The organism is Actinomyces sp. W5033, assembly GCF_051303165.1.
In genome coordinates this window covers 13,168-67,863 of the sequence record NZ_JBPPGD010000005.1, presented here as the reverse complement: position 1 = coordinate 67,863, position 54,696 = coordinate 13,168, and the positions used below count along the sequence as shown (strand labels likewise).

Sequence of the window (54,696 nt, the reverse complement as noted above, 5' to 3'; positions counted from 1 at the left end):
GGGGCCAGGGCGTCCGCCACCGGTATCCGGGCGCGCACGCGGAAGCCGCCGCGGGGCTTGGTGCCCACCTCCAGGGTTCCGCCGACGGCGGCAACCCGCTCGCGCATGCCGACCAGCCCCGTACCGGTCCCGGGCACGGGGCTGTGACCACCGTAGCCGTCGTCGGAGACCTCGAGCTCGACCAGCTCGGGGCGCACCCGCAGGCGCACCGCCACGCTCGCGCCGGCTCCCGCGTGCTTGGCCGCGTTGGTCAGGCCCTCCTGCGCCACCCGGTAGAGGACCAGCCCGATGACGGGGCTGACCCGCACCGCCCCACCGATGTGCTCGAAGGTGGTCCGGGTACCGCTCAGGCGGGCCTGCTCCACCAGCTGGGGGATGTCGTCGACGGTGGGCGGCGCCTCCTCCTGGCCGTCGCTGCGCAGGGTGAGCACCAGGGTGCGAAGCTCGGCCACGGCCTGGCGGGCTGCGGACTCGATCTGCCGGAGCGGGACGGCGGCCTCCAGGGAGCCGTGCCGCTGAGGGTCGCGCTCCAGCAGGCGCCGGGCGGCCGCGGCCTGGACGGACATGGTGGTGACATGGTGGGCGACGACGTCGTGCAGCTCGCGGGAGATGCGCAGCCGCTCCTGCCCGACGGCGGCGTCCACGAGCTCGGCACGCAGCTCGCGGATGTCGGTGTAGGCCCGCTCCAGCTCGGCTCTGGCCACGGCCCGCGCCCACTCGCGGTCACCGAAGACCCAGGCCGCGGCAAAGAAGGCGGTGTTGATGAAGAGCTGGAAGACGAGCAGCGCCAGGAGCTGACGCACGGGCACGGCCTGAGCCGTCCCGAGGAGCCCGAGGTAGCGGTGGAGGACGACGGCCACGAGCCACGCCCCCATACCCAGGCAGATGAGGGCACGCACCTGCGTGGCGCGCCGACGCTGGGAGGACCAGGCGCCGATGGAGAAGAAGGAGAGGAACAGCAGCACCTGGGAGGTGGTGAGGTCGAACCCCGTGAGGGTGCCGAGAACCGCGTAGGCGACCGACTGTGTCACCCCGACGACGAGCGGGTGCCGGCGTCGCCAGGCCAAGGGCAGCGCGAGCAGCGCGCTGCCGAGCACCTGCCAGGCCGCGTCCTGCTGGAACTGGGAGACCCCGCCGGCGGAGGACAGCCAGGCCATGAAACCGCCGAGCGCCGCCAGCAGCGCCGCGGTGCGGGCATCGGCACGCCGGTAGCCGGAGGGAAGAGGGCGGTCCTTGAGCACAGGGGTCTGCGGCCCGGTCGCACGAGCGGCGCCCTGGCCACCCGTCGCCGGGCCGGTCATCCGCGCCCGGAGTAGTTGGGGGCCTCGACCGTCATCTGCACGTCGTGCGGGTGGGACTCCTTGAGCCCGGCCGCGGTGATGCGCACGAAGCGCCCGTTGGCCTTGAGATCGCTGATCGTGCGGGCGCCGACGTAGAACATCGACTGGTGCAGGCCACCGACGAGCTGGTAGACGACGTCGGCCAGGGAACCGGAGAAGGGGACCTGTCCCTCGATGCCCTCGGGAACGATCTTGGAGTCGCTGGACACGTCGGCCTGGAAGTAGCGGTCCTTGGAGTAGGAGCGGCGTCCGCGCGAGCTCATGGCGCCCAGGGAGCCCATGCCGCGGTAGCGCTTCCACTGCTTGCCGTTGACGAAGACGAGGTCCCCCGGGGACTCGGTGCAGCCAGCGAGCAGTGAGCCGAGCATGACGGTGTCCGCACCGGCGACCATGGCCTTGGCGATGTCACCGGAGTACTGCAGGCCGCCGTCGGCGATGAGGGGCACCCCGGCGGGGGTGCAGGCGCGAGCGGCCTCGTAGACGGCCGTGACCTGGGGAACGCCGACGCCGGCGACGACGCGGGTGGTGCAGATCGAGCCCGGGCCGACCCCGACCTTGACGGCGTCCACGCCGGCGTCGATAAGCGCCTGGGCGCCCTCACGGGTGGCAACGTTGCCGCCGATGACCTCGATGCCGGCGAAGCCGGAGTCGTTCTTGATCCGGGAGATCATGTCCAGGGCGAGGCGGGCGCCGCCGTTGGCGGTGTCAACGACGAGCACATCGACCCCAGCCTCGGCCAGGGCGCCGGCTCGCTCCCACGTGTCGCCCCAGTAGCCGACGGCGGCGCCGACGACGAGGCGGCCCTCGGCGTCCTTGGTGGCGTTGGGGTACTGCTCGGTCTTGACGAAGTCCTTGACCGTGATGAGGCCGGTGAGACGGCCCTCGGCATCGACGAGGGGCAGCTTCTCGATGCGGTGCTCGGCGAGCAGGGCCTTGGCGTCCTCGCGGGAGATGCCGGTGGGTCCCGTGATGAGGCGCTCGCGCGGGGTCATGCAGTCGCGCACACGCAGCTCGGTCCAGGCCGAGGGGGGCACGAAGCGCAGGTCGCGGTTGGTGATGATGCCCAGGAGGTTGCCCGCCTCATCGACCACCGGCAGGCCGGAGACCTTGTAGTGGCCGCACAGCTCGTCGAGCTGGGCGATGGTGGCCTCCGGGGTGATGGTCACGGGGTCGGAGACCATGCCGGACTCTGAGCGCTTGACCCGGCGCACCTGCTGCGCCTGGTCCTCGATGGACAGGTTGCGGTGCAGGATGCCGATGCCGCCCTGCCGGGCCATGGCGATGGCCATACCGGACTCGGTGACGGTGTCCATGGCCGCGGACAGCAGCGGCGTGGACAGGCTGATCTTCTTGGTCAGGCGGGAGGTCGTGTCAACCTCGGAGGGGATGACGTCGGTGAGCCTCGGCAGGAGGAGGACGTCGTCGTAAGTCAGGCCGGTGGGTGCGAAGAGGTCAGAGTTGGTGATCGAGTCGCTCACCCTCCGCATGGTAGGTCGGCGCCGTCGGCGGATGCACCCCGCGGCTGCGTCATCATCCTCACGCGTCCTGATGCCAGCAGGTCCTGCGCCGGGCAGGCACCGGGACGGCGGACGCGTCTGGGCGGGCAGCGCGAACCGCTATGTGTCAGTCGTTGCCACACGGGCGCATGGGGCCATGCTGGTCCCCCAAGCGGGGAAATGGCTCCATTTCAACGTTTTTCTTTGGACTTCCGGCACACTCCGGGCATAATGCGTGGTGGGCCGCGATGCGGGCATGGCCGCCCGACCTCCGCGTCACGTCATAAGAGCGGGGAGGAGTCACGGCATGCCAGAGCAGTCGCTCCGTCCCGGGGCCGCGGGCACGGGGTGGGAGTGGCGTTACGAGGGCGCGTGCACGGGCATGGACTCCTCCGTCTTCTTCCACCCCGAGGGCGAGCGAGGCAGCTCGCGCCGCCGTCGCGACGACGGCGCGAAGGCCGTGTGCGCCACCTGCCCGGTCATCATCCGCTGCCGTGAGCACGCGCTGGCGGCGCACGAGCCCTACGGGGTGTGGGGCGGGATGACGGAGGAGGAGCGACGGGCAGCGCTCAGCCGCGGTCCTCGCTCCTGAGCACCCGGACCTGCCCTGCGGCCCGTCGCCTCCAGCGCCTCGCGGCACCCCGCGACACACCACGGCAAGGAGTGCGCGAGCAAGAAAGCCACAGGGGGGGGGGGGGGCCCCCCCGTACCCCCACCACCCCCTGCCGCGTTCCGCCCAGCCGGTGGGGACTGGGCGGAACGGCTGTCTCACTTGGTGACGACGGCGAGGACGTCGCGGGCGGAGAGGATGAGGTAGTCCTCGCCGGCGTACTTGACCTCAGTGCCTCCGTACTTGGAGTAGATGACGAGGTCGCCCTCGGCGACATCGACCGGGATGCGCTTGCCGGAGTCGTCAACGCGGCCCGGGCCCACGGCCACGACCTTGCCCTCCTGCGGCTTCTCCTTGGCGGTGTCCGGGATGACCAGGCCGGAGGCGGTGGTCTGCTCGGCCTCGACCGTCTGGACGACGATGCGGTCCTCGAGCGGCTTGATGGAGATCGCCATGGCGTCCTCCCCTTCTCGCTTCTTCAGCGTCCTTCGCGCAGCGCGCGTCGTGTATGTGGTGTGCACGCCCTCAGTGAGGCGGGCCGCCGTCGCGGGGGCCGGCCCGTCAGCGCCGGGGGCGCGGGCCGCGGCACCGGGTCCCCGGCGCCGCGTCTGGCGTCGAATCTACGCGCGGCGTTAGCACTCAGTCAACGTGAGTGCCAGGTCCCGGTCCTGGGTTCGCCAACGGCGTCACGGCTCCAGCGCCCCCGGCACGGTGCTGCCGCGTCCAGGCAACAGCCTCCTCCACGCCGCCGCGTGTCCCGCCGGGCACCGGCTCACGCCCGCTGAGCACGTCCCAGCCGGCCTTGAGCGCTGCGGCACGCTCACGCAGCCACGAGCGCGCCCAGGCCGCCCGGTCCGCCCGCGCGCGCGTGTCCGCCACGCCCTCGGCGTCGATCCCAGCCGCGCGGCACAGGGCCACGGCCCGGGGCGTGTGGAAGTCCTGGGTGACGAGCAGCGCCCGCTCCACCCCAAAGACCTCGTGCGCACGCACACAGGTGTCGTGGGTGTCGTAGCCGTGGGGGTCGAGGACGACGGCCTCGGACGGCACCCCTGCGGCGACGAGGTAGCCGCGCATCGCCCCGGGCTCGTCATGGGAGTGACCGCCCCCGGCACCGGAGACGAGCAGGGCGTCCACACGGCCCGTGCGGTAGAGCTCGGCGGCGACGTCGAGCCGGTAGGACAGCCACGGCGAGGGCCTGCCCGACTCGTGCACCCGGGCGCCCAGCACGATGGCGACCGGCGCGGTGGCCTCGTCGGCCCGGCTGCCGGCGTCCTGAAGGTGCCCTGCGCTGGCGGCCCAGACCCATGCGTTGGCGCCCGCCGTCAGGAGCACGCACGCCGCCAGGAGGACGGCCGCAGCCCGCCCCGCCAGCGCCGCCTCGCACCGGCGCCCACGCCTCGCACCACAGGTGCCTGCGCCTCCTGTCACCGCACCGTCCCCCTCCTGCCGCGCAGGTGGCGGCCGCCCCAACCTATCGCCACCTCGCTCACGCCCAGGCCCTCGGGGCGCTGCGCCGTGCCCGGCCGTGGGAGGATCACGGGGTGAAGGACACGTCGCAGGCAGCCGCCCTCGCCCCGCTGCTCACCCCCGAGGGCTGGGCCCTGCTCAACAGCCTGCCCCCCTACGAGGAGTCTGAGGCCCTGCGGCTCGGGGAGGTGCTGCGTGCCGAAGGTCACGACCCCGCGCTCGTGGCGGCGGCCCTGACCCAGCAGCGTCTGCGCTCACGCGCGGCCTCCAAGTTCGGCGACTTCGCCCAGCAGATGCTCTTCACCCACGACGGCCTGGAGCAGGCCACGCGTCTGGCGGTCTGCGCCCACCACGCAGCCCGCTACGCCCGGGCCGGGGTGAGCCGGGTGGCGGACCTGGGCTGCGGGATCGGCGGGGACGCCCTCGCCCTGGCGGGCCTGGGCCTGGACGTGCTCGCCGTCGAGCGCGACGAGCCGACGGCGGCCCTGGCCACCGTCAACCTCATGCCCTTCGAGCGCGCCCAGGTCCGGTGCGCGGACGCCCTCACCATTGACCTGGAGGCCGAGGGCGTGGACGCGGTGTTCGCTGACCCGGCCCGGCGCGCCAACGGCCGGCGCCTGAGTGACCCCGAGCAGTGGTCACCACGGCTGAGCCAGGTGCTGGCCCTGCGTGAGCACGTCGAGGCCGTGGGCGTCAAGGTCGCACCCGGCATCGACCACGCGCTTCTGCCCGCGTCCAGCCACGTCCAGTGGGCGTCGGTCGCCGGCGAGGTCGTCGAGGCAGCCATCTGGTGCGGCCCGCTGGCCCCCGAGGGACCCGGGCGATCCGCCCTTCTCCTGTCCCCCACGCCCGACGGCGAGCTGCGACCCCACCGGCTGGTGGACCCGGCCTGCTCGGACCCCTCCGAGGAGCCCGAGCAGCTCGAGCCGGTGGACGGAGCCGACCACCTGGGCGAGTACCTCATGGAGCCCGACGGCGCGGTCATCCGGGCGGGCCTCGTCGCCGAGGTCGCCCGCCGCACAGGCTCACGCCCGGTGGGAGCCCGCATCGCCTACCTCACCGGAGACACGCCGCCCGAGCCCGCCCTCGCCCCCTTCCTCACCTGCTGGCGGGTGCGTGAGGTGCTTCCGCTGCACCTGCGCCACCTCAGGGCGCGGGTGCGTGAGCGGGGCATCGGCCGCCTGGAGATCCACAAGCGCGGGGTGGACGTGTCCCCCGACGCGCTGAGGGCCTCGCTGCGTCCGACCGGTGCCGCCGGTGAGACCTGGGTGCTCACTCGCATCGGCCAACGTGCCCGGGCCCGCGGCGCCGCGGGCGGCGCGAGCCCGTCCCGGGGCGCCGTGCTCGTCGTCGAGCCGGTCTCCCCTGGACGCTGAGCCCGCAGGACAGCCCCCGGGCCGGCAAGGGGCGGCCCCGCTGCCCTGTCAGTGGGCGATGATGACGTCCAGGGGCATGCCCGAGTCAGGGGCGAAGTCCATGGGACTGGGCGCCACGCCCGCGCGCACGGCGGCGCTGCCGAGGGCGGCGATCTGGGCGCCGTTGTCCGTGCAGTAGCGCAGCGGCGGCACCCGCAGGGTGATCCCCGCAGCCCGGCAACGCTCGGCAGCCAGCGAGCGCACCCGCGAGTTGGCGGAGAACCCGCCCCCGATGACGAGGGTGTCCACCTCCTGGTCCACACACGCCTGGACAGCCTTGGCGGTGAGGGAGTCGTTGACGGCCTCGGAGAAGCCGGCGCACACGTCCGCCCGCGGCACCTCGAGGCCCTGGTCCTCAAGGGACTCGACGTAGCGGGCCACAGCCGTCTTGAGGCCGGAGAAGGAGAAGTCGTAGCGGTGGCGCTCCTTGTCCTTGCCTGCGGCCAGGCCGCGCGGGAAACGGATCGCCGTGCGGTCACCCTCCTGGGACAGGCGGTCCACGTGCGGCCCGCCGGGGTAGGGCAGGCCGAGCAGCCGGCCGACCTTGTCAAAGGCCTCACCCGCGGCGTCGTCAAGGGTCCCGCCCAGCTCGACGACGTCGGTGGCGATGTCGCGCACGGCAAGGAGGTTGGAGTGGCCTCCGGAGACGATGAGGCCGACGAAGCGCTCGGGCAGGGGCCCGTCAACGAGCTCATCGACGGCAAGGTGCCCGATGACGTGGTTGACGCCGTACAGGGGCTTGCCGGTGGCGGCCGCCAGTGCCTTGGCGGCACTGATGCCAACCGTGAGTGATCCGATGAGGCCGGGCCCAGCACACACGGCGATGGCGTCCACCTCTGACAGGTCCACACCGGCGCGGTCAAGCGCAGCGTCCAGCGTGGGCAGGAAGGACTCCAGGTGGGCGCGCGAGGCGATCTCCGGGATGATGCCGCCAAAGCGGGCGTACTCGTCCATAGAGGTGGCGACGACGTCGCCAAGCAGCTCGCGCCCACGCACGAGGGCCACGCCCGTCTCGTCGCAGGTGGACTCGATTCCCAGGACCAGTGCTTCACTCACGGCCACCAGCCTAGCGGCCCGGGCACCGGGCCTGGACCGCCAGGGCCCTGGACCACCCGGGCCCTCACCACACCCGTCGCGTCCCGCGCCACGACGCCCCCACGCCCCCACGCCCGTGGGGGCGTGACGGTCAGCGGCTGCGGCTCAGTGGGCGCGGGCGTCAGCCCACAGGGCGTGGCCGAGGTCGCGGTTGAGTCGCGTGATGACCTCCAGCGGGACGGACTTCGGGCACACAGCGGCGCACTCACCAATGTTGGTGCAGGCACCGAAGCCCTCGGCGTCGTGCTGGTTGAGCATGCTCACGACACGGGGAAGACGCTCCGGCTGGCCCTGCGGCAGCAGGCCCAGGTGCGAGATCTTCGCGCCGGTGAAGAGCATGGCGGAGGCGTTCGGGCAGGCCGCGACGCAGGCTCCGCAGCCGATGCAGGCCGCGGCCTCGAAGGAGGCGTCGGCCTTCTCCTTCTTGACCGGCACGGCGTGCGCGTCCGGGGCCGCCCCGGTGTTGACCGAGATGTAGCCGCCGGCCTGGACGATGCGGTCCAGGGCGGAACGGTCCACGATGAGGTCCTTGAGGACCGGGAAGCCGGTCGAGCGCCAGGGCTCGATGGTGATGGTGTCGCCGTCCTTGAAGGAGGGGTCCTCAGCGAGGTGGCGCATGTGCAGCTGGCAGGTCGTCGAGCGGATCGGGCCGTGGGCCTGCCCGTTGATGACGACGCCGCACTGGCCGCAGATACCCTCACGGCAGTCCGAGTCGAAGGCGACCGGTTCCTCACCGGCCTGGAAGAGCTGCTCGTTGAGCAGGTCCAGGACCTCGAGGAACGACATGTGCTCCTCGATGCCTGACATCGAGTACTCCTCGAAGCGGCCCGCGGTGGTCTGGTTCTTCTGGCGCCAGATCTTGAGCTTGATGTTCACTTGTAACTCCGCTGCTTGAGCTCGATGTCGTTGTAGATGAGGGGCTCCTTGTGGAGCACCGGCGGCTGGTCCTCGCCGCCGAACTCCCAGGCCGCGACGTAGAGGAACTCGTCATCGTGGCGCAGGGCCTCGCCCTCGGGGGTCTGGGACTCGGCCCGGAAGTGTCCGCCGCAGGACTCGCGACGGTGCAGGGCGTCGATGCACATGAGCTCGGCAAGCTCGAAGAAGTCAAGCAGACGGCCCGCCTTCTCCAGCGCCTGGTTGAGCTCCATCGCCTCGCCCGTGACACGGGCGTCGCGCCAGAACTCGGCCTTGAGCTCGCGGATCTGCCTGATCGCCTCACGCAGGCCCGCGTCACGGCGCTCCATGCCGCAGTACTCCCACATGATGCGTCCCAGCGCCATGTGGAAGTCGTCCACGGAGCGGGTGCCCTTGAGCGCCATGAGCCGCTCGATGCGGTCCTTGACCGCGGCCTGCGCCTGGGCGATCTCGGGGGCGTTGGGGTCAACCTTGCCCTCGCGCAGCATGTCGGCGAGGTAGTCGTTGAGCGTGTTCGGCAGGACGAAGTAGCCGTCGGCCAGGCCCTGCATGAGGGCCGAGGCGCCCAGGCGGTTCGCGCCGTGGTCGGAGAAGTTCGCCTCGCCGGCCACGTACAGGCCCGGGACGTTGGACTCGAGGTCGTAGTCCACCCACAGGCCACCCATCGTGTAGTGGACCGCGGGGTAGATGCGCATCGGGACCTCGTAGGGGTCGTCGCCGGTGATGCGCTGGTACATCTCGAAGAGGTTGCCGTAGCGGGCGGAGACGGCGTCCTTGCCCAGGCGGCCGATGGCCTCGGAGAAGTCGAGGTAGACCCCGCGGCGCATCATGCGCTGGGTGCCGTCCGGAGCGGTCTCCTTGATGGCCGGGCCGACCCCACGTCCCTCGTCGCACATGTTCTTGGCCTGGCGGGAGGCGATGTCACGGGGGACGAGGTTGCCGAAGGCCGGGTAGATGCGCTCGAGGTAGTAGTCGCGGTCCTCCTCAGCGATCGTGCGCGGGTCCTTGTCGCAGTCCTCGGCCTTCTTGGGAACCCAGATGCGACCGTCGTTGCGCAGGGACTCACTCATAAGCGTGAGCTTGGACTGGAAGTCTCCCGACTGGGGGATGCAGGTCGGGTGGATCTGCGTGTAGCAGGGGTTGGCGAAGTAGGCACCCTTGCGGTAGGCGCGCCAGACGGCGGTCGCGTTGCAGCCCATCGCGTTGGTCGACAGGAAGAAGACGTTGCCGTAGCCGCCGGTGCACAGGACGACAGCGTCAGCCAGGTGGGTCTCAATCTCGCCGGTGACCATGTCGCGGGCGATGATGCCCTTGGCCTTGCCGTTGACGAGGATGAGCTCAACCATCTCGTGGCGGCGGTACTCCTTGACGGTCCCGGCCGCGACCTGGCGCTCAAGCGCCTGGTAGGCGCCGATGAGAAGCTGCTGGCCGGTCTGTCCACGGGCGTAGAAGGTGCGCGAGACCTGCACGCCGCCGAAGGAGCGGTTGTCGAGCATGCCGCCGTAGTCGCGGGCGAAGGGCACGCCCTGGGCCACGCACTGGTCGATAATGTTCGCGCTGACCTCGGCCAGGCGGTAGACGTTGTCCTCGCGGGCGCGGTAGTCGCCGCCCTTGACGGTGTCGTAGAACAGGCGGTAGACGGAGTCGCCGTCGTTGCGGTAGTTCTTCGCCGCGTTGATACCGCCCTGGGCCGCGATAGAGTGCGCACGGCGGGCGGAGTCCTGGTAGAAGAAGCACTTGACGTTGTAGCCCTGCTCGCCGAGCGAGGCGGCAGCGGCACCACCGGCCAGGCCGGAGCCGACGACGATGACGTCGAGCTTGCGGCGGTTGGCGGGGTTGACGAGCTTCGCGTTGAACTTGCGCTGCTCCCAGCGCTGCGCGATGGGGACGTCGTGAGGGGCCTTGGTGTCGGCGATCGCCTCGCCCTGGCGGTAGAGGCCCTCGATGAGCTCAGCAGTCATGGGTGTAGTCACTCAACTCTCGTGTCAGTGGGCAGCGACGCCACAGTGCTCGGCGAACTCGGAGGCGGCGGAGCCGATGGCCTGGCAGAACTGCGGGTAGTACTCGGCGTCGGTCATCGGCGCGTCGGTCCAGCCGAACAGGATGGCGGTGGGCACGCTCATGAAGCCGACGAGGAGCACGAGGGCCACCAGCGTCGCGATGATGCGGATGAAGGGGACGATCCTCGTGCGGGTCAGGCCGAGGGTCTGCAGCGCCGACCACACGCCGTGCCAGGCGTGCAGGGCCAGGGCGGCGATGGCGAGCAGGTAGATGAGGTACACCCACCACAGCTGGAAGCCGTAGTACATGTTCTGGAAGGCCCGGCCGTGGACGTACTCGCCGCCGGGGGTCAGCGACAGCGTCGTGAACTGCAGGATGTGCCAGATGATGAAGAACAGGAGGATGACGCCGCCCCAGCGCATGGTGCGCATGGCGTAGCGGGAGGCGTAGTACTCGGCGTTGGACTTCTTCACGGCGTACTTGTCGTTGCCGCGGGCCTTCTTGTTGCGGCGCCACAGGTAGAAGGCGGAGCAGGCGTGGGCCAGCAGAAGCGCCAGCAGGACGAGGCGCATGATCCACAGGAACCCGCCGTAGGGCAGCAGCGGCTGGAGCAGCTGACGCAGCCAGATGGCGTAGTGGTCGTAGGCGATCTCACCCTCGAAGTAGTGGGTGTTGCCGTACATGTGGAAGATGACGAACAGGAGGAAGACGATGCCGGACCACGCCATGAGTCGCTTCATGAAGACGGTGGTCGAGAAGGCAGTGCGCCTCTTGGGGGAAACAGTCTTTGGGGCCACGGCACCAGGGTAGCCACGGGCCGGGCCGCGTGGTCCCAGGTACGTGCACGCAGGTGCACGCCAGCGGGCAGGTGCCTGCCTGCGCGGCGTCATCGTGCGGAAAGAGCCCGGTCCTGCCGGCAGCTTGCGTCCCCGGCACGTGCGGCCCCCGGCGCCACTGACGGCGACATTTGGTGACACATTCGTCAGACAAATAACCGAGGCCTCCAGGTGCGGCAGGAGGAGCCTGTGCCGCTGCCGTTCCGGCGCCCGCCCGGTGAGCGGGCTTGCCGGACGCGCACTGCCCCGCGGCCCCGCCCGGTGAGCGGGCTTGCCGGACGCGCACTGCCCCGCGGCCCCGCCCGGTGAGCGGGCTTGCCGGGCGCGCACTGCCCCGCGGCCCCGCCCGGCTCAGTGCCGCCCGAGCGCCTCAGCGCCCACGGGCCCCGGGCCCCGCGGCGGGCCCAGGCGCAGGCGCATGACGAGGGCGTCCTCCTCGGGGCACGTGTAGTAGCGCCTCCTGACGCCCAGCACCTCGAAGCCGTGGCGCGTATAGAGGGCCTGGGCGCCGGTGTTGGAGGCACGCACCTCCAGCAGCACGTGCTCACAGCCCTGCCTGCGGGCCTGGGAGAGCAGGTGGTCGAGCAGGCGGGTGGCCACCCCTCGCCTGCGGGCCTGCGGGGCGGTGGCGATGGTGAGCAGGTCGGCGTCGCCACGGCCGTCGCCGTACCACAGGCCCGCGTAGCCCAGCAGGGCGCCGCGTCCGGCTGCCACCGACGTACCCGGCTGCTCCAGCTCCTCGACGACGGCGTAGGCGCGGTCCGCCCCCGGGCCACCGGCCGCCGCGAGCTCGTTGGCGAGCAGCGCGGCGCTCCAGGCCTCCGCGCCGAAGAGCCCGGCCTCCAGGCGGGCGACGTGCGGCAGGTCCGCCTCGGTCATGGGGCGCAGACGCAGCGCACCGCCCCCGGGCCCTGCGCCGGCCCCGTTCACAGGGCGCGCTTGCGGGCGGAGGGAACCTGGGCGTCGGCGTGACGCAGGTACAGCGGCTCGGTGCCCAGCGGAGCCAGCCCGGCGGCCAGCCTCGCGAGCGCGACACGCACCTGGGCGGCGGCGTCGCCGGAGACGGTGGCGAGGACGGGCCTGGCGGCCACGACCCGGGGGTACAGGACGGCCCCGGAGCCGGCGAGGGCGTCGGCGTCGTCGGTGGGAAGGTCCGCGGGGGCCATGACCTCGATGCTGCCCAGGCGCTCGACGTCGTCACTGCCCAGGGCGCGGTAGACGGCGGTGTAGACCTCCTGGCGGCGCGCGTCGGTGAGCACGCGCACCGTGGCCCCCTGTCCCAGCTCGTCGAGGGCGCGGCGGGCGACGGCGTCGAGGCTGGGCACGCCGTGGACGGGCACGCCGCGCACGCGGGCGACCGTGCGGGCAGTGACCAGGCCGGCGCGCAGCCCGGTGAAGGGGGCCGGTCCCGTCGCCACGACGACGGCGTCCAGGGGGCGGTCGGCGACCTGCGGCGTCTCGAGGGCGGCGGTGAGCATGGGGCCCAGGGACTCGGCGTGGCGGCGTGAGTCCGGTTGCGAGGCATGGGCCAGGACCTCCAGCGCCACCCGGCCGTCGTCGCCGGGGCAGGCGTCGCAGACGAGGAGCTCGGTGCCGAGGGAGGAGTCGATGGACAGGATGCGCACGGGGACAGCCTAGGTCACAGCCGTGACGGCCCGGCTCAGGACGCTGCGCCGCCCTCAACGGTGAGGTCCACACCCTGCCAGCGCTGTCCCACGGCGGTGACGGTGATGCTGCGGCGCCCGTCATCGACGTCGTGCAGGTCCGCGGGGCCCTGCTCGCCGCGGCCCGAGAGGGCCCCCTGAGGGCGGCTGACCCGGATCTCGAGACGGCTGTCGCTCAGCGCCTCGACCTTGTCCTCGCCCCACTCGACGAGGGTCACCGACTCCTCCAGGGAGGTGTCCAGGTCGAGCGCGTCCACCTCGTCCAGGCTGGCCAGCCGGTAGGCGTCAACGTGGACGAGGTCCGGCCCCTGTCCCAGGGCGGGGTGGACGCGGGCGATGATGAAGGTCGGTGAGGACACGCGCCCGCGCACGCCCAGGGCGGAGCCGATGCCCTGGGCGAGGGTCGTCTTGCCCGCGCCCAGGGGGCCGGAGAGCATGACGAGGTCCCCGGCGCGCAGGAGCGCGGCCAGGCGGGCGCCCAGTGCGCGGGTGGCGTCGGCGTCCGTCGTCTCGACGACGACTGTGCGCCCGCCGGCGTGGTCCTGGCTCATCGGTGCTCCTCCTGGCTGACGGTGACGCGGGGCACGTGGGGGCCCAGGCGCGTGACGATCTCGTAGCTGATGGTGCCGCACACGGCGGCCCACTCGTCGGCGGTGGGCACGCTCCCGGTAGCCTCCGGGGCCCCCCACAGCACGGCGGTGTCCCCCGCGCGGGCGGGACAGGGCAGGTCCTGGCCGTCGTCGTCCACGGCGGGGCCCAGGTCGATGATGAGCTGGTCCATACAGACCTTCCCGACGACGGTGGTGCGCAGTGTGCCGACGGCGACCGGCCCGGCGCTGGCGGCGTGGCGGGGCACGCCGTCGGAGTAGCCGAGGGGGACGAGGCCCAGCCACCTGTCCGTGGGGGCGCGCCAGGTGCCCCCGTAGGAGACCGGCGTGCCCGCGGGCACGCGCTTGGTCATGGTCACGGGCGCCTCCAGACGCATGACGGGGGTCAGGCCGAGCTCGGCGGAGGTGGCGACGGCGGGCTCCGGAGACAGCCCGTACAGCCCGATGCCCACGCGCACGAGGTCGAGACGGGCAGCCGGGTGCCACAGGAGGCCGCCGGTGGCGGCGAGGTGGCGCACCCGGGGGCGCAGCCCGGCCCGGGCCACCACGGCCTCAGCGCGGGCAAAGCGCTCCAGGTGCTCCTCGGTCGAGCCGCAGGTGGGCTCGTCGGCCCGCGACAGGTGGGACCACAGCCCGACGACGTCGAGCACCCCGCTGTCCTCGGCGCCGCGGGCGGCAGCCGCGAGCGCGGGCAGGTCCTCGGGGACGGCCCCGGCGCGCGACATGCCGGTGTCGGCCTTGAGGTGGACGCGGCCGGGCGCGCCACCAGCGCGCACGTGGGCCGCGCAGGCGGCGGCGAGGGCCTCGAGCTGGGCGGTGGTGGACACCGACAGGTCGAGGTCGGCCTCGAGGGCCTGGCGCAGCGGGGAGCCGGGTGCGGCGGCCTCCTGCGGGGTCAGGACGGGTGCGAGCCAGCACATGAGGCGGGGCGCCCGGGGTGTGGGGACGGCGTCGGGTCCGGGCTCGGGGCGGGCGACGCCCGCCTGGTCGAGCAGGCCGCGCAGGTGCAGGGCCTCGGCAAGCTGGGCGACGCCGAGCCAGGTGGCGCCGGCGGCCAGGCAGGTCAGGCTCACCGGCCCGATGCCGTGCCCGTAGGCGTCTGCCTTGACCACCGCCATCCAGGGCGTCCCGGCGGCCTCGGCCAGGACGCGCGCGTTGCGGGCGAGGGCGTCGAGGTCGATGACGGCGCGGGAGGTGGTGGCGGGCGGTCTCACGGTGAGGATTCTTCCACCAGTGACAGCAGGTGCTCGACGGCGGCGGGCACGGCCTCGGCGACGTCAAGGGCGGTGACGGGGTGGCCCGAGCGGTGGGCGCCGGTCCCCGGGGGCGCGCTGGCCTGCCCACCGGCGCCACTCGTGCGGCCGACGGCCCCACCGCCGCTGGCGAGGGCGCCGGCGAGAGCGTGCACGCGCACGGCCAGCGCGGCGCAGGCGGCGGTGTCCGCCCCGGTGAGCAGCCCCTGGCCGGTGCGGGCCGCTGTCCGCCCAGCCGGGTGACGGCCGGCACCGGCGGCTGAGGCCTCGGCGCGGGCCTGATCGGCGGCGAGCAGGCAGCCGAGCACACCGGCGAGGACGTCGCCGCTGCCGGCGGTGGCGAGCCAGCCCGGGCCGGAGTCGAGGTGGAAGCAGGCGCCGTCGGCAGTCGCGACGAGGGTCGGGGTGCCCTTGAGCAGCACGCAGGCGCCGGTGCGGTGGACGAGCTCGCGGGCGATCCGTGGCGCCGTGGCGGGGTCCTCGGCCTCCGGGCGAGCGGTGGGCCGTCCCAGGGCGGACAGGAGTGCGGCCGCCTCCCCGGCGTGCGGGGTGATCACCGCGCTGGGGGTGAGGGTGCGTGCCTGTGCGAGCAGGTCTGGCAGCAGGGGCAGGGCACCGGCGTCGATGACGGCGGGCACGGGCGGGGTGTCGGCGGAGCCGCCGGCGCGACGCATGACGGAGCCCAGGGCGCGGCGCAGCTGCGTTGCGCGGGGCTCGTCCTCGGGGTCGGTGCCGGGGCCGATGACGATGGCCTGGTGGCGGCCGGGGACGGGGACCGTCTCGGGGCGGTGGGCGAGGACGAGGTCCTCGACGCGGCGTGGGGCGGCCAGGCGCACCATCCCCGCCCCGGCCCTCCACGCGCCCGAGCTGGTCAGGACGGCGGCACCCGGGTAGGTCTCGCTGCCGGCCCAGAGCTCGACGACGCCGCGCGTGTACTTGTGGTCCCGCTCGCCGGGCACGCGCAGGCGCCTGGCGAGCACGGCGTCGGCCGGGCACAGCACGTCGTCGTGCAGGCCGGGGCTGGACGCTCCGGCGGGCGCCGGGCCACCGGGGCCGCCAGGGCGTCCGGGGCCAGCTGGGCATCCGGGGCCAGCAGGGCCGCCGGGGCCTCCGGGACCAGCTGGGACACGAGCACCGTCGGCGGGGCAGGGTGCCAGGGGCTCGGCCTCGGGGACCGGCAGGCCGAGGTCGATAACATCGACGCGCCCGCACAGAGCGGCCGCCGGCGCCCGCACGTGCGCGCCGCGCAGGCAGGTGAAGGTCACCGTGCGGTCGGCGGCGAGCACCGGCCCCTCGACGGATCCGTCGTCGACGCCGACGCCACTGGGCACATCGACGGCGAGAACCCGGACAGGGCGCTTGCCCGGTGCCCCGGCGGCGATGAGTGGGGCCACGAGCCCGGCGGCGCGCGGGCGCAACGGTCCGCTCGCTCCCAGGCCGGTGAGGCCGTCAACGACGAGCTCCGGATCGGCGGCGTCCTGCGGGCCCACGCGGACACCGGCTCGCCGGGCCTCGGCGAGTGCGGCGCCGTGCGGGTGGTCCGTGGCAAGCAGGGCGGTGACCTCGCAGCCCTGGTGCGCCAGGAGCGCGGCGGCGAGCAGGGCGTCGCCGCCATTGTGCCCGCCCCCGGCGAGCACGAGGACAGGCGCGCCCACCACCCTGCCGCGGCCCGCACGCAGCTCCTCGACGGCGGCCTGGGCCAGAGCCTGGGCGGCGGCGTGCATGTAGGCCTCGGTGGCACGGGTCAGCGGCGCCTCGGCGGCGGCGATGGCGGCGGCCGGGTAGGCGTAGGTCGTGTCGAGGGACATCATGGCCCTATCCTCACGCACCGGTGATGCGGGCACACGCGCGCTCGTGACCGGGGCGCCTGCCCCTGCGGCACACTGGTGCCATGATCATCGCCGTGGGCACGGACCTCGTGGACGTCGCCCGGCTCGAGGACCGCCTGCGGCGCTCTCCCGCCCTGGCCGAGCGCCTGCTGACCGCGCGCGAACGCACCCTGTGCGCCGGGCGCGTCGAGTCGCTGGCGGCCCGCGTCGCGGCGAAGGAGGCGGCGCTCAAGGCCCTTGGCTCGGCCCTGGGAGCGGCGGGCCGCGAGGTCCCGGGCGGGTGGAGGATGACCGACGTCGAGGTTGTCTCAGCCCCCAGCACGCCACCGCGTCTCGCGCTGTCGCAGGTCGCGGCGCGCACGGCCCGCACGTTGGGGATCACCCGCTGGCACCTGTCGCTCAGTCACGACGCCGGACTGGCCCTCGCCTTCGTCGTCGCTGAGGGCGCCTGAGGGCACCGGCCCGCCCTCACTCCACGGTGACGGACTTGGCGAGGTTGCGAGGCTGGTCGATGTCCAGGCCCTTGGCGCGTGCCAGCGCGGCCGCGAAGACCTGCAGGGGCACGACCGTCAGCAGCGGCCACATGAGCGTCGGGGTCTGGGGCACGCGGATGACGTCGTCGGCGAAGGACTCGACGGCCCGGTCCCCCTCCTCGGCGATGACGATCGTGCGGGCGCCGCGGGCCCGGACCTCCTGGATGTTGCTGATCACCTTGTCATGCAGGACGGGCCTGCGGGGGGTCGGGACGATGACGAAGACAGGCAGTCCCTCCTCGACCAGGGCGATGGGCCCGTGCTTGAGCTCGCCGGCGGCGAAGCCCTCGGCGTGCACGTAGGCCAGCTCCTTGAGCTTGAGCGCACCCTCCAGGGCCACCGGGTAGCCGACGTGCCGCCCCAGGAACAGGAAGGAGGTCCGGTCCGCCAGCTCGGCGCCCAGAGCCCGCAGGCGCTCCTCCTGGCCGTCGAGCAGGTCCTGGATCTTGCCGGGCATGAGGGCAAGGTTGGCGAGGTAGTCGGCGACCTCGTCGGGCCACTTGTTGCCGCGCAGCTGCGCCAGGTACAGGCCCAGCAGGTAGCAGGCGGTGATCTGGGCGAGGAAGGCCTTGGTGGAGGCCACCGCCACCTCAGGGCCCGCGTGGGTGTACAGGACGGCGTCGGCCTCACGGGCGATGGTCGAGCCGTAGGTGTTGACAATGGCCAGCACCTTCGAGCCCTGCTCACGGGCGTGGCGCACCGCCTGGATCGTGTCCATGGTCTCGCCGGACTGGGAGATGGCCACCGTGAGGGTCTTCTCGCTGACCACGGGGTCGCGGTAGCGGAACTCGTGGGCGAGCTCGATCTCAACCGGCACCCGGCACCAGTGCTCGATGGCGTACTTGGCCACGTGGCCGGCGTAGGAGGCGGTCCCGCAGGCCACGACGATGATCTTGTCCACACTGCGCAGCACCGCCGGGTCGATGCGCATCTCGTCGAGCTGGATCTCGCCGCGCTCGTCAACCCGGCCGCGCAGGGTGTCGGCGACGGCGGCCGGCTGCTCGTGGATCTCCTTGTCCATGAAGGTCTCGTAGCCGCCCTTGACCGCCGCGGAGGCGTCCCAGGTGACCTCCCAGGTGCGCGGCTCGACCCGGGTCCCGTCCGCGTCCCACACGGTGACCTGCCCGCCCCTGAGGAGGACGACCTGGTCGTCGTCCACCTCGGCGGCACGGCGGGTGAAGGAGACGAAGGCGGCGACGTCGGAGCCCAGGAAGGCCTCCCCCTCCCCCAGGCCGATGACCAGCGGGCTGGAACGGCGGGCGGCGACGATGGTGCCGGGCGCGAGCTCGGTGACGGCGAGGAGGGCGAAGGCCCCCTCCAGGCGGGCGGTGACGGCCCGCACCGACTCGACGAGCACGTCGGCGGGGTCGGCGTCGGGCCCGGCCTCGTCGAGGCGCCGGGCGTAGTCAAGGTCCAGGACGTGGGCGGCGACCTCGGTGTCGGTGGAGGACAGCAGGGTGCGGCCGGCGGCCTCGACCTCGGCACGCAGCGCACGGAAGTTCTCGATGATGCCGTTGTGGACCACGGCGAGGCGGCCAGCCCGGTGCGGGTGCGCGTTGGCCGTCGTCGGGCCGCCGTGGGTGGCCCAGCGGGTGTGGCCGATGCCGGCGGTGGCGGGGGCGGGGTCGGCGGCGTCGAGCGCCTCGCGCAGGTTCTCGAGCTTGCCGGCCGCCTTGACGACGGCCAGGCCCTCACCGGTGACCAGTGCCACGCCGGCGGAGTCATAGCCCCGGTACTCCAGGCGGCTCAGGCCGTCCATGAGGACGGTGAGGCTACGGTCGGAGGCTGTCAGGGGGCCGGTGTGGCCAACGATTCCGCACATGGACACCCAGCGAAGCACTGTCCGGCCCGCTGCGGCTAGGGGGTGGTCAGAATGTGGCCGTGTGACCTTGTGCGGCCGCGGTCCCCGGACGCACCGTCCGGCCCATCACGGTGCTGACAATGCGTCAGACTGTGCCCGTGAGCAGTGCCTCTCCCTATATCGAGCTCGACCGTGAGCAGTGGCGGGCCCTGGCGGCCTCGGCTCCCCTGCCGCTGACGCAGGCCGACGTCGAGAAGCTGCGCGGCCTGGGTGACCCCATCGACCTGCCCGAGGTCGACGTCGTCTACAGGCCACTGACCGCCCTGCTGGAGACCTACATCGCCTCGACCCGCGAGCGCGGCCGCCTCACCGCGGACTTCCTGGGTGTGGACGAGAGCCCGACTCCCTTCGTCGTGGCGGTGGCTGGGTCGGTCGCCGTCGGCAAGTCCACGACCGCCCGCCTCATCGCGCACCTGCTGGCCCGTTTCCCGCAGACGCCGCGGGTCTCGCTCGTGACCACGGACGGCTTCCTGCTGCCCAACGCGGTGCTTGAGCAGCGGGGACTGACGGCGCGCAAGGGCTTCCCCGAGTCCTACGACCGCCGGGCGCTGCTGGATTTCATCATGGCGGTCAAGTCCGGGGCGCCGCGGGTGGAGGCCCCGGTCTACTCCCACCAGGTCTACGACGTCGTGCCCGGGGAGAGGACGGTGGTGGAGCGCCCCGACGTCCTCGTGCTTGAGGGCCTCAACGTCCTGCAGCCGGCGCGCCGCGTCCACACGCGGGGCCGTGACACCCCTGTCCCCGGAGGGTCGGCCCTGGCGGTGAGCGACTTCATCGACTTCTCGATCTACGTCGACGCCGACCCCGAGGACATCCGCCGCTGGTACCTCGACCGTTTCCTCACGCTCAAGCGCACGGCCTTCCACGACCCGACGTCGTACTTCCGCCCCTTCGCGTCCGTCCCCGACGACGTGGCGGTGGCGGCGGCCAACGAGGTGTGGGAGTCGGTCAACCTCGCGAACCTGCGCGAGAACATTGCGCCGACGCGCCCGCGGGCCACGCTCGTGCTCCACAAGGGGCCGGACCACCACGTGCAGCGGGTGCTCCTGCGCAAGGCCTGAGCGGGCGCGGCTCGCAGCCGGGACACCTCGCAGCCGGGCCCGAACCCGGTCCGAGGTCAGTGCTTGAGGCCCGCAGGCCGTGGTCGGGGACAGCGCAGCACGCACCGGTGTCCACAGCACGGACATCAGCCACCAGTCAGCCACTGGCTCCGGAAGAGAACCGCAGGATTCCAGGGGTCACCGCAAGGCACGACCACTGCGCGGGCTGTGATGTCCGCTGCGTGGACACCACTGAGCCCCGCCACCCGCCCACCTCCTCGGTTTGCGCGCGAGCGTACGGTGATTCGCCGTACTTTCGAGCGCAAACCGAGGAGTTCGAGGGCGACGGCGGGGCCGGGCGACGGCGGGGCGGCTCAGGCGAGCGAGAGGTTGTCCTTGACGACCTCGGCGAGCCCGGAGGCGACGGCGTCCGCCTCGGCCTGGGTCGCGGCCTCGACCATGACACGCACCAGCGGCTCGGTGCCGGAGGGGCGCAGCAGCACACGGCCTGTCGTCCCCAGGCGCTCCTCCGCCTCGGCGACGGCCTTGTGCACGGCGTTGTTCGTGTGCGCGGCCGCCTTGTCCACCCCCTTGACGTTGATGAGGGTCTGCGGCAGGCGCTCCACAACGCTCGCCAGCTCGGCCAGGCTCTTGCCCGAGCGCTTGACACGCGCTGCCACGCGCAGGGAGGTGAGCACCCCGTCACCGGTGGTCGCGTGCAGCGTGTCGATGACGTGGCCGGACTGCTCACCGCCGAGGGTGTAGCCGCCCTGGAGCATCCTCTCCAGCACGTAACGGTCGCCGACGCCGGTCTGCACCGTGCGGATGCCGTGCTTGCGCATGGCCAGCAGCAGCCCGAGGTTGCTCATGACGGTGACGACGAGCGTGTCCGAGGCCAGGACGCCGTCGGCCTTCATGCCCACCGCGAGCAGGCCCATGATCTGGTCGCCGTCCACGAGCCGGCCCTCGGAGTCGACGGCGAGGCAGCGGTCGGCGTCGCCGTCGTAGGCGAAGCCCATGTCAGCCCCGACGCTGGTGACGTAGTTCTGCAGCTGCTCGGGGTGGGTGGAGCCGCAGGCCGCGTTGATGTTGAGCCCGTCCGGGGAGGCGTTGATGACGATGACCTCGGCCCCGGCGGCGCGAAGGGCGGCGGGGCCGACAGCCGAGGCGGCTCCGTTGGAGGCGTCGACGACGATCCTCAGGCCCGACAGGTCCGTGGCGGCGGAGTCCACGAGGTGGTTGATGTAGGTCTGGTCCGCCACCGTCTCACCCTTGATGACACGGCCGACGCCGGCGCCCACCGGCGGGGCGTCGGTGCGGCCGAGCAGAGCCTCGATCTGGTCCTCGACGGCGTCCTCGAGCTTGTAGCCGCCGCGGGCGAAGAACTTGATCCCGTTGTCCTGGAACGGGTTGTGGGAGGCGGAGATCATGACGCCGAGCTCGATGTCCTGCGTGGCGGTCAGGTGCGCGATGGCCGGGGTGGGCAGGACGCCCACCCGGGTGACGTCGATGCCCGAGGAGGCCAGGCCCGCGCTGATCGCGTGGTCGAGGAACTCGCCCGAGGCGCGGGTGTCGCGGCCGACGATGGCACGGAAGCGGCCGGTGCGCGAGCGGGAGGAGGCGGGTGCCCCGCGGGTGAGGACCTGTGCGGCGGCCTCACCGAGCTGAACGGCGAGGGCGGGGGTGAGCAGGTCGTTGGCGAGGCCTCGCACACCGTCCGTGCCGAAGAGTCGTGCCATGTCAGTCAGTCCTTCCGAATGGGGGTCGTGGGACGTGTGCCATCCTCCCACGCCGCCCCGGCCAGGCCCGGGACCTGCCACGGCGTCGCAGCGGACGGCGCGGGCGCCGGGTCAGCGCTTGGAGTACTGCGGGGCGCGGCGGGCCTTGTGCAGACCGGCCTTCTTGCGCTCGACGATGCGGGCGTCACGGGTGAGGAAGCCGGCCTTCTTCAGGGTCGGGCGGTTGGCCTCACGGTCGATCTCGTTGAGGGCGCGGGCGATGCCCAGGCGCAGGGCGCCGGCCTGGCCGGAGACGCCACCGCCGTGGATGCGGGCGACGACGTCGAAGCGGCCCTCGAGGTCGAGGACGGTGAAGGGGGCGCGCACGAGCTGCTGGTGCAGCTTGTTGGGGAAGTAGTCCTCGAGCGTGCGGCCGTTGAGCGTCCACTGGCCGGTGCCGGGGACGAGGCGGACGCGGGCGACAGCCTCCTTGCGGCGGCCCAGGCCAGCACCGGGGGCGGTGATGGACTGCCCGCGGCCCTCGGAGGCGCCAGCGGTCTCGGTGGTGTAGCTGGAGGGGGCGTTGTCCTCGTCCAGCGCGTCGATATCGACAGTGGTCTCAGCCACGATGTGTCCTTTGCTTGTCGCGGGGTGCCGGGCGCTGGAGCGCTTACTGGGCGACCTGGGTGATCTCGAAAGCCTGGGGGTTCTGCGAGGCGTGCGGGTGCTCGGCGCCTCGGTAGACCTTGAGCTTCTTCAGCTGCTGGCGGCCGAGGGTGGTGTGCGGCACCATGCCCTTGACGGCCTTCTCGACGGCGAGCTCCGGGCGCGTCGCGAGCAGCTCGCGGTACGAGACGGAGGTGAGGCCACCCGGGTGGCCGGAGTGACGGTGGGCGAACTTCTTGTCAGCCTTGCCGTTGGTGAGGGCGACCTTGTCGGCGTTGATGATGACGACGTAGTCGCCGCAGTCCGCGTGGGGCGCGAACTGGGGCTTGTGCTTCCCACGGAGCAGGGTCGCGGCCTGGGCCGCGAGGCGGCCGAGGACGACGTCGGTGGCGTCGATGACGTACCAGTTCTTCTCGACGTCGCCGGGCTTCGGTGTGTACGTGCGCACGGGCGTTGCCTTCGTTTCTCTTGGCGAGTGGGTCACCGGGCAGCGCGTTGAAGCTCTCGCGGCCCGACGAGACCACCATGGTCAGGTGAGGGGTCGGAGCACTGGCGATCCGGGGCGAGTGGGACGGCACCGCGGACGCGCACATGCGTGCTGCACGACGTTCGCCCACCATACCGGGGCCCCGGAAGGAGGGTCAAAAGAACTGGCGCCGCCGCGAGGGTGAGACCCGACACGCTGGGGCCGGCCTGCGCCACGACGGGCCCAGCGCCCGCCCTCGCCCCGCACCCGCGAGCGCCCGGCGAGGGCGGCTAGCAGCCGCAGTCCTCGGTGGGCGGGCGGCGCAGCACCCGCGAGCGCCGCGCCTGCTCGGCGAGGGCGTCGTCCTGCGGGTAGACGACCTCCTCCAGGGTGAGCCCGTGGGCGGGGGCCACCGGGGCGGCGCCGTCACGCGAGCGGCGCCTGAGCAGCGCGCCGGGCCAGTCCTCACCCCTGCTGCCACGCCCGACGGCGAGGCCCGCCCCGACCAGGGAGCGCACCATGGAGTGGCAGAAGGCGTCCGCCACCACGCTCAGCATCACGAGCCCGGCGTCGGGCCCGTCAAGCGGCCGGCGCCACTGCAGCCGGTGCAGGGTTCGCACCGTCGTGGCCCCCTGGCGCGGGCGGCAGTAGGACAGGAAGTCGTGCTCACCCAGGAGGGCTTGGGCGCTGCGGTCCATGGCCTCGACGTCCAGCTCCTCGGGCAGCCACAGCACCTGGCCCCGGCGGGTGGCGCTGCGCGGGGCGCCGCCGGGGCCGCCGTCGGCGACGCGGTAGACGTAGCGGCGGCTGAGGGCGGAGAAGCGGGCGTCGAAGCCCTCGGGCGCCACGCGCGCGCCGGTGACGACGAGGTCACTGGCTCCGCGTGGGACCGGCCCGGTGATCCCGGCGTCGGCGGCCAGGCGCGCCTGGCGGGCGAGGACCCCGGCGAGGCGGGTGAGCAGGGCGTCCTGCGGGCGGCGTCCCGAGCGACCGGGCACGGCCCGCCACGCGGCCATGGGCACGTCAAGGTGGACGCACTGGGCGGCGGCGTGGACGCCGGCGTCGGTGCGGCCGGCGACGGTCAGCCTCACGGGCACGCGCAGCACGGTCTCAAGGGCCTGGGTGAGCTCGCCCTCGACCGTGCGCAGGCCGGGCTGGGCGGCCCAGCCGCTGAAGCCGGCGCCGTCGTAGGCGAGGTCGAGCCTCAGGCGCACACAGTCAGCGGGCGCGTGAGCCGGCGTCGCATCGGTGAGCATGACGCTATTCGACCACGCCCGCCGGTAGCCTGCCGCCATGAGCAGTCCCACGACCCTGTCCGTCGACTGTGGCGGGGGCGGTATCAAGTCCTCCGTGCTGTCCCCCGAGGGCGCGATGATCTCCCGGGCCGTGCGGACCCCAACGCCCTACCCCCTGCCGCCGCAGGCACTGGTGGACACCATCGCCGATCTCGCCGCCCAGCTGCCACAGGCCGATCGTGTGACGGTCGGGATGCCCGGCATGATCCGCCACGGCATCGTCGTCGCCACCCCCCACTACATCACCCGCGACGGCCCCCGCTCGCGGGTGCTGCCCGAGCTGGTCGAGATGTGGCGGCGCTTCGACATGGGCACGGCCCTCACCCAGCGCCTGGGGCGCCCGGTCCTCGTCCTCAACGACGCCGAGGTCGCCGCGGCCGGCGTCGTCACCGGCCACGGCCACGAGATGACCATCACGCTCGGCACCGGGCTGGGCAACGCGGTCTTCGACAACGGCGTGCTCGCCCCCCACGTGGAGATCTCCCAGGGCCCGATCCGCTGGGGCCTGACCTACGACGACTACATCGGTGAGCACGAGCGCCTGCGCCTGGGCGACGCCCACTGGTCCCGCAGGGTGCGGCGCGTCGTTGACGCCCTGCGCCCCATGTACCTGTGGGACCGCCTCTACCTCGGGGGAGGCAACTCCCGGCGGATTCTCGCCTCGCAGCTCGCAGCCATGGGCGAGGACGTCGTGGTCGTGCCCAATGAGGCCGGGATGACGGGCGGGGCACGCTGCTGGGACCTGGCCCGCCCCTGAGACGCACCCTGAGCCCACCCTGGCTCCTCCCCTACCCCGGGAGGAGCCGGCCTCCTCTGTGCGGGGGATCCGACCGGGCTCAGGATGCTGTCATGATGCGCTCATGACACGTGCCCGCTCCTTCCGGACCAGCACCCTCGGGACGTCCCGGAGCCCTGTCCTGCTGCCCCGTGCCGTCATGACGGTCGGGCTGGTGGCGCTGGTGTCCACCGTCCTGTACCCGGTCCCCGGCCTGAGCGCGCTGAGCGCCTTCGCCCTGACATGGTTCGTCCCGCTGCCGGTGCTCGACTGGTTCACCGCCGTCGTCATCCTCATCCTCGGCTCGGCCCTGTCGCGCCACACCCGGGTCGCCTGGGTGTCCACCACCGTCCTGGCCGTGCTCAGCATCGTGGCCTTCGTCCTGGCCGCCGTCTCGCTGGCCGTCATCCCCGAGGTGGAGGTCTCTCGCCAGGAGCTGGCGGCGCTCGGCTTCAACATCCTCGTGCTGGTCGTGCTCATCGCCGTGCTCCTGCGCGACCGTGACGCCTACCGGGTGCGCATGCGGCCCGGCAACCTGCGCCGGGCGCTGACGGTCACCACTCTCGGCATCGGCGCCAGCACCGCGCTGACCGTCCTCGTCGTCGCACTCATCCACCCCTCGGTCCTCACCGCCCTGCTCCTGTCGGCTGACCTCAGCCCCCTCATCGACCTCGTCCGGCAGTTCTCCGACTGGCCCTTCAGTCTCCTCGGCCTGGGCTGGGCCCTGTCCTTCCTGGCGGGCGTGGCCACCCTGCTGCGCTCCCAGCGGCTGGCCGCGCGCATGAGCGTCGAGGAGGAGGAGCGCGTGCGCACGCTCCTGGCGGCCCACCCCCAGGACTCGCTCGGCTACTTCGCCACCCGCCGTGACAAGTCCGTCCTGCTCACCGAGCACGGCGCCGTCTCCTACCGCCCCAGCCTCGGCGTCGCCCTCGTCTCCGGCGACCCCCTGGGGGACCCGGCCACCTGGCCCGCCACTGTCTCCGCCTTCTGCCGTCACTGCGTGTCCTACGGGCTGACTCCCGCCGTCATCGGCGCCTCCGAGGCTGGCGCGCGCGCCTGGGTGCAGGCCGGGATGCACGCCCTGCGCGTGGGCGACGAGGCCGTCCTGCGCCCCTCGCGCTTCCGTCTCAACGACCTCACGGAGGTCCGTCAGGCCGTGCGCCACGCCTCCGGCGCCGGGTACACCGCGCGGGTGCGGCGCCACCGCTCCATCCCAGCCGAGGAGCTGGCCGGCCTCAGCTCCCTGGCAACCGCCTGGCTCAACGGCGAGGCGGAGCGCGGTTTCTCCATGGCGCTGGGCCGTGGCCTCGACGACCCCTCCGACGGCGAGTCCGTCCTCGTCGAGGCCCTGTTCCCCGAGGGCGACGAGCGGGGGCGGGTGGCTGCGCTGCTGTCCTTCGTGCCCTGGGGCGCCGACGGGCTGAGCCTGGACGTCATGCGCCGCCACCCCGAGGCAGACCACGGCGTCACCGAGCTCATGGTGAGCACCCTCATGGCCGAGGCCGTCTCCCTGTCCGTCGCGCGGGTCTCGCTCAACTTCGCCGTCTTCCGCGACGTCTTCGCCCAGGGCGAGCGGCTGGGGGCCGGTCCGATCCAGCGCGCGCGCCGCAAGGTGCTCCTGGCGGCCTCGCGCTGGTGGCAGCTGGAGTCCCTGTACCGCTCCAACTCCCGCTACGAGCCCGACTGGGTGCCGCGCATGATCTGCTACGCCGACGCCGGCGACCTCGCCCGCGTCTCGACGGCCATCGCCGTCGCCGAGGGCTTCCTACGCCCCCCAGGCCGCCTGTGCGGCGAGCAGTGGCCCCAGCAGCGCCTGAGCGACGCCGACAGCGCCCGCATGCTGGCCCTCACCCGTGCCGTTCCCGAGCCCGGCCCGGCCGTGCGCCTGCCCCACGAGATGCGCGAGCGCGCCGCCTGCCGCGAGCGGATGCTCTCCCAGGGGGTGGACCCCTACCCGGCGAGCACCGCCGTCACGGCCGGCTGCGCCCAGGCGCTCGACGGCGCGGGCGAGCGGACCGTCGCCGGGCGCGTCATGGGGCTGCGCGACCACGGCGGTGTGCTGTTTGCGGACCTGCGCGACTGGGGCGGGCAGGTGCAGGTGCTCCTGGAGCGCGACCAGGCCCCGCAGGCCCTGGCCCGGTTCCGGCGTCTCGTGCGCGTCGGGGACCAGGTGGCCGTCACCGGTGTGCCCGGCAGGTCACGCACCGGCACCGCCAGCCTCCTGGCCACGGGCTGGGTCATGACCTCCAAGTCCCTGCGCCCCCTGCCGGACAAGCACCGCGGCCTGACCGACCCGGAGGCGCTTGTGCGCCAGCGCCACCTGGCGCTCATCACGTCCGCGCGCCAGCGACGGCTGGTCGAGGCCCGCTCCCGGGCCGTGCAGGCCGTGCGCGGCCGGCTGCTCGGGCGCGGCTACCTCGAGGTGGAGACACCGATGCTCCAGCCGGTGCACGGCGGGGCGAACGCGCGCCCCTTCCGCACCCACATCAACGCCTACGACCTTGACCTGTACCTGCGGATCGCTCCCGAGCTCTACCTCAAGCGGCTCGTCGTGGGCGGCATGGACCGCGTCTTCGAGATCGGAAGGAGCTTTCGCAACGAGGGGGCGGACTCCACCCACAACCCTGAGTTCACGATGCTGGAGGCCTACCAGGCTTACGCCGACTACGAGGTGATGAAGACGGTGGTCCAGGACCTTGTGGTCTCGGCCGCGACGGAGGCGCTGGGGACCACCCTCGTGCGCGGCACCGTGGGCGGGGTCGAGCACGAGGTGGACCTGGCGCTGCCGTGGCGCACCGTGAGCGTGTGCGACGCCGTCTCCCACGGGCTGGGTGAGCAGGTGACGACCTCCACCCCCGTCGCCGTGCTGCGCTCCCACGCCGAGCGCCTGGGCCTGCGCCACGAGCCCTCTTGGGGGTGGGGCACCCTGGTCCAGGAGCTCTACGAGCACCTGGCGGAGTCCAGCACCGTGCAGCCGACCTTCTTCAGCGACTTCCCCTCCCAGACCTCGCCGCTGACCCGTCCTCACCGCCAGGACCCTGCCCTGGCCGAGCGCTGGGACCTCATCATCTTCGGCTCGGAGGTCGGCACCGCCTACTCCGAGCTCGTGGACCCGGTGATCCAGAGGCAGAGGCTGACGGCCCAGTCGCTGGCGGCCGCCAGCGGTGACTCTGAGGCGATGGAGCTCGACGAGGCCTTCCTCGAGGCCCTGGAGCACGGCATGGCGCCCGCAGGCGGGCTGGGGCTCGGCCTGGACCGTCTCGTCATGATGCTCACGGGCGCGTCGATCCGCGAGACCATCGCCTTCCCGCTCGTCAGGCCCTCACGATGAGGCGCCTGCTGGCCGCTGCCGTGCTGCTGTCCTACAACACGTGGGTGCTGGCCCCCCTGCTGTGGGCCGGCGGCCCGCTGCCCGGGTACCTGTCCGAGCTCGCGGCCGACGACCAGCCCTGGCAGTGGGTCTTCCGCGGGGGCGACCTGCTCGCCGGCCTCCTGCTGGCGGCCGTGGCCGCCCTGGGCAGGCGCGGGTGGCGGGACCTGCTCGGCCGCTGGTCCACGCTGCTGGCCCTCGCCCTGGCGGCCGCCGGGGTGGGCACGGTGGCCGACGCCCTGGGCAACATGCCCTGCTCCCCGAGCATGGACGTCACGTGCCAGGACACGGGGCTCGCCGCGGCGCTGCACACGCTTGCCTCGGGCGTGGTGGGGACCGGTTTCCTCGGTGCCCTCGTGCTGCTGGTGCTGGCGCTGCGGGAGATGGGGGCGCCGCGGCCACAGGTGGGCGGCGCGCTCGTGGCGGCGGTGGGGCTCGGCCTGCTGGACGTGCTCACCCTGGTGCTGGCGGCGCTGTCCCCCGGCAGCCAGTGGTGGCCGCAGGTGGGGCAGGTGCTGCTGTCCTCGATGGTGGGGGCTGTGCTCGCCCTCCGGCTTGACAGGGGTGACGACGCCGGTGCCCGCCTTCGAGCATGAGGCCGCTGCCGGCCGGCGCGGGGAGGGCTCGGGCGCCGTCGGCCGGCGCTGGCAGCACACCGGGCGGCAGCACACCGCGCAGCAGTACACCGCGCGGCAGGGCCACTGGGCGCGCCGCGCCGGCGTCACCGCCAGGCGCCTGCCGGCCCCCGGGGCGCCCCACCCGCCCGGGGCCCGGTTGGCCGGCGGGCACCCGCCCTCTGCCCAGGCCGGCCCGGACGCACCGGGGCCTGGCGCGAGCCGCGTGCCCACCCTTGTGCTCCTGGCGGGCGCAGGCCTGGGCTCGGCCTTCTGGGAGCCGGTCCTCACGCACCTGCCCGGGTGGCACGTCCTCATCGACCGGCAGGGGCGCCTGGGGACCCGCTGCTCCGGGCTGCCGTCACTCGACGTCCAGGCCGCCGTCCTCGCTCGCCTGCTGGAGGACCTGGGGGTGGCCGACGGCGCCCCAACCATTCTCGTGGCCCACTCGATGGCGGCCTTCGAGGCCGAGCTGCTCGCACGCCGTCGTCCCGACCTCGTTGACGGGATCGTCCTCGTAGACCCCTCCCTCGCGCTCCGGCCTGCGCTGGTGCCCCCGTTGGCGGTCGGCGCCGTCGGGGGCCGGGCACCCCTGGCCGGCCTCGCCCTCGGGGCGGTGCGCCGCCTTCTGGCTGTGCCGGCGGCGCACCGGGTGGTCGCCACGCTGGTAAGGGCCGGCATGCGACGCCAGGTCTCGCGTCCCCAGGCCCTGGACGCTCCCGCCTGGGCGGACACGTGGAGCGCCCGCGCACTCACCGGTGGCGCGGCGGAGTCCCTGGCCTACTCGGCCCAACAGGAGGACCTGCTGCGGGTGCGCTCACAGGACCGCCTCGCGGTGCAGGTGCCCACTGTCCTGCTCCAGGCACCCCCTTACGCCTCACGACGTCGCCTTGCGGCCGCCGAGCAGGCCTTCGGCCGGCTCGTGGTGCGCCGGGTGCCTCGCTCCGGGCACCTCATGGCCCAGGACGCGCCCCGGCAGGTGGCCCGGGCCGTGTGCGAGGTCCTCGACCTCGTCCTGCGCTGAGAGCGTGGTTCACTGACACGGCTGCGGGGGCCACCCCCCAACCGCGAACAGCCCCCCCAACCTTCCAAACAAACCCCTTCGTCCTGCGCTGAGGGCGGGGTCCACTGACACGTCGGCGGGTCCCGCCACCCGGTGGTGACAGGCCCCGCAGCCGTGCAGGCCAGACCTGTTCGAGGGCTCAGCCCTCGACCTTCTGGGCGGCGGCACCGCCGGCAGGGGCGAAGCCCGCGGCCTCAGCGTCCTCGGCGGAGGCGAACCACACCTCGGCGACGGTGGCGTCGTACCAGCGCGAGCCGGGGACGTGGTACTTCATCGAGTCCTCGTTGCCCTTGACCTGGTGGTCGGCGTCGGGGGCCTCGGTGGAGCCCTCCGCAAGGCGGACGGCGCCGGCGTACTCGACGGCGGCCTGCTCGGCCGGGGCCTGGGCGGCGCTGTCCACAGCCTTCTCGGCGGCGCGCTTGGCGGTGGCCACGGCGTCGGCCACGACCTCCTTCTTGGCGACCGGCTCGAGGACGAGGGAGATGACGGCCATGGGCGCGTTGTCACCCTTGCGAGGCGCGACCTTGACGATGCGGGTGTAACCGCCCTCGCGGCCCTCGAGCTTGGGGGCGATCTCCTCGAAGAGACGGTAGACGGCGAACTTGTCCGTCACCTTGCGCAGGACCGTGCGGCGGGCGTGCAGGTCGCCGCGCTTGCCCTTGGTGATGAGCTTCTCGGCGTAGGGGCGCAGGCGGCGGGCGCGGGCCTCCGTCGTCGTGATCGACTCGTGGATGAAGAGCTGCGTGGCGAGGTTGGCCAGCATGTGGCGCTCGTGCTGGGCGGAGCCGCCCAGGCGGGGACCCTTGGTGGGGCGAGGCATTGTTGTCTCCTAGGTGAATGGCGAGCGGGGAGGCGCGGCTCAGGCCTGCTCGTCGCTGAACGTGGGGTTGGTGTAGTCGTCGTCCGCGATGTAGTCGGCCGGGGAGCCCTTGAGGGACAGACCCAGCTCGGCCAGCTTCAGCTTGATCTCGGAGATCGACTTGGCACCGAAGTTGCGGATGTCGAGCAGGTCCGCCTCGCTGCGCGCGACGAGCTCGCCGACGGTGAGGATGCCCTCGCGCTTGAGCGCGTTGGACGAGCGGGCCTGCAGGTCGAGCTCGTCGATCATGAGGGCGAGGTCCTGCTGGAGGGCCTGGTCCATCGGCGAGGGGCCGACCTCGATGCCCTCGGCCTCGACGTTGAGCTCACGGGCCAGGCCGAAGAGCTCGACGAGCGTCTTGCCGGCGGAGGCGAGCGCGTCACGAGGGGTGATCGAGGCCTTGGTCTCGACGTCCACCACGAGGCGGTCGAAGTCCGTGCGCTGCTCGACACGGGTGGCCTCGACCGCGTAGGAGACCTTCTTGACCGGCGAGTAGATGGAGTCCACGGGGATGCGGGAGATCTCCGCGTTCGGGTCCTTGTTCTGCGCCGCGGAGACGTAGCCGCGCCCGCGCTCGACCGTCAGCTCGATCTCGAGCTTGCCCTTCTCGTTGAGGGTGGCGATGACGAGGTCGGGGTTGTGGATCTCCACGCCGGCGGGCGGGGTGACGTCACCGGCGGTGACGACGCCCGGGCCGGACTTGCGCAGGTACATGACGACCGGCTCGTCGTTCTCGCTCGAGAGCACGATCTCCTTGATATTGAGGATGATCTGGGCGACATCCTCCTTGATCCCGGCGATGGTGCGGAACTCGTGGGGGACCCCGTCGATGCGCACGCTGGTCACGGCGGCGCCCGGGATGGACGACAGCAGCGTGCGGCGCAGGGAGTTACCGAGGGTGTAGCCGAAGCCGGGCTCAAGAGGCTCCAGGACGAACCGCGAGCGGCGGTCCTCCTCGATGACCTCCTCGGAGAGGGTGGGTCGCTGTGCGATGAGCACGTGGTTTCCTTTCGTGGCGGCGCCCGCTATATGACGCCGATCCTGCGGGATGTGGACGGTGGTCTCCAGGAGCCGGCCCGTCCGTGCCCGCCTACCAGGGGCGGGTGTGAGGAGCCGACGGCGTCGCGGGCCCGGGGGCACGGACGCCGTCGGCCTCAGTCGTCTCAGACGTGGCGGCGCTTGGGCGGGCGGCAGCCGTTGTGGGCCTGGGGCGTGACGTCGGAGATGGAGCCGACCTCAAGGCCGGCGGCCTGGAGGGAGCGGATCGCGGTCTCGCGGCCCGGGCCGGGGCCCTTGACGAAGACGTCGATCTTCTTCATGCCGTGCTCCTGCGCGCGACGCGCGGCGGCCTCGGCGGCGAGCTGGGCGGCGTAGGGCGTTGACTTGCGCGAGCCCTTGAAGCCGACCTGGCCGGAGGAGGCCCAGGCGATGACGGCACCGTGCGGGTCCGTGAGGGACACGATGGTGTTGTTGAAGGTGGACTTGATGTAGGCGTGGCCGTGGGTGACGTTCTTGCGGTCCTTGCGACGCGTCTTGCGCACGGCGGTGCGGCTCTTGGGAGGCATGTTTCCTTCTTCGATCTAGGTCGTCGTTCCATGGCGGGCAGCCGTGCCCGCGCTCATGGACTGCTGCTTACTTGGCCTTCTTCTTACCGGCCACGGTGCGCTTGGGGCCCTTGCGGGTGCGCGCGTTGGTCTTGGTGCGCTGGCCGTGCACCGGCAGGTGACGGCGGTGGCGCAGGCCCTGGTAGCAGCCGATCTCGATCTTGCGGCGGATGTCAGCCTGGACCTCGCGGCGCAGGTCGCCCTCCACCTGGTAGCTCGCGTCGATGTGGTTGCGCAGCAGGACGAGCTCGTCCTCGGTGAGGTCCTTGACGCGGGTGTCGGGGTTGACGCCCGTCGCCGCGAGGGTCTCGTCCGCACGGGTGCGGCCGATCCCGAAGATGTACGTAAGGGCGACCTCAACCCGCTTCTCGCGAGGCAGGTCAACACCTGAAATACGTGCCACGGTGTGGTTCTCCTGTGTGCTCCCGGAGGTCGTCGCCCACCTCCCCCGCCGCGGTCGCGGCGGCCCCGGCCTCCAGGAACCGGGGGTTGCTCACCGTCGGCGAGCTGGGGTGGGTGCTTGTGGGTGGCCGCCCCGACGGCGGCCGTCAGCGCCTGGGCTCAGCCCTGGCGCTGCTTGTGCCGCGGGTTCTCGCAGATGACCATGACGCGGCCGTGGCGACGGATCACCTTGCAGCTGTCACAGATCTTCTTGACGCTCGGCTTGACCTTCATGATGTTCCTCCGTCATCCCCGTGCGGGGAGGACTGTCACTTGTACCGGTAGACGATGCGACCGCGCGTGAGGTCGTAGGGGCTCAGCTCCACGACCACGCGGTCCTCGGGGAGGATGCGGATGTAGTGCTGCCGCATCTTGCCGGAGATGTGCGCGAGCACGACGTGCCCGTTGCTCAGCTCCACCCGGAACATCGCGTTCGGAAGGGCCTCGACGACCGATCCCTCGACCTCGATGACGCCATCCTTCTTAGCCATGTTCCTCCGTCGGTGCTTGCTCGCTCAAGTTCCTCCGACGACGTCGCCGTCGGACGACGCGCCCTGTGCCCCTGCTCCCAGCAGGTGCCGTGTGCAGGACCGTAGGGCGCACCGGCCCTTAACAATACGGCAGGGCCACGGGGGCCACTACGCGAGATCCGGCACAGTGACGGTGTTTCCGGCCACAGGCCGGACCCGGCCGGCGTGCTCAGGCCCGGCCGGCGCGTCCGGCGCTGGAGCGTCGCGTCTCCTCCTGCTCGGCGACGAGCTGCCCCCACTGCGGGCCGGCCTGGCGCCACGGCACCTCGGGCAGGAGGACGAAGCAGGTCCCGGCGGCGCGCATACGCGCACCGTGGGCGGCGCAGCGGCCCAGGAAGTCCTCCATGGCCCGGGCGTGCTCCGCCTCGCCCACGGGCAGGCCCGGGCTCCAGCCCACCTCGGCCGTGCCGAGCAGGCGGGGCAGCAGCAGCATCTCGACGTCCTCCACGCCCCGGGCGGTCTCCGCCCACAGCGTCGCCTCGACGCCCTCGACGCAGGAGCGGCCCACGCCCTCGACGAGCGACGCCGGGTCCCAGTCGCGGGCGGCACGCAGGTCCAGCACCCCGGCCCAGTCCAGCCCCAGGGGGGCCTGCTCGTCCCAGGCCATGTCGAGGTAGGCGTGCGTGCACGGCGACATGATGAAGCGGGCCCCCTGCTCGGCTGCCCGGCGCTGGCCGGCGGCCGCCTCCTCTCCGCGCACGTCCCACAGCTGCAGCTGCATCGGCGTGGCGCCGCCCAGGGGGTCCTGGTCACCGCCCTGGGCGGACCACGCCTCGTTCCAGCCCACGGGCACGCGCCCGCGCTCGCGCACGACCTCGCAGGCCCAGCTCAGCAGCTCGGCGTAGGCGGAGCCCGGCCCCATGCCGTAGCGCTCGGCCATCGCCCAGGGCTCGTCGCCGCCCAGGTGCACGCGCCTGCCCTCGGGGTCGAGGTCCATCACCTGGGTGAGGACGTGGCGGATGAAGGCGCGCGTGGCCGGGGCGTGGGGGTCGAGGTAGGAGAAGCCGACGATGATGCTGCCGTCCGCCGGGGCGGTGGGCGCCTGGGGGACGCTCTCGTGGGAGCTGCCCGGGGTGCACAGGCCGGGCAGGGCGTGCAGGGCGGCGCCCACGTGGCCGGGCACGTCGATCTCGGGGATGAGCTCGACCCCCCGCGAGCGGCAGAAGGACACGATCCTGCGGTAGTCCTCCTGCGTGTACCAGCCCGGGCGCCCTGCCCGGCCGGACCAGGCGCTCTGGGTGACAGCCGTGCGCCCCGAGACCTGCGTGAGCAGGGTGTAGTCGTGGGGGTCGTGCGCGGCCCGGCCCTCGTTGGTGATCTCCAGGCGCCAGCCCTGGTCATCGACGAGGTGCAGGTGCAGGACGTTGATCTTCAGCAGGCTGACGGTCTCGACGACGCGCAGCAGCTCGTCCACGTCCAGGAAGCTGCGGGCGACGTCGATCATGACGCCGCGGTGCGCCCAGCACGGGGCGTCCTCGACCCGGGCGCCGGGCACCAGGGCGAGCTCCTCGGCGTCGGCGGGGCCCCACGCCGCCCCGCCTGGGTCCATGACGCGTGGCGGCAGCAGCTGCAGGAGCGTGCGCACGGCGTTGAGCAGGCCGACTCGGGTCTGGGCGCGCAGCACGACGCCCGTGGGCGCGCAGTCGAGCGTGTAGCCCTCCGGCCCGAGCCCCGCCTGAGCGTCGAGCAGGAGCACGAGCGCGCCGGCGGGTCCGCTGGGCTCGTGCGCCTGTGGCAGGGGCTCGACGCCGCCGCTCCAGCCCAGGCCGGTCCGCAGCCTCAGGGCCAGCATCCCGGCGGCCTCCTCGGCGCCCTCCTGGCACAGCAACGGCGTGCTCCGACGCAGCGTGAAGCCGGCGGGGCGCAGCTCGAGGCTGCGCGGGGCGGGCACGACCCTGACGGGTGGCACGAGGGGGGCGAGGGTGGTGTCCTCCATGGGGCGAAGCGTAGTGGCGCGCTGGAGGTGGCCGGCGCCGGGGCCAGCGCTGCTCAGCGCAGCGGCTTGGGCTCGATGCCGTAGGCGCTCAGGCCCTCGACACCGCCGTCGGGCGCGGTGAGGACCCACACGCCGCCGGGGACGACGGCCACCGTGTGCTCCCACTGCGCCGCCCTGGAGCCGTCCTCGGTGACAACCGTCCAGCCGTCGTCGAGCTCGCGCACCCTCGGCGAGCCGGCGGTGAGCATGGGCTCGATGGCCAGGACCATGCCCGCTCGCAGCCTGGGCCCCTTGCGCCTGACGGAGTAGTTGAGCACGTCGGGCGCCATGTGCATGGCCGTGCCGATGCCGTGGCCGACGTACTCCTCGAGGATGCCCAGGCGGTGTCCGTGCTCCTGGGCGGTGGCCTCCACGACCTCCTCGACGGCGTCACCGATGGCGTTGAGGCGGGTGCCGCGGCCGGTCGTGACGCCGGCTGCCGCGCGGGCGACGGCGGCGATCGCCGCCCACAGGGCGTTGCGGGTGGTGGTGTCCAGCACGCGGTCGCTGTCGGTGGCGTAGCGCCCGCCGACGACGGTGGTGAAGGCTGCGTCGCCGTGCCACTGGGTGCCGTCCTCGTCCAGGACGTAGGCGCCGCAGTCGAAGGTGATGAGGTCGCCCTCAGCGAGGACCCGCTCACCCGGGATCGCGTGGACCACCTCGTCGTTGACGCAGGTGCACACGGTGGCCGGGTAGCCGTAGTAGCCGAGGAAGTTCGAGTGAGCCCCGGCGCGGGAGATGACCTCGGCGCACACGGCGTCAAGCTCTGCGGTGGTGACGCCGGGTCGCACGGCCTCACGCAGGGCGGCGTGGACGTCGGCGACGACGAGCCCGGCGCGGCGCATGTGGCGCACCTGGTCCGGGGTCTTGATCTGGATCTGCTCGCGTCCGATCACGGTGGGGTCCTTCCAGCGGGTACGGCTGTCGCTGCCGGGCGTGAGGCGGACGGCGGGCCACCCGCAGGTGGGGGTGGCCCGCCGAGGTGGTGCCTCAGGCGCTCACGCCGGCCTTGGCGAGAGCGGTCATGATGCGGTCGGTGACCTCGTCGAGAGCGCCGATGCCGTCCACGCTCACGAGCAGCCCCTTGTCCGCGTAGATCGCGGCCAGCGGCTGGGTCTGCTCGGCGTAGACCTCGAGGCGGCGGCGGATGACCTCCTCGGTGTCGTCGGCACGGTTCTGCTCGGTGGCGCGCTTGAGCAGCCGGGCGACGACCACCTCGGAGTCGGCCGTGATCTCGAGGACGACGTCGAGGGCGAGGCCGTCGCTGGCGAGCATGTCCTCGAGCTCGTGGACCTGGGCCTCGGTGCGCGGGTAGCCGTCCAGGAGGAAGCCCTGGGCGGCGTCGTCCTGGCCGATGCGGTCCTTGACCATGGCGTTGGTGACTGAGTCGGGGACGTACTCGCCCTTGTCCATGTAGGACTTGGCGAGGGTGCCGAGCTCGGTGGCGCCGGCGACGTTGGCGCGGAAGATGTCACCGGTGGAGATGGCGGGAATGCCCAGGCGCTCGGCGATGCGGGCAGCCTGGGTGCCCTTGCCGGCCCCGGGGGGGCCGAGGAGGACCATACGTGCGCTCATGAGAGGAACCCTTCGTAGTGGCGCTGCTGGAGCTGGGAGTTGATCTCCTTGACCGTCTGGAGGCCGACCCCCACCATGATGAGGATCGTCGTGCCGCCGAACGGCAGGTTGTGGGACAGGCCGAGCCAGATGACCGCAGCGGTCGGAAGCAGGGCCAGGGCGAGCAGGTACACGGAGCCTGCGGTGGTCACCCGGTTGATGACGTGGGTGAGGTAGCGAACGGTGGGCTCCCCCGCCCGGATGCCGGGGATGAAGCCGCCGTACTTCCTCATGTTGTCGGCGATCTCCTCGGGGTTGAAGGTGATGGCCGTGTAGAAGAAGGCGAAGAAGAGGATGAGCAGGCCGTAGCCGACGAGGTAGACGGTGTCCGTCTGGGAGAAGTTGTCCATGACCCAGCGCACCCACCGCGACTGCTGGTTGCCGAACTGGGCGACGAGCTGGGGCATGGCCAGGATGGAGGAGGCGAAGATGACGGGGATGACGCCTGCGGTGTTGATCTTGATCGGGATGTAGGTGGTGGACCCGCCGTACTGGCGGCGCCCGACCATGCGCTTGGCGTACTGCACGGGGATGCGGCGCGAGGCCTGCTCGATGAAGACGACGGCGAGGGTGGCCAGGAGGATGACGGCCAGCACCGTGAGGAACTTGGCGACGCCGTTGTTCGTGCCGATGATCGACAAGAGGTTCTGCGGCATGCGGGCCACGATGGAGGTGAAGATGAGCAGGGACATGCCGTTGCCGATGCCGCGCTCGGTGATGAGCTCACCCAGCCACATGATCAGGCCCGTGCCCGCCGTCATCGTGAGAATCATGAGGGCGAGGTCGAGGGGCGAGTGGTTGGGGATCACCGAGACCGTGCACGTGGGGAACAGGGTGTTTGAGGCCGCCGTGGCCACGATTGTGGAGGACTGCAGGACTCCCAGGCCGATGGTGAGGTAGCGCGTGTACTGCGTGAGGGTGGCGTTGCCGGCCTGCCCCTCCTTGTGCAGCTCCTCGAAGCGCGGGATGACCACGCGCAGGAGCTGGATGATGATGGAGGCCGTGATGTAGGGCATGATGCCCAGCGCGAAGACACTCAGCTGGAGCAGCGCCCCTCCGGAGAAGACGTTGATAAGGCCCAGCAGGCCCGCATCCTGGCTCTGGCCGACGCACACCTGGACGTTGCCGATGTCCACACCTGGGGTCGGCAGCACGGAGCCGAGCCGGAACAGGGCCATGATGCCCAGGGTGAAGAGGAGCTTTCCCCTGAGGTCGGGCGTGCGGAACGCCTGCATGAACGCACTGAGCACTCGTACTCCTGTTGTCGCTGCTGGGCACGGGCCTGTCGCAGGGCCCGTGGCACGGCACACACGGGGCCGCGGTGAGGTCCGGTGCCTGGTTGGGCACCGTGCGTACCCTACCGCGCGCGGCCACGGCCCTGAACCTGGCGAGGGCGCCACGGCGGTGGGGATCGGTCACGTGGGGTGCCTGACGGCCGTAGGCCCTTGCCACCAGGCGGGCTGGTGGCAAGGGCCTACGGGGGATACGCGCTGGCGGTGTCTCAGCGGGTGCTGAGGGTGCCGCCGGCAGCCTCGATCTTCTCCTTGGCGGAGGCGGACCAGGCGTCCACGGTGAGCTCGAGCCTGACCGTGACGTCGCCGGTGCCCAGGACCTTGACGAGCTGGCCGCCGCGGACGGCGCCCTTGGCGACGAGGTCCTCGACCGTGACGGTGCCACCCTGCGGGAACAGCTCGGCGATGCGGCCGACGTTCACGGGCTGGAACTCCACACGGTTGGGGTTGCGGAAGCCACGGAGCTTGGGCAGGCGCATGTGCAGCGGCATCTGGCCGCCCTCGAAGCCGGCCTTGACCTGGTAGCGGGCCTTGGTGCCCTTGGTGCCGCGGCCGGCGGTCTTGCCCTTGGAGCCCTCACCGCGGCCGACGCGGGTCTTGGCCTTCTTCGAGCCAGGAGCCGGACGCAGGTGGTGCAGCTTGACGACCTGCACCTTCTCCTCGCTGTTCTTGGTGTCAGCCATCTTCTCAGGCCTCCTCAACGGTGACGAGGTGCGCCACCGTGGCGATCATGCCGCGCACAGTGGGGCTGTCCTCACGCACGACGGACTGGCGGATCTTGCGCAGGCCGAGGGAGCGCAGGGTCTCGCGCTGGCGGTGGGTGCCACCGATGCCGGAGCGGACCTGGGTCACCTTGAGCTGCTTGGTGGTGGTCTCAGCCATCACGCCTCAACTCCTTCAGCGGCCTTCTCGGCCTCCTTCTTCTCAGCCTCGGCGCGCCTGTCGGCCTCGCCCTCGGCGCGGGCGCGCAGCATGGACTGCGGCGCCACGGCCTCCAGGGGCAGGCCTCGGCGGGCGGCAACGCCCTCCGGCTGCTCGAGCTTCTTGAGCGCGTCCACCGTCGCGTGGACGATGTTGATCGCGTTCGAGGAGCCGAGGGACTTCGACAGGATGTCGTGGATGCCGGCGCAGTCCAGCACGGCGCGCACGGGGCCTCCAGCGATAACACCGGTACCGGGGGAGGCGGGGCGCAGGAGGACGACTCCGGCGGAGTCGTCGCCCTGGACCAGGTGCGGGATGGTGCGGCGGATCATCGGGACGTGGAAGAAGTTCTTCTTCGCGACCTCGACGGCCTTGGCGATGGCGGCGGGAACTTCCTTCGCCTTGCCGTAGCCGACGCCGACCGTGCCCTCGCCGTCACCGACGACGACGAGCGCCGTGAAGGTGAAGCGGCGGCCGCCCTTGACGACCTTGGACACGCGGTTGATGGTGACGACGCGCTCGATGTACCTGTCGTCATTGCCGCGGCCGTTGTTGCGGTCGCGGCGGTCGTTGTTGCGGTCACGACGCCCGCGGCCCTCGCCGCGGTTCTCGCCGTTGCGGGCCGAGCCGTCGGACGACGCGGACCTGTCTCGCTGCGGTGCAGCCATCAGATTCTCCTTAGCTTTCGTCCGGGTCAGAGCTTCAGGCCGCCCTCGCGGGCGCCCTCCGCAACGGCCGCGACACGGCCGTGGTACTTGTTGCCGCCGCGGTCGAAGACGACCGCCTCGATGCCCAGGGCCTTGGCGCGCTCGGCGACGAGCTCGCCGACCTTGCGGGCGGCGCCGACCTTGTGACCCTCGACGCCCTTGACGGCCTCCTCGAGGGTGCTGGCCGAGCACAGGGTGTGGCCGATGGTGTCGTCGATGACCTGCGCCACCATGTGGCGGTTGGAGCGGGTGACGACGAGGCGGGGGCGCTCGGGGGTGCCGTTGACGCGCTTGCGCACACGCTGGTGGCGGATCTTGCGGGCGATGGTCTTGGACTTGCCCCTCTTGATCGCGTAAGCCATGGTCACTTACCAGCCTTTCCGACCTTGCGGCGCACGTTCTCGCCGGCGTAGCGCACGCCCTTGCCCTTGTAGGGCTCCGGCGGACGGATCTTGCGGATGTTCGCGGCGACCTCGCCAACCTGCTCCTTCGAGATGCCAAAGACGGCGATCTTGAGGTTGCCGTTGACGGTGAGCGTGATGCCCTCGGGGGCCTCGACGACGACCGTGTGCGAGAAGCCGAGAGACAGCTCGATGCCGGTGCCCTTCTGGGCGGCGCGGTAACCGGTGCCGACGATCTCGAGGTTCTTGGTGTAGCCCTCGGTGACGCCGACGACCATGTTGGCGATGAGCGTGCGCGACAGCCCGTGCAGGGAGCGCGACTGGCGCTCGTCGTCGGGACGGGTGACGAGGATGGAGCCATCCTCCTGGCGGCTGACGCTCAGGGGCGCGGCGATGGTGCGCGTCAGGGTGCCCTTGGGGCCCGTGACGGTCACGTCGTTGCCGTCGATGATGACGTCCACTCCGGCGGGAACCGGAACGGGGAGACGTCCAATACGAGACATTGCTATTCCTCCGTTCCTGTGCTCACCAGACGTAGGCGAGGACTTCGCCGCCCACGCCCTTGGACTCTGCCTGCCGGTCGGTCAGAAGACCGGAGGAGGTGGACAGGATCGCCACCCCGAGGCCACCAAGGACCTTCGGCAGGTTGTTGGACTTGGCGTAGACGCGCAGGCCGGGCTTGGAGACGCGTTTGAGGCCCTGGATGGCCCTCTGGCGGTTGGCTCCGTACTTGAGGCTCAGCGTGAGCGTCTTGCCGACCTCGGCGTCGGTCACCTCGTACCCGGCGATGTAGCCCTCGGACTTGAGCATCGAAGCGATGTTGACCTTGAGCTTGCTCGACGGCATGGACACGGCGTCGTGGTAGGCGTTGTTGGCGTTGCGCAGACGGGTCAGCATGTCTGCGATCGGGTCTGTCATAGTCATGAGTGGGCCTCAGCCCTTCCTCGTCGTGGTTTCCTCGCGGACCTGCGACGTAAGTTCTTACCAGCTGGACTTGCTCACGCCCGGGAGCTGGCCGGTCAGGGCCATCTCACGCAGGCAGATACGGCACAGGCCGAACTTGCGGTACACGGAGTGCGGGCGGCCGCAGCGCTGGCAGCGCGTGTAGGCGCGGACGCCGAACTTCGGCTTGCGGTTCGCCTTCTCGATGAGAGCGGTCTTGGCCATGTCACTTCTCCTTGAAGGGGAAGCCGAGCTGCTTGAGCAGCGAGCGGGCCTCCTCGTCGGTCTTGGCGGTGGTCACCACGGTGATGTCCATGCCGCGCACGCGGTCGATGGAGTCGGCGTCGATCTCGTGGAACACGGACTGCTCGGTCAGACCGAAGGTGTAGTTGCCGTTGCCGTCGAACTGCTTGGGGCTCAGGCCGCGGAAGTCGCGGATGCGCGGCAGCGAGATCGAGATGAGGCGGTCGAGGAACTCCCACATGCGGTCGCCGCGCAGCGTCACGTGCGCGCCGATGGGCATGCCCTCACGCAGCTTGAACTGCGCGATGGACTTGCGGGCCTTGGTGACCTGCGGCTTCTGGCCGGTGATGGCGGCCAGGTCGCGCACGGCGCCCTCGATCATCTTGGAGTCGTGGGCCGCCTCGCCGACGCCCATGTTGACGACGACCTTGACGACGCGGGCGACCTCCATCACGTTGCCGTGCTGGAACTCGGTGCGCAGGGCGGGCTGCACCTGCTCGGTGTACTTCACCTTGAGGCGGGGGGTGGTGTTCTCAGACATGGTCACAGGTCCTCCCCGGACTTCTTCGCGTAGCGCACGCGAACGGTCCGCGCGGCGCCGTTGGGGCGGGTGCCCTCCTCGACGCGGAAGCCCACGCGGGTGCGCTTACCCTTGGCCTTGGCGTCGTAGATCATGACGTTGGACACGTGGATCGGGGCCTCGACGGTCTCGATGCCACCGGTGCGGGCGCCCTGAGCGGACTGGCCCACCTTGGTGTGCTTGGTGACGCGCTGGACGCCCTCGACGATGACGCGGTCCTGGGTGGGGCGGACCTCGAGGACGCGCCCGACCTTGCCCTTGTCCTTGCCGGCGATGACGATGACCTGGTCGCCCTTCTTGATGCGTGCCATGTTCAGATCACCTCCGGGGCGAGAGAGACGATGCGCATGAACTTCTTCTCGCGAAGCTCACGGCCCACGGGGCCGAAGATGCGCGTGCCGCGGGGCTCACCGTCGGCGTTCTTGAGGATGACGGCGGCGTTCTCGTCGAAGCGGATGTACGAGCCGTCCGGGCGGCGGCGCTCCTTGCGGGTGCGCACGACGACCGCCTTGACGACGTCGCCCTTCTTGACGTTGCCGCCGGGGATGGCGTCCTTGACGGTAGCGACGATCGTGTCGCCGATACCCGCATAGCGACGACCGGAGCCGCCGAGAACACGGATGCAAAGGATCTCCTTGGCACCGGTGTTGTCGGCGACCTTGAGTCGCGACTCCTGCTGGATCATTGAGTGTTCTCCTGTCGTCGAGCCGGTTCTCGCCGTCCCGGTGTGGGGCACGAGCCTGGCCGAACGTTCTTTCGGTCTTGCGTGCTCCTCCCCCGCCCGGGGGCGAGGGGGCCTTGGTACGCGGGTCCCACCAGACACAGGCGCAGGGAGCACGAGGTCTCTGGCGGGCGCACCTTCGGCGCACGCAACTCCCACAGCCTAGTCGAGGCCGTCAGGGCGCGGAACCTGGGGCGGTGGCCACCGCCTGTGCCCTTGCTCACCGGGCAGCCACGCTCCCGCGGCGGGCAGGTGCCAGGCCGCGGCGTCGCTGCGTCCACGACGCCGCCAGCACGACGACGCCGTCGCCGCCCACGGGGGACGGCGACGGCGTCGCGATGGCTGAGGTCAGCGGCAGGTCACTTGGCCCGCTCGGCGATCTCGACCAGGCGCCAGTGCTTGGTGGCGCTCAGCGGCCGGGTCTCCATGATGACGACGAGGTCACCGGGGTGCGCCTCGTTGTGCTCGTCGTGGACCTTGACCTTCTTCGAGCGACGGAGGACCTTGCCGTAGAGGGAGTGCTTGTAGCGCTCCTCGAGCTCGACGACGATGGTCTTGTCCATCTTGTCCGACACGACGTAGCCGCGACGGACCTTGCGCTGAGGACGCGCGTCCTCGACGACGGGGGTGGTGTTCTGCTCGCTCACTTGGACTCCTCCGTGCTCGGAGCGGTACGGATGCCGAGCTCACGCTCGCGCACGATGGTGTGGATGCGGGCGATGTCGCGGCGCACGGCCTTGAGACGGCCGTGGTCCTCGAGCTGGCCGGTCGCCGAGGCGAACCGGAGGCTGAAGAGCTCGGCCTTGGCCTTGGAGAGCTCCTCGGTCAGTCGCTCGTTATCCATGGCGTCGAGGTCGGTGGGGGTCAGCCCCTGGGAACCGATAGCCATCAGACGTCACCACCCTCACGTGTCACGAAACGGGTCTTCATCGGAAGCTTGTGCTGTGCGCGACGCATGGCCTCGCGGGCGAGGGCCTCGTCCACGCCGCCCAGCTCGAACAGGATGCGTCCGGGCTTGACGTTGGCGATCCACCACTCGGGAGCACCCTTACCGGAACCCATGCGGGTCTCGGCCGGCTTCTTGGTCAGCGGGCGGTCCGGGAAGATGTTGATCCACACCTTGCCGCCACGCTTGATGTGGCGGGTCATGGCGATACGGGCCGCCTCGATCTGGCGGTTGGTGATGTAGGCGGGCTCGAGGGCCTGGATGCCGTAGTCACCGAAGGCGACGCGGTTGCCGCCCTTGGACATGCCCGAGCGGTGCGGGCGGTGCTGCTTGCGGAACTTGGTCCGGCGAGGGATGAGCACGGCTCAGGCCTCCGTTCCCTGGTCTGCGGCAGCGTTCTCGGCGGCCGGCGCCTGCTCGGCCTGCTGCTCGTTGTGACGCGGGGCGCGCTCGCCTCGGCGCTCGCCACGGCCGCCGCGGCGGTCGTTGCGCCCGCCACGGCGCTGGCCGGCCTCGGCCTGCTGACGGGCGAACTCGCGCTCCGTCATGTCGCCCTTGTAGATCCAGACCTTGACGCCGAGACGTCCGAAGGTGGTCTTGGCCTCGTAGAAGCCGTAGTCGATGTTCGCGCGCAGGGTGTGCAGCGGCACACGGCCCTCACGGTAGAACTCGCTGCGGCTCATCTCGGCGCCGCCGAGGCGGCCGGAGCACTGGACACGGATGCCCTTGGCGCCGGCGCGCATGGCAGACTGCATGCCCTTGCGCATGGCACGGCGGAAGGAGACTCGGCTGGCGAGCTGCTCCGCGATGCCCTGGGCGACGAGCTGCGCGTCGAGGTCGGGGTTCTTGACCTCGAGGATGTTGAGCTGGACCTGCTTGCCGGTCAGCTTCTCGAGCTGGCCGCGCAGGCGCTCGGCCTCGGCGCCGCGGCGGCCGATGACGATGCCCGGGCGGGCGGTGTGCAGATCGACGCGCACGCGGTCACGCGTGCGCTCGATGTCCACCTTGGAGATGCCCGCGCGCTCCATGCCGTCGGCCATGAGGCGGCGGATCTTGACATCCTCCTCAACGAAGTCGCGGTAGCGCTGACCGGGCTTCGTGGAGTCGGCGAACCAGCGCGAGCGGTGGTCCGTCGTGATGCCCAGGCGGAACCCGGTCGGGTTGACCTTGTGCCCCATTACCGGGCTCCTTCCTTCTTCGCGGAGTCGGCCCTGTCGCCGACGATGACGGTGATGTGGCTGGTGCGCTTGAGGATCCGGCCGGCGCGCCCCTGGGCGCGGGGACGGAAACGCTTGAGGGTCGGGCCCTCGTCAGCGAACACCTCGGTGATGTACAGCGAGCTCTCGTCGAACCGCTCGCCGGCACGCTCGGCCTTGACCCGGGCGTTGGCGATGGCGGACTCGATGACCTTGCGCACCGGCACCGCAGCGGCCTGCGGGGCGAAACGGAGCACGTTGATGGCCTCGAGGGCGTTCTTGCCGCGGACGACGTCCACGACGCGACGGGCCTTCATCGGCGTGCAGCGCACGTACTTGGCCTGCGCCTTGGCTTCCATGTTCTCTGCCTCTCTGACTTCCGTCGGCGTCAGCGACGCGACTTGCGGTCGTCCTTGACGTGCCCGCGGAAGGTACGGGTCGGAGCGAACTCGCCGAGCTTGTGGCCCACCATGGACTCGGTGACGAAGACCGGGACGTGCTTGCGACCGTCGTGGACGGCGAAGGTGTGTCCGAGGAAGTCCGGCGTGATGACCGAACGACGGGACCAGGTCTTGATGACGTTCTTGGTGCCCTTCTCGTTCTGGGCGTCCACCTTCTTCATGAGGTGGTCGTCGACGAAGGGACCCTTCTTCAGGCTGCGCGGCATATCAGGCTCCTATCAGCGCTTCTTGCCGGTCCGACGACGACGCACGATGAGGCGGTCGCTGGACTTGTTGGGACGGCGGGTACGGCCCTCGGGCTTGCCCCACGGGGAGACAGGGTGACGGCCACCGGAGGTGCGGCCCTCACCACCACCGTGCGGGTGGTCAACCGGGTTCATGACGACACCGCGGACGGTCGGGCGCACGCCCTTCCAGCGCATGCGGCCGGCCTTGCCCCAGTTGATGTTGGACTGCTCGGCGTTGCCGACCTCACCGACCGTGGCGCGGCAGGCGGCCTCGACGTTGCGGATCTCGCCGGAGGGCATGCGCAGCTGCGCGTACTTGCCCTCCTTGGCGACGAGCTGCACCGAGGTGCCGGCGCTGCGGGCGATCTTGGCGCCGCCACCGGGGCGCAGCTCGACGGCGTGCACCACCGTGCCGGTGGGGATGTGGCGCAGCGGCAGGTTGTTGCCGGGCTTGATGTCGGCGTTCGGGCCGGCCTCGACGACGTCGCCCTGGGCGAGCTTGTTCGGGGCGATGATGTAGCGCTTCTCGCCGTCGGCGTAGTGCAGCAGGGCGATGCGGGCGGTGCGGTTGGGGTCGTACTCGATGTGAGCGACCTTGGCCGGCACGCCGTCCTTGTCGTGGCGGCGGAAGTCGATGACGCGGTAGGCGCGCTTGTGGCCGCCGCCCTTGTGGCGGGTGGTGACACGGCCACTGTTGTTGCGGCCGCCGGACTTGCTCAGCGGGCGCACGAGGGACTTCTCGGGCTCGCTGCGCGTGATCTCGACGAAGTCGGCCACGGAGGAGCCACGACGTCCCGGCGTCGTCGGCTTGTACTTACGGATTCCCATGTCGTTTCTTTACCTTCCGTGTCACTCAGCCACGTCGCCAAAGATGTCGATGGTCCCCTCACGCAGCGTGACGATCGCGCGCTTGGTGGCCTTCGTCCTGCCCAGGCCGGTGCGGGTCCGGCGGACCTTGCCCGGGCGGTTCTGGGTGTTCACGGACTCGACCTTGACGCCGAAGATGGACTCGACGGCCATCTTGATCTCGGTCTTGTTCGAGCCCGGCGCGACGAGGAACGTGTACTGGCCACGGTCCATGCAGGCGTAGGACTTCTCGGAGACGACCGGCGCGACGATGACGTCGCGGGGGTTCTTGCTCTTCTCGAGGCTCACTTGGACTCCTCCTCGCCCTTGCCGAGGAAGGTGTCCAGGGCGGCGGCAGTGAAGACGACGTCGTCGTTGACGAGAACGTCGTAGGTGTTGAGCTGGTCGGCCCAGGTCACGAGGACGTCGGGCAGGTTGCGCAGGCTCAGGACGGACAGGGTGTCCGTGCGCTCGACCACCACGAGGGCCTTGCGGTCCGTGAGGTTGCGCAGGCCGGACAGGGCGCCCTTGGTAGAGGGCGTCTCGGAGGCCAGGAACTCGGTGATGACGTGGAGGCGGCCGTTGCGGGCGCGGTCAGACAGGGCGCTGCGCAGGGCGGCGGCCTTCATCTTCTTGGGGGTGCGCTGGGAGTAGTCGCGCGGCTGCGGGCCGTGCACGACGCCACCGCCGACGAACTGCGGGGCGCGGGTCGAGCCCTGGCGGGCGCGGCCGGTTCCCTTCTGGCGGTAGGGCTTGCGGCCACCGCCGCGGACGGCACCGCGGTTCTTGGTGGCGTGGGTGCCCTGGCGGGCCGCGGCGAGCTGGGCCACGACCACCTGGTGCATGAGGGGGATGTTGAGCTCGACGTCGAAGACCTCGGCGGGCAGCTCGGCCGTGCCGGTCTTCTGACCCGTGGAGTCAACGATGTCAACGGAGAGAACGTCAGCCATGGTGTCAGGCTCCCTTCACCGCGGTGCGGACGACGACGACCGAGCCCTTGGGGCCGGGGATGGCGCCGTTGACGAGGATGACACCCTTGTCGGCGTCCACGCCGCGAACCTTGAGGTTCTGGACGGTGGTGGTCGCGTGGCCCATGCGGCCGGCCATGCGCAGACCCTTGAAGATGCGGCCCGGGGTGGCGCAGGCGCCGACGGAGCCGGGCTTGCGGTGGTTGCGGTGCGCACCGTGCGAGGCAGAGACGCCCTTGAAGCCGTGGCGCTTCATCACACCCGCGAAGCCCTTGCCCTTGGAGGTGCCCTGGACGTCCACGAGCTGGCCGACCTCGAAGACGTCGGCGGTGAGCTCCTGGCCCGGGGTGAACTCGCAGGCGAGGGAGGTGCGGATCTCGGCGACGTGGCGGCGCGGGGCGACACCGGCCTTGGCGAAGTGGCCCTGGAGGGGCTTGGTGACCTTGCGCTCGTCGATCTCACCGAAGGCGAGCTGGACGGCCTCGTAGCCGTCGGTCTCGACGTTGCGGACCTGGGTCACGACGTTGGTGTCGACGCGGACCACGGTGACGGGACGCATGATGCCGTTCTCGTCCCAGATCTGCGTCATGCCGAGCTTGGTGCCGAGCAGCGCCTTGGCAGGCGCGGCCGGAGCCGGCTGGTTAAGCGTAGTCATGGCTTCAGTCCTCAGAGCTTGATCTCGATGTTGACGTCCGCGGGCAGGTCGAGGCGCATAAGCGAGTCGACGGCCTTGGGGGTCGGGTCGATGATGTCGATCAGCCGCTTGTGCGTGCGCATCTCGAAGTGCTCACGGCTGTCCTTGTACTTGTGGGGCGACCGGATGACGCAGAACACGTTCTTCTCGGTCGGCAGCGGCACCGGGCCCACGACCGTCGCACCTGCGCGGGTCACGACGTCGACGATCTTGCGCGCCGAGCTGTCGATGACCTCGTGGTCGTAGGACTTGAGCCGGATGCGGATCTTCTGTCCCGCCATGGCGCCTAACCTCTCTTGCTTTCGGCGACCGGTCCACGCGCTCGGGCGTGTCGCTCACGCGACCTGCTCACACGCACTCACTGTTGAGGATGAGGGACCGGTCTGGACACACGGAAACCCGGTGGTCACCGGGTCCGTCAGACTGGTTCCCGGGGCTACCCCGGGAGGTGGCCGGAGCGCTGGCGCGCACCGGCTAGGCAACGCTATCAGCGCCGCCTCCGGTGCGGGAGGCCGAGTCGGCTTCTGCGCCTGTGAGACCGCCCACCCGGTCCACGCGCTCGGGCGTGTCGCCCGGTCCGGTGGCCGTCCGCCGCGCTGCGGTGCCTGGGCCACCCGGTCGCGGTGCCGGGCCGCGCTCGGCGGGGCCGCGCCCGGCCTGCCAGACGTACAGGGCCACGAGGCCCAGGCCGACGGCGAGCCACAGCAGCCACCAGGGACGTCCGGGCACGTCGGGTGCGGCGCCCGCCGTGGCCACGTCCTGCGCGGGCGTGGGCAGGACCCGCTCGCCGGTGACGAGGATGCGGTGGCTGTTGATCCCCAGCGGGGTGCAGGTGACGAGGGTGACGAGGTCCTTGCCCTCGACGGCCCGCAGGGCCTCGGTCTGCTCGGGCTCGACCACCTTGGTGCCGGTGACCCGGTAGGTGAGGACCTCGCCGAGGACCTCGAGGGTGAAGGTGTCGCCGGGCTCGACCTGGTCGAGGTGGGTGAACATGGTGGCGCTGGCCAGGCCGCGGTGGCCGGTGATGACGGCGCGGGTGCCCTCGCCGCCGACGGGCAGGGAGGTGCCCTCCAGGTGGCCGAGCCCCTGCAGGAGGGTGGCGTCGGTGGTGCCGTGGTAGACGGGCAGGTCGAGGTCGATGGAGGGGATCCGCAGGCGCGCCATGAGGCCGGAGCCGTTGACGTCGAGGAGGGCGTGGTAGCCGAGGCTCGTGGCGGTGCTGGTGCCGTTGCCGGTGGGGACGTGGGTGCCCGCCTCAAGCACGGCGCCGGAGGCGAGGGCGTCGTTGTAGGCGTGGGCCTGGGCGAGCTGGGTGGCGGCGTCGGGGCTGGCCTCAGTGACGGCCTGCGCGTAGCCGACGATGACCTGGGACTGGTTGTACTGGCTGAGCCAGGAGGCGGCCGCCGGGTAGGTGAGCAGGAGCATCCCGGTGGTGGCGAGCAGGGCGGGCAGGAGGGAGGCCAGGCTGGGGCGCCAGCGGTGGAGGTGGGCTCGCGCATGGTGTCGGGGGCGGGGTCGCACGCGGGGATCCTGTGGGGCTGAGGGCGCTGGGTGTCAGCGCGTGTCATGGTCTGGGCAGAGGTCGGCGGGGGAGGTGGTGACCTCCCCCGCCGACGTCCCGGTGTACCGGAAGGGTGGGTCGTCAGTCCTTGGGCTGACGGCGGTTGCGGACGACGAGCAGGGCGCCGCCCGCGACAAGGGCTGCGCCCCCGGCGAGCATGAGCACCTGGCCGGCGGCGCCGGTGACTGGCAGGGTCGGGACCTTGCGCTTGGTGTTGTCAACCTTGAGGGTGACAGTGAGGGCGCTCACGGTGTTCTGGGCGCCGGTGAACTCGAAGGTGCGCACCTGCTCGTCCAGGACGTAGCCGGCGGGCGCCGCGGTCTCGACGAGGGCGTACTTGCCGGGCACGCGCAGACCGTCGAGGCGAGCCCCGCTGCCATACTGCGTGGTCAGGGTGGCGATCGCCGCGCAGTCCTTGGTGGCGTCACCATTGGTGTTGTCACAGACCTTGAAGGTGGCGCCGTCCAGGGCGTCGCCCGTGTCCTTGTCCTCCTTCTTCACCTCCAGCCGGCCGAGGTAGCCCGTCGTGGTGGCGGTGCCGACCTCGTGCGTCGGGTCGTTGATGTAGGTCTTGACCTCGTTCTTGTAGGGACCGACCTGGCCGACCGTCGTGTACTGGGCGACCACGGTGGCGCCGGAGGGCAGCTTGCTCAGGTCCGTCACGGTGACCGTGAGGACCTTCGCCACTGCGTCAAGGGCGACGGTGTAGTCGGTGCCCTTGGCCAGGGTCGTGCCGTTCACGGTGAGGGTGAGGCTCGCGACAGTGCCGGTCTTGTCCTCGCCGGCCTTGCTCAGGTCGTCCTTGAGGACGAAGCTCGTCAGCGGTGCGGTGGCGTCGTAGGTGGGGACCGCCTGCGTCACGGTCCAGGTGAGGACGCCGCCGGTGGCCTGCGGCGTGTCCACGGTCTTGACCGGCCGTGTGGAGACGACGTTCTTGGGGTAGACGTCGGCGGCGTGGCCCCACACGACCTTGCCGTCGGGGTCCTTGTCCTTGATGGGCAGGACGACGAAGAAGGGCTTCGCCTTGGCCACGATGTGGTTGTCGCCGGTGTCAGCGCCCTCGGTGACGACGTACAGACCCGGGTGCAGGCCGCCGAAGGCGGCGAGGCCGTTGGTGTCCGTCACCTTAGTGACTGCCGTCGCAAGGTCGTGCGCCGTTCCGTTGATGGTCACCTGACTGGGGGTGGTGGCGTTGTCGAGCTGCGGCTCGACGGGGGCAGCGCCGGAGACGGCCTCCACCACGTCCCAGCCCGCGTTGCCGTTGACGAGGTCAACATCCGTCACGCGGTACAGGTTGAAGGGGACGCCCTTCAGCGGCACGGCCCCCGCGGGCACGGTCTGCGCGGTGCCGTCTCCAGGCGTGAGCGCGCCCCCGGGGTTGGAGTACTTGTGGACGTTGATCACACCGTCATGGAAGTCGTCGATGTTGCCTGTGGGACCGCCGGTGATCGCCCCTGCTGGGGCGCCGAGCCCGAGGACTCCGAGCGCGAGCGCGCCCGCCACGAGGGCAAGGCGGCCCACGAGGGTCCGTGTGCTGGTCGTCATATCGGGATTCCTCTCATATGCGTCGCCCCTGAGGGCGTCGTGATGGAACAGGGTGGGGATGGCACTGGTGAGACGGGCCGCTGGGCCGTGGCCCGGTCCCGCGGCGGCCGGTCACTGAGACGTCATCTGCTGGTGGCGCCTCCTCATGACCTCGGCTGCGAGGGCCGCGACGGCCAGGAGGCCGCCGCCCACGAGCAGCATGTCGGTGCCGAGCCCACCGGTCAGGGGCAGGGACGGGACAGGTCGCTTCGTGTTCGTCACCGTCTGAGGCAGGCCCGTGATGGTGCCGTCCTCGGCCACGGTGAAGGTGATGGGGGCTGCGCGCGTGTAGCCGGCCGGGGCCTTGGTCTCGGTGAGGGTGTAGGTGCCCATGGGCAGGCCCTCCACGCGCGCCTGGCCGTCGGTGGAGGCGGGCACGTTGACGGTGGCGCCAGACATGCCGTCCCGGCTGATCTGCCACTCGGCGCCGGCGAGGGCCGCTCCCCCCTCATCGACCTTCGTCCAGCTGATGGGGAAGGCCGCCAGCGTGTTCGTCACCTCGCAGTGGACCGAGCGCCCTCGCGGCACCGTGACCTTGCCATTGACCACGGGGACCGTGCCTCTGGCGTTGTTGGTGTAGGCGCACTGCCACGTCCCCGCCCGGTACGCCTCGGCCGGCAGGGCGAGCGCCGCCCCGGCCGACTCGCTGAGGGTGTACTCCCCCGCCGGGACCTCGGTCGCGGCAACCGCCCCCGCGCCGCTCAGGGTGGTCGAGCCGCTCACCGCGCTGAGCGTCCAGTCCTGGGCGGTGGCCTGGGTGGCCCAGTCATAGGTGGAGGCGCTGTTGTCCACCTTCTTGTCGAGGCTGAGCGTCTGGGTGCAGGTGACGGTGTTGGTGAGCGTGTAGCTGTTGGACGCGGCCGTCAGTGTCACGCTCGCCTTCGGCGTGGTGGGGTCGAGGGTGACGGGCTGGCCAAGGCCCGTGCCGGTGAGCGTCGAGCCCGTGACCCGGCAGCCGGGCATGTCGGTGATCGTCGTCGTCTCACCGATGGTGAGCGTGTCCTGCACGTGGTGGCCTGTGACAGCCTCATCCCAGGTGGCCGCGGCGCTGTTGATCATCAGGTCGGCGGACATGCCGAGCCCGCCCGGGGCACCGCCCTCGTACGTCTGACCGTCCACCTTCCACACCTTGCTCACCGTCACCGTGGCCTCGGGCGCCGGCTCGCGGTTGATGACATAGCAGGAGACCCGGTTCTGGGCGGAGACGGGGATCGTGAAGCCACCACCCGAGGTGTTGGTCACCGTGAGGGCCTCCTGCGTGCCGTCGTCGGACACGCGGTAGCAGGCTGCGTTGGCATCGCCTTGCTGGACGAGGGTGTAGCCCGGCTTCTGGGTCTCGGTGATCGTCATCGTCCCGGTGGCGCTGGCCGAGGGCAGGTCGAAGGCGAACTCGGTGGCCCCGGTGCCGGCCTGCGTCCCCTGGCCGGTGGTACCCGTGAGGGTGGTGGCCCCACCCGCGAAGGTCACACTCCCCGCTGCCTCGGCCGTGAAGGTCCAGCCGTCCGCCGCAGTCGGGGTCGTGGACCCGTCGTAGGGCACGGTCTGCTTGATGACTGTCACCGTCTGGTGGCAGGCGCCCGAGGCGAGGTTCGTCAGCCGTGTCGCCGCGGCGGCGTAGTCGGTGGTCTGGAAGTAGTCCGATCCTGGGGTCTGGCCGGAGACCGCCCGGAGGTTGGCAGCCGCGCCGGTGCCGCTGACGCCGCTGCCGACGCCGAATGCGATGAGCGTCGTGCCCTGCGTCTTGAGCGTGTTGGCAGAGGCGATGGCCTCCTCCATGACCGCGAAGGTGGTGGCGTCGCCCGGGCCCGACGGGGTGGCGCCACTCGAGGACCGGGGGCCGTAGAAGGTGGGGCTGCCGTCGGTCAGGAGCATGACGACGTCGTAGCCCTCGCCTTGCAGCTGCCACAGGCCCTGCTCCCAGTTCGTGCCCTCATTATCCAGGTGCCGCCAGGCCGCGATCGAGCTCTTGACGGTCTGGGCGCCGGCCTCGGTGGAGACGGAGGTCGCCGCCAGGCTCGTCACGCCGGTGGCGGGTGCCACGGTGCCGAAGGTGTAGACCCCGATGGAGGAGGGCGTGCCCTTGAGCGCGTCCACGAAGCCGTTGGCAGCGGCCTGGGCCTGTGTGACGTCAGCGGCCGTCACCGAGCTCGACAGGTCCATGAGGAGGGCAACCTTGATCCCGCACTTCTGCGGCATGGACGGGTTGACCACGGAGGCCTGCCAGCCTCCCGTCGTCCACTCCAGGCCGCTGCCGAAGAACCCGAGGTCGGCGTCGCTCGTGTAGGTGTGACCGCCGTGCAGCTTGGGAGAGACCATACTGTAGGTGCTGAGCGTCGCGCTGGAGCCAGAGTCGAGCAGCCCCAGCTCGGTGTTGGCGTACCAGCCCGCGGGGACGTCGCCCGCGGTGTAGGTGATGGTGAGGCGTTTGTTCCTGTTGCCCTGGAACAGGGCGGTCTTGTCCACGGTGAAGGAGCACAGGCCCTCGGCGTCCGAGGTGCAGGTCATGGTGGTGGAGGAGGACGAGAGACTGCCCGTCAGCCGGACGCCGGCCAGCGGCTGCTTCTTGCGGTCCGCGCCCCTCGTGCCGACGACGCGCACGACGACGACCGACGTCGACGAGGTAGGCTCCGGGGCCGCCCGCAGCGCCGACACCGTCTCCACCCCGTCCTCGCCAGTCGCCTCTGCCCCGTCACCGGGCTCGGCAGCCTCACCGGGCTCGGCCGCGTCAAGCGTCTCGGCAGCGTCCGTGGACGGCTCCACTGAGGTGGCGGCGTCATCCTCGGCCGGGAGCGCCTCCTCGCCGTCACCGGCTGACGCCGGCTCTGTCAGCGCGGCGCCGGCCTCGGGAGCCGCCGCCCCGCCGCCCGCCGTGGCGGCGTCGTCGGCCGCGGGCGCGGACACGTCGTCCCAGGTGCCAGCCTCGGCCGCGGCGTCAGTGCCGACGGGATCGGCGGCGAAGGGCGCTGCGGCCAGGGCGAAGCCACCGGTGCCCAAGGTCATGAGCAGGGCGAGTGAGGCCGCGAGCCCGTGAACGGCCCTGCCGGCGCGCGGGCGGCGCTCAGCCGCGTGGCGCCTGCGGCCCGACACCTCTCGGCAGGCAGACATCATGAGGGACGGGCGTCTCATGGGAGACCTCCAGGGAACACGGTGCTCAGGGCGGGGACGGCGCATGACCTCGCCAGTGTCACACGTCTTCTGACATGGCACAGACCAAAACTATGACACGATTTGATAACACCAATGTCTGAGGTGACCCTTATCTCATGGGGCTGTGTACCCTCGCCACACCGGGCACCCTCGCCACACCGGGCACCCTCGCCACACCGGGCACCCTCGCCACACCGGGCACCCTCGCCACACCGGCCCGCGGCACGGCCGGTCCCACACGTGCCTGGTGGGGGGGAAAGGGACGGGCACCCGGAGCGCAAACAAGAGGGGGAAACCAACAAACCC

At 71.7% G+C, this 54,696-nt stretch carries 60 protein-coding genes (1 of these 60 only partly in view); 8 read left to right on the top strand and 52 right to left on the bottom strand.

Annotation, left to right across the window (positions count from 1 at the left end; translation table 11 throughout):
- Both ACSJJR_RS04675 and guaB read right to left on the bottom strand, forming a co-directional pair.
- Window positions 1-1,301 carry the 5' portion of a sensor histidine kinase gene (locus tag ACSJJR_RS04675; protein WP_435942322.1) on the bottom strand. It extends 19 nt beyond the left edge of the window, so only the first 1,301 of its 1,320 coding nucleotides appear in the window; it begins with the start codon at window positions 1,299-1,301; the stop codon falls past the left edge of the window.
- Entirely contained in the window at window positions 1,298-2,827 is a 1,530-nt protein-coding gene (gene guaB, locus ACSJJR_RS04670; protein WP_435942321.1) for an IMP dehydrogenase, read from the bottom strand. Before guaB ends, ACSJJR_RS04675 begins: the two co-directional genes overlap by 4 nt.
- Window positions 2,828-3,143: 316 nt before the next feature.
- Here guaB and ACSJJR_RS04665 point away from each other — a divergent pair, with 316 nt between their 5' ends.
- Entirely contained in the window at window positions 3,144-3,428 is a 285-nt protein-coding gene (locus ACSJJR_RS04665; RefSeq protein ID WP_435942320.1) for a WhiB family transcriptional regulator, read from the top strand.
- Between the two features lie 176 nt (window positions 3,429-3,604).
- On the opposite strand, the gene groES is transcribed toward ACSJJR_RS04665, so the two are convergent.
- The gene (groES, locus tag ACSJJR_RS04660) at window positions 3,605-3,901 is read right to left on the bottom strand and encodes a co-chaperone GroES (RefSeq protein WP_166855989.1); all 297 of its coding nucleotides are present in this window, start codon (window positions 3,899-3,901) and stop codon (window positions 3,605-3,607) included.
- 184 nt (window positions 3,902-4,085) lie between these two features.
- Window positions 4,086-4,778 carry a SanA/YdcF family protein gene (locus ACSJJR_RS04655; RefSeq protein WP_435942319.1) on the bottom strand — a complete coding sequence of 231 codons (693 nt, stop codon included), beginning with the start codon at window positions 4,776-4,778 and terminating at the stop codon, window positions 4,086-4,088.
- Window positions 4,779-4,987: 209 nt separating this feature from the next.
- Here ACSJJR_RS04655 and ACSJJR_RS04650 point away from each other — a divergent pair, with 209 nt between their 5' ends.
- Window positions 4,988-6,289, top strand: coding sequence for a class I SAM-dependent methyltransferase (locus ACSJJR_RS04650; RefSeq protein ID WP_435942318.1), 1,302 nt, complete (start codon window positions 4,988-4,990; stop codon window positions 6,287-6,289).
- A 48-nt stretch (window positions 6,290-6,337) separates the two neighbouring features.
- Here ACSJJR_RS04650 and tsaD read toward each other — a convergent pair whose 3' ends face one another.
- The 9 genes from tsaD to ACSJJR_RS04605 form a co-directional block, all read right to left on the bottom strand.
- Window positions 6,338-7,384: a tRNA (adenosine(37)-N6)-threonylcarbamoyltransferase complex transferase subunit TsaD gene (gene tsaD, locus ACSJJR_RS04645; RefSeq protein ID WP_435942317.1), complete on the bottom strand. Its 1,047-nt coding sequence runs from the start codon at window positions 7,382-7,384 to the stop codon at window positions 6,338-6,340.
- A 144-nt stretch (window positions 7,385-7,528) separates the two neighbouring features.
- A complete protein-coding gene (locus ACSJJR_RS04640; protein WP_435942316.1) occupies window positions 7,529-8,299 on the bottom strand; it encodes a succinate dehydrogenase/fumarate reductase iron-sulfur subunit in 771 nt (256 codons plus the stop codon).
- Window positions 8,296-10,299 carry a fumarate reductase/succinate dehydrogenase flavoprotein subunit gene (locus tag ACSJJR_RS04635; protein ID WP_435942315.1) on the bottom strand — a complete coding sequence of 668 codons (2,004 nt, stop codon included), beginning with the start codon at window positions 10,297-10,299 and terminating at the stop codon, window positions 8,296-8,298. Before ACSJJR_RS04635 ends, ACSJJR_RS04640 begins: the two co-directional genes overlap by 4 nt.
- A 24-nt stretch (window positions 10,300-10,323) precedes the next feature.
- On the bottom strand, window positions 10,324-11,079 hold the full coding sequence (locus ACSJJR_RS04630) for a succinate dehydrogenase cytochrome b subunit (RefSeq protein WP_435942446.1): 756 nt from the start codon (window positions 11,077-11,079) through the stop codon (window positions 10,324-10,326).
- A 447-nt stretch (window positions 11,080-11,526) separates the two neighbouring features.
- Window positions 11,527-12,105 (bottom strand): ribosomal protein S18-alanine N-acetyltransferase, encoded by a 579-nt coding sequence (gene rimI, locus ACSJJR_RS04625; protein ID WP_435942314.1) that lies wholly within the window; start codon window positions 12,103-12,105, stop codon window positions 11,527-11,529.
- On the bottom strand, window positions 12,102-12,800 hold the full coding sequence (gene tsaB / locus ACSJJR_RS04620; RefSeq protein ID WP_435942313.1) for a tRNA (adenosine(37)-N6)-threonylcarbamoyltransferase complex dimerization subunit type 1 TsaB: 699 nt from the start codon (window positions 12,798-12,800) through the stop codon (window positions 12,102-12,104). The genes rimI and tsaB overlap by 4 nt, the downstream gene beginning before the upstream one ends.
- Before the next feature lie 35 nt (window positions 12,801-12,835).
- Window positions 12,836-13,390, bottom strand: a complete 555-nt coding sequence (gene tsaE, locus ACSJJR_RS04615; protein WP_435942312.1) for a tRNA (adenosine(37)-N6)-threonylcarbamoyltransferase complex ATPase subunit type 1 TsaE — start codon at window positions 13,388-13,390, stop codon at window positions 12,836-12,838.
- Complete coding sequence (gene alr, locus ACSJJR_RS04610) at window positions 13,387-14,661, bottom strand: alanine racemase (RefSeq protein ID WP_435942311.1); 1,275 nt, start codon at window positions 14,659-14,661, stop codon at window positions 13,387-13,389. The genes tsaE and alr overlap by 4 nt, the downstream gene beginning before the upstream one ends.
- Window positions 14,658-16,511, bottom strand: a complete 1,854-nt coding sequence (locus ACSJJR_RS04605) for a bifunctional ADP-dependent NAD(P)H-hydrate dehydratase/NAD(P)H-hydrate epimerase (RefSeq protein WP_435942310.1) — start codon at window positions 16,509-16,511, stop codon at window positions 14,658-14,660. The genes alr and ACSJJR_RS04605 overlap by 4 nt, the downstream gene beginning before the upstream one ends.
- Window positions 16,512-16,591: 80 nt before the next feature.
- On the opposite strand from ACSJJR_RS04605, the gene ACSJJR_RS04600 reads away from it, so the two are divergent.
- On the top strand, window positions 16,592-16,981 hold the full coding sequence (locus ACSJJR_RS04600) for a holo-ACP synthase (protein WP_435942309.1): 390 nt from the start codon (window positions 16,592-16,594) through the stop codon (window positions 16,979-16,981).
- A gap of 16 nt (window positions 16,982-16,997) precedes the next feature.
- On the opposite strand, the gene glmS is transcribed toward ACSJJR_RS04600, so the two are convergent.
- Window positions 16,998-18,884, bottom strand: coding sequence for a glutamine--fructose-6-phosphate transaminase (isomerizing) (gene glmS, locus ACSJJR_RS04595; RefSeq protein ID WP_435942308.1), 1,887 nt, complete (start codon window positions 18,882-18,884; stop codon window positions 16,998-17,000).
- Between the two features lie 119 nt (window positions 18,885-19,003).
- Between glmS and coaA the strand changes: the two genes are divergently transcribed.
- Window positions 19,004-19,984, top strand: coding sequence for a type I pantothenate kinase (gene coaA / locus ACSJJR_RS04590; RefSeq protein WP_435942307.1), 981 nt, complete (start codon window positions 19,004-19,006; stop codon window positions 19,982-19,984).
- A gap of 353 nt (window positions 19,985-20,337) precedes the next feature.
- Here the strand turns inward: coaA and glmM are convergent, their stop codons facing one another.
- The 4 genes from glmM to ACSJJR_RS04570 all read right to left on the bottom strand — a co-directional run bounded on the left by glmM (window position 20,338) and on the right by ACSJJR_RS04570 (window position 24,069).
- Window positions 20,338-21,702: a phosphoglucosamine mutase gene (glmM, locus tag ACSJJR_RS04585; RefSeq protein ID WP_435942306.1), complete on the bottom strand. Its 1,365-nt coding sequence runs from the start codon at window positions 21,700-21,702 to the stop codon at window positions 20,338-20,340.
- Between the two features lie 111 nt (window positions 21,703-21,813).
- On the bottom strand, window positions 21,814-22,308 hold the full coding sequence (gene rpsI, locus ACSJJR_RS04580) for a 30S ribosomal protein S9 (protein ID WP_435942305.1): 495 nt from the start codon (window positions 22,306-22,308) through the stop codon (window positions 21,814-21,816).
- A 43-nt stretch (window positions 22,309-22,351) separates the two neighbouring features.
- Window positions 22,352-22,795, bottom strand: a complete 444-nt coding sequence (gene rplM / locus ACSJJR_RS04575; RefSeq protein ID WP_249367374.1) for a 50S ribosomal protein L13 — start codon at window positions 22,793-22,795, stop codon at window positions 22,352-22,354.
- Between the two features lie 308 nt (window positions 22,796-23,103).
- Complete coding sequence (locus ACSJJR_RS04570; protein ID WP_435942304.1) at window positions 23,104-24,069, bottom strand: tRNA pseudouridine synthase A; 966 nt, start codon at window positions 24,067-24,069, stop codon at window positions 23,104-23,106.
- A 37-nt stretch (window positions 24,070-24,106) separates the two neighbouring features.
- Between ACSJJR_RS04570 and ACSJJR_RS04565 the strand changes: the two genes are divergently transcribed.
- The 4 genes from ACSJJR_RS04565 (at window position 24,107) to ACSJJR_RS04550 (ending at window position 29,891) form a co-directional block, all read left to right on the top strand.
- Complete coding sequence (locus tag ACSJJR_RS04565) at window positions 24,107-24,865, top strand: ROK family protein (protein ID WP_435942303.1); 759 nt, start codon at window positions 24,107-24,109, stop codon at window positions 24,863-24,865.
- A gap of 103 nt (window positions 24,866-24,968) precedes the next feature.
- Window positions 24,969-28,214 (top strand): bifunctional lysylphosphatidylglycerol synthetase/lysine--tRNA ligase LysX, encoded by a 3,246-nt coding sequence (lysX, locus tag ACSJJR_RS04560; protein WP_435942302.1) that lies wholly within the window; start codon window positions 24,969-24,971, stop codon window positions 28,212-28,214.
- Complete coding sequence (locus ACSJJR_RS04555; RefSeq protein WP_435942301.1) at window positions 28,211-28,849, top strand: DUF998 domain-containing protein; 639 nt, start codon at window positions 28,211-28,213, stop codon at window positions 28,847-28,849. The genes lysX and ACSJJR_RS04555 overlap by 4 nt, the downstream gene beginning before the upstream one ends.
- The gene (locus ACSJJR_RS04550; RefSeq protein ID WP_435942300.1) at window positions 28,830-29,891 is read left to right on the top strand and encodes an alpha/beta fold hydrolase; all 1,062 of its coding nucleotides are present in this window, start codon (window positions 28,830-28,832) and stop codon (window positions 29,889-29,891) included. Before ACSJJR_RS04555 ends, ACSJJR_RS04550 begins: the two co-directional genes overlap by 20 nt.
- Window positions 29,892-30,069: 178 nt before the next feature.
- Here ACSJJR_RS04550 and rplQ read toward each other — a convergent pair whose 3' ends face one another.
- The 34 genes from rplQ to ACSJJR_RS04380 all read right to left on the bottom strand — a co-directional run bounded on the left by rplQ (window position 30,070) and on the right by ACSJJR_RS04380 (window position 54,369).
- Window positions 30,070-30,750, bottom strand: coding sequence for a 50S ribosomal protein L17, sunset domain variant (rplQ, locus tag ACSJJR_RS04545; protein ID WP_435942299.1), 681 nt, complete (start codon window positions 30,748-30,750; stop codon window positions 30,070-30,072).
- A 39-nt stretch (window positions 30,751-30,789) separates the two neighbouring features.
- Complete coding sequence (locus tag ACSJJR_RS04540) at window positions 30,790-31,788, bottom strand: DNA-directed RNA polymerase subunit alpha (protein ID WP_435942298.1); 999 nt, start codon at window positions 31,786-31,788, stop codon at window positions 30,790-30,792.
- 164 nt (window positions 31,789-31,952) lie between these two features.
- Complete coding sequence (rpsK, locus tag ACSJJR_RS04535; RefSeq protein WP_166856038.1) at window positions 31,953-32,354, bottom strand: 30S ribosomal protein S11; 402 nt, start codon at window positions 32,352-32,354, stop codon at window positions 31,953-31,955.
- Between the two features lie 67 nt (window positions 32,355-32,421).
- Window positions 32,422-32,796, bottom strand: coding sequence for a 30S ribosomal protein S13 (rpsM, locus tag ACSJJR_RS04530; protein WP_435942297.1), 375 nt, complete (start codon window positions 32,794-32,796; stop codon window positions 32,422-32,424).
- Between the two features lie 158 nt (window positions 32,797-32,954).
- The gene (rpmJ, locus tag ACSJJR_RS04525; protein WP_003781903.1) at window positions 32,955-33,068 is read right to left on the bottom strand and encodes a 50S ribosomal protein L36; all 114 of its coding nucleotides are present in this window, start codon (window positions 33,066-33,068) and stop codon (window positions 32,955-32,957) included.
- Between the two features lie 35 nt (window positions 33,069-33,103).
- Window positions 33,104-33,325 carry a translation initiation factor IF-1 gene (gene infA / locus ACSJJR_RS04520; RefSeq protein WP_111835832.1) on the bottom strand — a complete coding sequence of 74 codons (222 nt, stop codon included), beginning with the start codon at window positions 33,323-33,325 and terminating at the stop codon, window positions 33,104-33,106.
- A gap of 208 nt (window positions 33,326-33,533) precedes the next feature.
- Entirely contained in the window at window positions 33,534-35,300 is a 1,767-nt protein-coding gene (locus tag ACSJJR_RS04515; protein ID WP_435942296.1) for a family 20 glycosylhydrolase, read from the bottom strand.
- 53 nt (window positions 35,301-35,353) lie between these two features.
- Window positions 35,354-36,235, bottom strand: a complete 882-nt coding sequence (gene map / locus ACSJJR_RS04510; protein ID WP_435942295.1) for a type I methionyl aminopeptidase — start codon at window positions 36,233-36,235, stop codon at window positions 35,354-35,356.
- 94 nt (window positions 36,236-36,329) lie between these two features.
- On the bottom strand, window positions 36,330-36,914 hold the full coding sequence (locus ACSJJR_RS04505) for an adenylate kinase (protein WP_435942294.1): 585 nt from the start codon (window positions 36,912-36,914) through the stop codon (window positions 36,330-36,332).
- Window positions 36,911-38,203 carry a preprotein translocase subunit SecY gene (gene secY / locus ACSJJR_RS04500; RefSeq protein WP_435942293.1) on the bottom strand — a complete coding sequence of 431 codons (1,293 nt, stop codon included), beginning with the start codon at window positions 38,201-38,203 and terminating at the stop codon, window positions 36,911-36,913. Before secY ends, ACSJJR_RS04505 begins: the two co-directional genes overlap by 4 nt.
- Before the next feature lie 251 nt (window positions 38,204-38,454).
- Window positions 38,455-38,928 (bottom strand): 50S ribosomal protein L15, encoded by a 474-nt coding sequence (rplO, locus tag ACSJJR_RS04495; protein WP_435942292.1) that lies wholly within the window; start codon window positions 38,926-38,928, stop codon window positions 38,455-38,457.
- 4 nt (window positions 38,929-38,932) lie between these two features.
- On the bottom strand, window positions 38,933-39,127 hold the full coding sequence (gene rpmD, locus ACSJJR_RS04490; protein ID WP_435942291.1) for a 50S ribosomal protein L30: 195 nt from the start codon (window positions 39,125-39,127) through the stop codon (window positions 38,933-38,935).
- Window positions 39,127-39,834, bottom strand: coding sequence for a 30S ribosomal protein S5 (rpsE, locus tag ACSJJR_RS04485; protein ID WP_435942290.1), 708 nt, complete (start codon window positions 39,832-39,834; stop codon window positions 39,127-39,129). Before rpsE ends, rpmD begins: the two co-directional genes overlap by 1 nt.
- 26 nt (window positions 39,835-39,860) lie before the next feature.
- Window positions 39,861-40,235 carry a 50S ribosomal protein L18 gene (gene rplR / locus ACSJJR_RS04480; protein ID WP_435942289.1) on the bottom strand — a complete coding sequence of 125 codons (375 nt, stop codon included), beginning with the start codon at window positions 40,233-40,235 and terminating at the stop codon, window positions 39,861-39,863.
- A 2-nt stretch (window positions 40,236-40,237) separates the two neighbouring features.
- Complete coding sequence (gene rplF, locus ACSJJR_RS04475) at window positions 40,238-40,777, bottom strand: 50S ribosomal protein L6 (RefSeq protein ID WP_435942288.1); 540 nt, start codon at window positions 40,775-40,777, stop codon at window positions 40,238-40,240.
- Window positions 40,778-40,799: 22 nt separating this feature from the next.
- Window positions 40,800-41,198: a 30S ribosomal protein S8 gene (rpsH, locus tag ACSJJR_RS04470; RefSeq protein ID WP_435942287.1), complete on the bottom strand. Its 399-nt coding sequence runs from the start codon at window positions 41,196-41,198 to the stop codon at window positions 40,800-40,802.
- 57 nt (window positions 41,199-41,255) lie between these two features.
- Window positions 41,256-41,441, bottom strand: a complete 186-nt coding sequence (locus ACSJJR_RS04465) for a type Z 30S ribosomal protein S14 (protein WP_166856061.1) — start codon at window positions 41,439-41,441, stop codon at window positions 41,256-41,258.
- A gap of 1 nt (window position 41,442) precedes the next feature.
- Window positions 41,443-42,000 carry a 50S ribosomal protein L5 gene (gene rplE, locus ACSJJR_RS04460; protein ID WP_435942286.1) on the bottom strand — a complete coding sequence of 186 codons (558 nt, stop codon included), beginning with the start codon at window positions 41,998-42,000 and terminating at the stop codon, window positions 41,443-41,445.
- Window positions 42,001-42,002: 2 nt separating this feature from the next.
- Window positions 42,003-42,350, bottom strand: coding sequence for a 50S ribosomal protein L24 (gene rplX / locus ACSJJR_RS04455; RefSeq protein WP_435942285.1), 348 nt, complete (start codon window positions 42,348-42,350; stop codon window positions 42,003-42,005).
- Window positions 42,351-42,352: 2 nt separating this feature from the next.
- Entirely contained in the window at window positions 42,353-42,724 is a 372-nt protein-coding gene (gene rplN, locus ACSJJR_RS04450) for a 50S ribosomal protein L14 (protein WP_249367396.1), read from the bottom strand.
- A 395-nt stretch (window positions 42,725-43,119) separates the two neighbouring features.
- Window positions 43,120-43,407: a 30S ribosomal protein S17 gene (gene rpsQ, locus ACSJJR_RS04445; RefSeq protein WP_435942284.1), complete on the bottom strand. Its 288-nt coding sequence runs from the start codon at window positions 43,405-43,407 to the stop codon at window positions 43,120-43,122.
- On the bottom strand, window positions 43,404-43,649 hold the full coding sequence (rpmC, locus tag ACSJJR_RS04440; protein WP_435942283.1) for a 50S ribosomal protein L29: 246 nt from the start codon (window positions 43,647-43,649) through the stop codon (window positions 43,404-43,406). The genes rpsQ and rpmC overlap by 4 nt, the downstream gene beginning before the upstream one ends.
- Window positions 43,649-44,068, bottom strand: a complete 420-nt coding sequence (gene rplP, locus ACSJJR_RS04435) for a 50S ribosomal protein L16 (protein WP_435942282.1) — start codon at window positions 44,066-44,068, stop codon at window positions 43,649-43,651. The genes rpmC and rplP overlap by 1 nt, the downstream gene beginning before the upstream one ends.
- A gap of 3 nt (window positions 44,069-44,071) precedes the next feature.
- Entirely contained in the window at window positions 44,072-44,884 is an 813-nt protein-coding gene (gene rpsC / locus ACSJJR_RS04430) for a 30S ribosomal protein S3 (RefSeq protein ID WP_435942281.1), read from the bottom strand.
- Window positions 44,884-45,261 (bottom strand): 50S ribosomal protein L22, encoded by a 378-nt coding sequence (gene rplV, locus ACSJJR_RS04425; protein WP_435942280.1) that lies wholly within the window; start codon window positions 45,259-45,261, stop codon window positions 44,884-44,886. The genes rpsC and rplV overlap by 1 nt, the downstream gene beginning before the upstream one ends.
- A gap of 29 nt (window positions 45,262-45,290) precedes the next feature.
- Window positions 45,291-45,569 carry a 30S ribosomal protein S19 gene (rpsS, locus tag ACSJJR_RS04420; protein WP_006548387.1) on the bottom strand — a complete coding sequence of 93 codons (279 nt, stop codon included), beginning with the start codon at window positions 45,567-45,569 and terminating at the stop codon, window positions 45,291-45,293.
- A 12-nt stretch (window positions 45,570-45,581) separates the two neighbouring features.
- Entirely contained in the window at window positions 45,582-46,418 is an 837-nt protein-coding gene (gene rplB / locus ACSJJR_RS04415) for a 50S ribosomal protein L2 (protein ID WP_249367400.1), read from the bottom strand.
- Between the two features lie 21 nt (window positions 46,419-46,439).
- Window positions 46,440-46,745 carry a 50S ribosomal protein L23 gene (gene rplW / locus ACSJJR_RS04410; RefSeq protein ID WP_435942279.1) on the bottom strand — a complete coding sequence of 102 codons (306 nt, stop codon included), beginning with the start codon at window positions 46,743-46,745 and terminating at the stop codon, window positions 46,440-46,442.
- Complete coding sequence (gene rplD / locus ACSJJR_RS04405; protein ID WP_435942278.1) at window positions 46,742-47,386, bottom strand: 50S ribosomal protein L4; 645 nt, start codon at window positions 47,384-47,386, stop codon at window positions 46,742-46,744. The genes rplW and rplD overlap by 4 nt, the downstream gene beginning before the upstream one ends.
- Window positions 47,387-47,390: 4 nt before the next feature.
- The gene (gene rplC / locus ACSJJR_RS04400) at window positions 47,391-48,059 is read right to left on the bottom strand and encodes a 50S ribosomal protein L3 (protein WP_435942277.1); all 669 of its coding nucleotides are present in this window, start codon (window positions 48,057-48,059) and stop codon (window positions 47,391-47,393) included.
- Between the two features lie 11 nt (window positions 48,060-48,070).
- Window positions 48,071-48,379, bottom strand: a complete 309-nt coding sequence (gene rpsJ / locus ACSJJR_RS04395) for a 30S ribosomal protein S10 (protein ID WP_005987219.1) — start codon at window positions 48,377-48,379, stop codon at window positions 48,071-48,073.
- Window positions 48,380-48,572: 193 nt separating this feature from the next.
- A complete protein-coding gene (locus tag ACSJJR_RS04390; RefSeq protein ID WP_435942276.1) occupies window positions 48,573-49,619 on the bottom strand; it encodes a class C sortase in 1,047 nt (348 codons plus the stop codon).
- Between the two features lie 121 nt (window positions 49,620-49,740).
- Complete coding sequence (locus ACSJJR_RS04385; protein WP_435942275.1) at window positions 49,741-51,204, bottom strand: SpaH/EbpB family LPXTG-anchored major pilin; 1,464 nt, start codon at window positions 51,202-51,204, stop codon at window positions 49,741-49,743.
- 111 nt (window positions 51,205-51,315) lie between these two features.
- The gene (locus ACSJJR_RS04380; protein ID WP_435942274.1) at window positions 51,316-54,369 is read right to left on the bottom strand and encodes a SpaA isopeptide-forming pilin-related protein; all 3,054 of its coding nucleotides are present in this window, start codon (window positions 54,367-54,369) and stop codon (window positions 51,316-51,318) included.
- Window positions 54,370-54,696 lie beyond the last annotated feature (327 nt).

Bases quoted from the DNA above. Each gene is read 5' to 3' on its own strand.
- guaB (WP_435942321.1), bottom strand. From the start codon at position 2,827: ATGCGGAGGGTGAGCGACTCGATCACCAACTCTGACCTCTTCGCACCC.
- ACSJJR_RS04665 (WP_435942320.1), top strand. From the start codon at position 3,144: ATGCCAGAGCAGTCGCTCCGTCCCGGGGCCGCGGGCACGGGGTGGGAG.
- groES (WP_166855989.1), bottom strand. From the start codon at position 3,901: ATGGCGATCTCCATCAAGCCGCTCGAGGACCGCATCGTCGTCCAGACG.
- ACSJJR_RS04635 (WP_435942315.1), bottom strand. From the start codon at position 10,299: ATGACTGCTGAGCTCATCGAGGGCCTCTACCGCCAGGGCGAGGCGATC.
- ACSJJR_RS04630 (WP_435942446.1), bottom strand. From the start codon at position 11,079: ATGAAGCGACTCATGGCGTGGTCCGGCATCGTCTTCCTCCTGTTCGTC.
- tsaE (WP_435942312.1), bottom strand. From the start codon at position 13,390: ATGAGCCAGGACCACGCCGGCGGGCGCACAGTCGTCGTCGAGACGACG.
- ACSJJR_RS04605 (WP_435942310.1), bottom strand. From the start codon at position 16,511: ATGATGTCCCTCGACACGACCTACGCCTACCCGGCCGCCGCCATCGCC.
- ACSJJR_RS04600 (WP_435942309.1), top strand. From the start codon at position 16,592: ATGATCATCGCCGTGGGCACGGACCTCGTGGACGTCGCCCGGCTCGAG.
- glmS (WP_435942308.1), bottom strand. From the start codon at position 18,884: ATGTGCGGAATCGTTGGCCACACCGGCCCCCTGACAGCCTCCGACCGT.
- coaA (WP_435942307.1), top strand. From the start codon at position 19,004: ATGCGTCAGACTGTGCCCGTGAGCAGTGCCTCTCCCTATATCGAGCTC.
- glmM (WP_435942306.1), bottom strand. From the start codon at position 21,702: ATGGCACGACTCTTCGGCACGGACGGTGTGCGAGGCCTCGCCAACGAC.
- ACSJJR_RS04570 (WP_435942304.1), bottom strand. From the start codon at position 24,069: ATGCTCACCGATGCGACGCCGGCTCACGCGCCCGCTGACTGTGTGCGC.
- ACSJJR_RS04565 (WP_435942303.1), top strand. From the start codon at position 24,107: ATGAGCAGTCCCACGACCCTGTCCGTCGACTGTGGCGGGGGCGGTATC.
- lysX (WP_435942302.1), top strand. From the start codon at position 24,969: ATGACACGTGCCCGCTCCTTCCGGACCAGCACCCTCGGGACGTCCCGG.
- ACSJJR_RS04555 (WP_435942301.1), top strand. From the start codon at position 28,211: ATGAGGCGCCTGCTGGCCGCTGCCGTGCTGCTGTCCTACAACACGTGG.
- rplQ (WP_435942299.1), bottom strand. From the start codon at position 30,750: ATGCCTCGCCCCACCAAGGGTCCCCGCCTGGGCGGCTCCGCCCAGCAC.
- rpsK (WP_166856038.1), bottom strand. From the start codon at position 32,354: ATGCCTCCCAAGAGCCGCACCGCCGTGCGCAAGACGCGTCGCAAGGAC.
- rpmJ (WP_003781903.1), bottom strand. From the start codon at position 33,068: ATGAAGGTCAAGCCGAGCGTCAAGAAGATCTGTGACAGCTGCAAGGTG.
- infA (WP_111835832.1), bottom strand. From the start codon at position 33,325: ATGGCTAAGAAGGATGGCGTCATCGAGGTCGAGGGATCGGTCGTCGAG.
- ACSJJR_RS04515 (WP_435942296.1), bottom strand. From the start codon at position 35,300: ATGGAGGACACCACCCTCGCCCCCCTCGTGCCACCCGTCAGGGTCGTG.
- ACSJJR_RS04505 (WP_435942294.1), bottom strand. From the start codon at position 36,914: ATGAGCGCACGTATGGTCCTCCTCGGCCCCCCCGGGGCCGGCAAGGGC.
- rplO (WP_435942292.1), bottom strand. From the start codon at position 38,928: ATGGCTGACACCAAGAACAGCGAGGAGAAGGTGCAGGTCGTCAAGCTG.
- rpmD (WP_435942291.1), bottom strand. From the start codon at position 39,127: ATGGCTGAGACCACCACCAAGCAGCTCAAGGTGACCCAGGTCCGCTCC.
- rpsE (WP_435942290.1), bottom strand. From the start codon at position 39,834: ATGGCTGCACCGCAGCGAGACAGGTCCGCGTCGTCCGACGGCTCGGCC.
- rplR (WP_435942289.1), bottom strand. From the start codon at position 40,235: ATGGCTTACGCGATCAAGAGGGGCAAGTCCAAGACCATCGCCCGCAAG.
- rplF (WP_435942288.1), bottom strand. From the start codon at position 40,777: ATGTCTCGTATTGGACGTCTCCCCGTTCCGGTTCCCGCCGGAGTGGAC.
- rpsH (WP_435942287.1), bottom strand. From the start codon at position 41,198: ATGACTATGACAGACCCGATCGCAGACATGCTGACCCGTCTGCGCAAC.
- ACSJJR_RS04465 (WP_166856061.1), bottom strand. From the start codon at position 41,441: ATGGCCAAGACCGCTCTCATCGAGAAGGCGAACCGCAAGCCGAAGTTC.
- rplE (WP_435942286.1), bottom strand. From the start codon at position 42,000: ATGTCTGAGAACACCACCCCCCGCCTCAAGGTGAAGTACACCGAGCAG.
- rplX (WP_435942285.1), bottom strand. From the start codon at position 42,350: ATGGCACGCATCAAGAAGGGCGACCAGGTCATCGTCATCGCCGGCAAG.
- rplN (WP_249367396.1), bottom strand. From the start codon at position 42,724: ATGATCCAGCAGGAGTCGCGACTCAAGGTCGCCGACAACACCGGTGCC.
- rpmC (WP_435942283.1), bottom strand. From the start codon at position 43,649: ATGGCTATCGGTTCCCAGGGGCTGACCCCCACCGACCTCGACGCCATG.
- rpsC (WP_435942281.1), bottom strand. From the start codon at position 44,884: ATGGGGCACAAGGTCAACCCGACCGGGTTCCGCCTGGGCATCACGACG.
- rplV (WP_435942280.1), bottom strand. From the start codon at position 45,261: ATGGAAGCCAAGGCGCAGGCCAAGTACGTGCGCTGCACGCCGATGAAG.
- rpsS (WP_006548387.1), bottom strand. From the start codon at position 45,569: ATGCCGCGCAGCCTGAAGAAGGGTCCCTTCGTCGACGACCACCTCATG.
- rplB (WP_249367400.1), bottom strand. From the start codon at position 46,418: ATGGGAATCCGTAAGTACAAGCCGACGACGCCGGGACGTCGTGGCTCC.
- rplD (WP_435942278.1), bottom strand. From the start codon at position 47,386: ATGGCTGACGTTCTCTCCGTTGACATCGTTGACTCCACGGGTCAGAAG.
- rplC (WP_435942277.1), bottom strand. From the start codon at position 48,059: ATGACTACGCTTAACCAGCCGGCTCCGGCCGCGCCTGCCAAGGCGCTG.
- rpsJ (WP_005987219.1), bottom strand. From the start codon at position 48,379: ATGGCGGGACAGAAGATCCGCATCCGGCTCAAGTCCTACGACCACGAG.
- ACSJJR_RS04385 (WP_435942275.1), bottom strand. From the start codon at position 51,204: ATGACGACCAGCACACGGACCCTCGTGGGCCGCCTTGCCCTCGTGGCG.
- ACSJJR_RS04380 (WP_435942274.1), bottom strand. From the start codon at position 54,369: ATGAGACGCCCGTCCCTCATGATGTCTGCCTGCCGAGAGGTGTCGGGC.